General features: G+C 62.4%; 51 protein-coding genes and 2 tRNA genes (2 of these 53 cut by a window edge). 24 read left to right on the top strand and 29 right to left on the bottom strand.

Translation table 11 applies throughout. The annotated features are described in order from the left end of the window. From pheS to ACSQ2A_RS15105, 4 genes are all read left to right on the top strand, one after another. A protein-coding gene (gene pheS, locus ACSQ2A_RS15120) for a phenylalanine--tRNA ligase subunit alpha (RefSeq protein WP_436072906.1) crosses the window boundary here: on the top strand, nucleotides 1–579 show its 3' portion. Its footprint begins 552 nt before the window's first position; the window shows 579 of its 1131 coding nt (coding positions 553–1131); the start codon falls outside the window, past its left edge; the stop codon is at nucleotides 577–579. Between the two features lie 6 nt (nucleotides 580–585). Beyond that, the gene (locus tag ACSQ2A_RS15115) at nucleotides 586–1629 is read left to right on the top strand and encodes an ASCH domain-containing protein (RefSeq protein ID WP_436072905.1); all 1044 of its coding nucleotides are present in this window, start codon (nucleotides 586–588) and stop codon (nucleotides 1627–1629) included. 11 nt (nucleotides 1630–1640) lie between these two features. Next, on the top strand, nucleotides 1641–4064 hold the full coding sequence (gene pheT / locus ACSQ2A_RS15110) for a phenylalanine--tRNA ligase subunit beta (protein ID WP_436072904.1): 2424 nt from the start codon (nucleotides 1641–1643) through the stop codon (nucleotides 4062–4064). A gap of 119 nt (nucleotides 4065–4183) precedes the next feature. Then, nucleotides 4184–5479 carry a bifunctional folylpolyglutamate synthase/dihydrofolate synthase gene (locus ACSQ2A_RS15105; protein WP_436072903.1) on the top strand — a complete coding sequence of 432 codons (1296 nt, stop codon included), beginning with the start codon at nucleotides 4184–4186 and terminating at the stop codon, nucleotides 5477–5479. A 6-nt stretch (nucleotides 5480–5485) separates the two neighbouring features. Here the strand turns inward: ACSQ2A_RS15105 and ACSQ2A_RS15100 are convergent, their stop codons facing one another. The 17 genes from ACSQ2A_RS15100 to ACSQ2A_RS15020 form a co-directional block, all read right to left on the bottom strand. After that, a complete protein-coding gene (locus ACSQ2A_RS15100; protein ID WP_436072902.1) occupies nucleotides 5486–7156 on the bottom strand; it encodes a glycoside hydrolase family 3 protein in 1671 nt (556 codons plus the stop codon). Nucleotides 7157–7272: 116 nt separating this feature from the next. Continuing rightward, nucleotides 7273–7596, bottom strand: coding sequence for a thioredoxin (gene trxA / locus ACSQ2A_RS15095; protein ID WP_436072901.1), 324 nt, complete (start codon nucleotides 7594–7596; stop codon nucleotides 7273–7275). A 148-nt stretch (nucleotides 7597–7744) separates the two neighbouring features. After that, entirely contained in the window at nucleotides 7745–8068 is a 324-nt protein-coding gene (gene trxA / locus ACSQ2A_RS15090; protein WP_035084460.1) for a thioredoxin, read from the bottom strand. Between the two features lie 79 nt (nucleotides 8069–8147). Next, nucleotides 8148–11579, bottom strand: coding sequence for a double-strand break repair helicase AddA (gene addA, locus ACSQ2A_RS15085; protein ID WP_436072900.1), 3432 nt, complete (start codon nucleotides 11577–11579; stop codon nucleotides 8148–8150). Continuing rightward, complete coding sequence (gene addB / locus ACSQ2A_RS15080; RefSeq protein ID WP_436072899.1) at nucleotides 11576–14596, bottom strand: double-strand break repair protein AddB; 3021 nt, start codon at nucleotides 14594–14596, stop codon at nucleotides 11576–11578. Before addB ends, addA begins: the two co-directional genes overlap by 4 nt. Beyond that, nucleotides 14593–15288, bottom strand: coding sequence for a nucleotidyltransferase family protein (locus ACSQ2A_RS15075; protein ID WP_436072898.1), 696 nt, complete (start codon nucleotides 15286–15288; stop codon nucleotides 14593–14595). The genes addB and ACSQ2A_RS15075 overlap by 4 nt, the downstream gene beginning before the upstream one ends. 148 nt (nucleotides 15289–15436) lie before the next feature. Continuing rightward, nucleotides 15437–17929, bottom strand: coding sequence for a methyl-accepting chemotaxis protein (locus ACSQ2A_RS15070; RefSeq protein WP_436072897.1), 2493 nt, complete (start codon nucleotides 17927–17929; stop codon nucleotides 15437–15439). A 99-nt stretch (nucleotides 17930–18028) separates the two neighbouring features. Next, nucleotides 18029–19003, bottom strand: coding sequence for an acetyl-CoA carboxylase, carboxyltransferase subunit beta (gene accD / locus ACSQ2A_RS15065; protein WP_295413514.1), 975 nt, complete (start codon nucleotides 19001–19003; stop codon nucleotides 18029–18031). A 227-nt stretch (nucleotides 19004–19230) separates the two neighbouring features. Then, entirely contained in the window at nucleotides 19231–20055 is an 825-nt protein-coding gene (gene trpA, locus ACSQ2A_RS15060) for a tryptophan synthase subunit alpha (protein ID WP_436072896.1), read from the bottom strand. Beyond that, nucleotides 20055–21269, bottom strand: coding sequence for a tryptophan synthase subunit beta (trpB, locus tag ACSQ2A_RS15055; protein ID WP_436072895.1), 1215 nt, complete (start codon nucleotides 21267–21269; stop codon nucleotides 20055–20057). The genes trpA and trpB overlap by 1 nt, the downstream gene beginning before the upstream one ends. Before the next feature lie 44 nt (nucleotides 21270–21313). Then, entirely contained in the window at nucleotides 21314–21961 is a 648-nt protein-coding gene (locus ACSQ2A_RS15050) for a phosphoribosylanthranilate isomerase (RefSeq protein ID WP_436072894.1), read from the bottom strand. A 52-nt stretch (nucleotides 21962–22013) separates the two neighbouring features. Beyond that, nucleotides 22014–22376, bottom strand: a complete 363-nt coding sequence (locus ACSQ2A_RS15045; protein WP_295413521.1) for a LapA family protein — start codon at nucleotides 22374–22376, stop codon at nucleotides 22014–22016. Nucleotides 22377–22422: 46 nt separating this feature from the next. Beyond that, nucleotides 22423–22704: an integration host factor subunit beta gene (locus ACSQ2A_RS15040; RefSeq protein ID WP_035084445.1), complete on the bottom strand. Its 282-nt coding sequence runs from the start codon at nucleotides 22702–22704 to the stop codon at nucleotides 22423–22425. 37 nt (nucleotides 22705–22741) lie between these two features. Then, nucleotides 22742–23689, bottom strand: coding sequence for a signal peptide peptidase SppA (sppA, locus tag ACSQ2A_RS15035; protein ID WP_436072893.1), 948 nt, complete (start codon nucleotides 23687–23689; stop codon nucleotides 22742–22744). 273 nt (nucleotides 23690–23962) lie between these two features. Further along, complete coding sequence (locus ACSQ2A_RS15030) at nucleotides 23963–24466, bottom strand: GNAT family N-acetyltransferase (protein WP_436072892.1); 504 nt, start codon at nucleotides 24464–24466, stop codon at nucleotides 23963–23965. Nucleotides 24467–24538: 72 nt separating this feature from the next. Continuing rightward, entirely contained in the window at nucleotides 24539–26254 is a 1716-nt protein-coding gene (gene rpsA / locus ACSQ2A_RS15025) for a 30S ribosomal protein S1 (protein ID WP_295413531.1), read from the bottom strand. A 183-nt stretch (nucleotides 26255–26437) separates the two neighbouring features. Next, nucleotides 26438–27091 carry a (d)CMP kinase gene (locus ACSQ2A_RS15020; protein WP_436072891.1) on the bottom strand — a complete coding sequence of 218 codons (654 nt, stop codon included), beginning with the start codon at nucleotides 27089–27091 and terminating at the stop codon, nucleotides 26438–26440. A 190-nt stretch (nucleotides 27092–27281) separates the two neighbouring features. Between ACSQ2A_RS15020 and ACSQ2A_RS15015 the strand changes: the two genes are divergently transcribed. The 5 genes from ACSQ2A_RS15015 (at nucleotide 27282) to ACSQ2A_RS14995 (ending at nucleotide 32044) form a co-directional block, all read left to right on the top strand. Then, nucleotides 27282–27689 (top strand): TIGR02300 family protein, encoded by a 408-nt coding sequence (locus ACSQ2A_RS15015; RefSeq protein WP_295413536.1) that lies wholly within the window; start codon nucleotides 27282–27284, stop codon nucleotides 27687–27689. A gap of 139 nt (nucleotides 27690–27828) precedes the next feature. Then, a tRNA-Ala gene (locus ACSQ2A_RS15010) sits at nucleotides 27829–27904 on the top strand. Nucleotides 27905–28032: 128 nt separating this feature from the next. After that, nucleotides 28033–29787 carry an alpha/beta hydrolase gene (locus tag ACSQ2A_RS15005; protein WP_436072890.1) on the top strand — a complete coding sequence of 585 codons (1755 nt, stop codon included), beginning with the start codon at nucleotides 28033–28035 and terminating at the stop codon, nucleotides 29785–29787. A gap of 99 nt (nucleotides 29788–29886) precedes the next feature. Then, the gene (locus tag ACSQ2A_RS15000; protein ID WP_436072889.1) at nucleotides 29887–31029 is read left to right on the top strand and encodes a winged helix-turn-helix domain-containing protein; all 1143 of its coding nucleotides are present in this window, start codon (nucleotides 29887–29889) and stop codon (nucleotides 31027–31029) included. A 325-nt stretch (nucleotides 31030–31354) separates the two neighbouring features. Continuing rightward, complete coding sequence (locus ACSQ2A_RS14995; RefSeq protein ID WP_436072888.1) at nucleotides 31355–32044, top strand: PadR family transcriptional regulator; 690 nt, start codon at nucleotides 31355–31357, stop codon at nucleotides 32042–32044. Nucleotides 32045–32217: 173 nt separating this feature from the next. On the opposite strand, the gene ACSQ2A_RS14990 is transcribed toward ACSQ2A_RS14995, so the two are convergent. Then, nucleotides 32218–32910, bottom strand: coding sequence for a TetR/AcrR family transcriptional regulator (locus ACSQ2A_RS14990; RefSeq protein ID WP_295413546.1), 693 nt, complete (start codon nucleotides 32908–32910; stop codon nucleotides 32218–32220). Between the two features lie 339 nt (nucleotides 32911–33249). Here ACSQ2A_RS14990 and ACSQ2A_RS14985 point away from each other — a divergent pair, with 339 nt between their 5' ends. The 3 genes from ACSQ2A_RS14985 (at nucleotide 33250) to ACSQ2A_RS14975 (ending at nucleotide 36559) form a co-directional block, all read left to right on the top strand. Then, nucleotides 33250–34401 (top strand): Gfo/Idh/MocA family protein, encoded by a 1152-nt coding sequence (locus tag ACSQ2A_RS14985; RefSeq protein WP_436072887.1) that lies wholly within the window; start codon nucleotides 33250–33252, stop codon nucleotides 34399–34401. 167 nt (nucleotides 34402–34568) lie between these two features. Beyond that, entirely contained in the window at nucleotides 34569–35738 is a 1170-nt protein-coding gene (locus tag ACSQ2A_RS14980; protein ID WP_436072886.1) for a dihydrodipicolinate synthase family protein, read from the top strand. Further along, complete coding sequence (locus ACSQ2A_RS14975) at nucleotides 35735–36559, top strand: sugar phosphate isomerase/epimerase family protein (RefSeq protein WP_436072885.1); 825 nt, start codon at nucleotides 35735–35737, stop codon at nucleotides 36557–36559. Before ACSQ2A_RS14980 ends, ACSQ2A_RS14975 begins: the two co-directional genes overlap by 4 nt. A 252-nt stretch (nucleotides 36560–36811) precedes the next feature. On the opposite strand, the gene ACSQ2A_RS14970 is transcribed toward ACSQ2A_RS14975, so the two are convergent. The 3 genes from ACSQ2A_RS14970 to ACSQ2A_RS14960 form a co-directional block, all read right to left on the bottom strand. Beyond that, nucleotides 36812–37192, bottom strand: coding sequence for a hypothetical protein (locus tag ACSQ2A_RS14970; RefSeq protein ID WP_295413572.1), 381 nt, complete (start codon nucleotides 37190–37192; stop codon nucleotides 36812–36814). A 261-nt stretch (nucleotides 37193–37453) separates the two neighbouring features. Next, on the bottom strand, nucleotides 37454–38647 hold the full coding sequence (locus ACSQ2A_RS14965; RefSeq protein ID WP_436072884.1) for a class I SAM-dependent RNA methyltransferase: 1194 nt from the start codon (nucleotides 38645–38647) through the stop codon (nucleotides 37454–37456). A 91-nt stretch (nucleotides 38648–38738) separates the two neighbouring features. Further along, a complete protein-coding gene (locus tag ACSQ2A_RS14960) occupies nucleotides 38739–39737 on the bottom strand; it encodes a complex I NDUFA9 subunit family protein (RefSeq protein WP_436072883.1) in 999 nt (332 codons plus the stop codon). Between the two features lie 142 nt (nucleotides 39738–39879). On the opposite strand from ACSQ2A_RS14960, the gene ACSQ2A_RS14955 reads away from it, so the two are divergent. The 3 genes from ACSQ2A_RS14955 to ACSQ2A_RS14945 all read left to right on the top strand — a co-directional run bounded on the left by ACSQ2A_RS14955 (nucleotide 39880) and on the right by ACSQ2A_RS14945 (nucleotide 41234). Next, the gene (locus ACSQ2A_RS14955) at nucleotides 39880–40242 is read left to right on the top strand and encodes a GFA family protein (protein WP_436072882.1); all 363 of its coding nucleotides are present in this window, start codon (nucleotides 39880–39882) and stop codon (nucleotides 40240–40242) included. A gap of 56 nt (nucleotides 40243–40298) precedes the next feature. Next, nucleotides 40299–40383: transfer RNA gene (locus tag ACSQ2A_RS14950), tRNA-Leu, on the top strand. A gap of 119 nt (nucleotides 40384–40502) precedes the next feature. Further along, nucleotides 40503–41234, top strand: coding sequence for an SDR family NAD(P)-dependent oxidoreductase (locus ACSQ2A_RS14945; protein ID WP_436072881.1), 732 nt, complete (start codon nucleotides 40503–40505; stop codon nucleotides 41232–41234). Here ACSQ2A_RS14945 and ACSQ2A_RS14940 read toward each other — a convergent pair. The 3 genes from ACSQ2A_RS14940 to ACSQ2A_RS14930 are packed head-to-tail and all read right to left on the bottom strand — an operon-like array spanning nucleotide 41224 to nucleotide 42972. Beyond that, nucleotides 41224–41640: a DUF2177 family protein gene (locus tag ACSQ2A_RS14940; RefSeq protein ID WP_436072880.1), complete on the bottom strand. Its 417-nt coding sequence runs from the start codon at nucleotides 41638–41640 to the stop codon at nucleotides 41224–41226. The genes ACSQ2A_RS14945 and ACSQ2A_RS14940 overlap by 11 nt on opposite strands. Nucleotides 41641–41650: 10 nt before the next feature. Further along, nucleotides 41651–42298, bottom strand: a complete 648-nt coding sequence (locus ACSQ2A_RS14935) for a ChrR family anti-sigma-E factor (protein WP_436072879.1) — start codon at nucleotides 42296–42298, stop codon at nucleotides 41651–41653. Beyond that, nucleotides 42295–42972 (bottom strand): sigma-70 family RNA polymerase sigma factor, encoded by a 678-nt coding sequence (locus ACSQ2A_RS14930; RefSeq protein ID WP_295413591.1) that lies wholly within the window; start codon nucleotides 42970–42972, stop codon nucleotides 42295–42297. The genes ACSQ2A_RS14935 and ACSQ2A_RS14930 overlap by 4 nt, the downstream gene beginning before the upstream one ends. Before the next feature lie 134 nt (nucleotides 42973–43106). Here ACSQ2A_RS14930 and ACSQ2A_RS14925 point away from each other — a divergent pair, with 134 nt between their 5' ends. The 3 genes from ACSQ2A_RS14925 to ACSQ2A_RS14915 are packed head-to-tail and all read left to right on the top strand — an operon-like array spanning nucleotide 43107 to nucleotide 45464. Beyond that, on the top strand, nucleotides 43107–44447 hold the full coding sequence (locus ACSQ2A_RS14925; protein ID WP_436072878.1) for an NAD(P)/FAD-dependent oxidoreductase: 1341 nt from the start codon (nucleotides 43107–43109) through the stop codon (nucleotides 44445–44447). Continuing rightward, nucleotides 44447–45232, top strand: a complete 786-nt coding sequence (locus ACSQ2A_RS14920; RefSeq protein WP_436072877.1) for a DUF1365 domain-containing protein — start codon at nucleotides 44447–44449, stop codon at nucleotides 45230–45232. Before ACSQ2A_RS14925 ends, ACSQ2A_RS14920 begins: the two co-directional genes overlap by 1 nt. 25 nt (nucleotides 45233–45257) lie before the next feature. Continuing rightward, the gene (locus ACSQ2A_RS14915; RefSeq protein ID WP_295413596.1) at nucleotides 45258–45464 is read left to right on the top strand and encodes a CsbD family protein; all 207 of its coding nucleotides are present in this window, start codon (nucleotides 45258–45260) and stop codon (nucleotides 45462–45464) included. Between the two features lie 58 nt (nucleotides 45465–45522). Here ACSQ2A_RS14915 and lnt read toward each other — a convergent pair whose 3' ends face one another. Continuing rightward, nucleotides 45523–47154: an apolipoprotein N-acyltransferase gene (gene lnt / locus ACSQ2A_RS14910; protein ID WP_295413599.1), complete on the bottom strand. Its 1632-nt coding sequence runs from the start codon at nucleotides 47152–47154 to the stop codon at nucleotides 45523–45525. Nucleotides 47155–47291: 137 nt separating this feature from the next. Here lnt and tsaB point away from each other — a divergent pair, with 137 nt between their 5' ends. The 5 genes from tsaB (at nucleotide 47292) to ACSQ2A_RS14885 (ending at nucleotide 50003) form a co-directional block, all read left to right on the top strand. Next, complete coding sequence (gene tsaB, locus ACSQ2A_RS14905) at nucleotides 47292–47903, top strand: tRNA (adenosine(37)-N6)-threonylcarbamoyltransferase complex dimerization subunit type 1 TsaB (RefSeq protein WP_436072876.1); 612 nt, start codon at nucleotides 47292–47294, stop codon at nucleotides 47901–47903. Further along, complete coding sequence (gene rimI / locus ACSQ2A_RS14900) at nucleotides 47903–48382, top strand: ribosomal protein S18-alanine N-acetyltransferase (RefSeq protein WP_295413604.1); 480 nt, start codon at nucleotides 47903–47905, stop codon at nucleotides 48380–48382. The genes tsaB and rimI overlap by 1 nt, the downstream gene beginning before the upstream one ends. A 90-nt stretch (nucleotides 48383–48472) precedes the next feature. Next, entirely contained in the window at nucleotides 48473–48871 is a 399-nt protein-coding gene (locus ACSQ2A_RS14895) for a Fur family transcriptional regulator (RefSeq protein ID WP_295414449.1), read from the top strand. Then, the gene (locus ACSQ2A_RS14890) at nucleotides 48871–49677 is read left to right on the top strand and encodes a lysophospholipid acyltransferase family protein (protein ID WP_436072875.1); all 807 of its coding nucleotides are present in this window, start codon (nucleotides 48871–48873) and stop codon (nucleotides 49675–49677) included. Before ACSQ2A_RS14895 ends, ACSQ2A_RS14890 begins: the two co-directional genes overlap by 1 nt. A gap of 77 nt (nucleotides 49678–49754) precedes the next feature. Next, nucleotides 49755–50003, top strand: a complete 249-nt coding sequence (locus ACSQ2A_RS14885; protein ID WP_295413609.1) for a hypothetical protein — start codon at nucleotides 49755–49757, stop codon at nucleotides 50001–50003. On the opposite strand, the gene ACSQ2A_RS14880 is transcribed toward ACSQ2A_RS14885, so the two are convergent. The 4 genes from ACSQ2A_RS14880 to ACSQ2A_RS14865 form a co-directional block, all read right to left on the bottom strand. After that, on the bottom strand, nucleotides 50000–50248 hold the full coding sequence (locus ACSQ2A_RS14880) for a hypothetical protein (protein ID WP_295413611.1): 249 nt from the start codon (nucleotides 50246–50248) through the stop codon (nucleotides 50000–50002). The genes ACSQ2A_RS14885 and ACSQ2A_RS14880 overlap by 4 nt on opposite strands. 123 nt (nucleotides 50249–50371) lie before the next feature. Next, a complete protein-coding gene (pncB, locus tag ACSQ2A_RS14875; RefSeq protein ID WP_436072874.1) occupies nucleotides 50372–51679 on the bottom strand; it encodes a nicotinate phosphoribosyltransferase in 1308 nt (435 codons plus the stop codon). Nucleotides 51680–51793: 114 nt separating this feature from the next. Next, nucleotides 51794–54712 carry an FAD-binding and (Fe-S)-binding domain-containing protein gene (locus ACSQ2A_RS14870; RefSeq protein ID WP_436072873.1) on the bottom strand — a complete coding sequence of 973 codons (2919 nt, stop codon included), beginning with the start codon at nucleotides 54710–54712 and terminating at the stop codon, nucleotides 51794–51796. Between the two features lie 63 nt (nucleotides 54713–54775). Beyond that, nucleotides 54776–55696, bottom strand: coding sequence for a LysR family transcriptional regulator (locus ACSQ2A_RS14865; RefSeq protein ID WP_295413616.1), 921 nt, complete (start codon nucleotides 55694–55696; stop codon nucleotides 54776–54778). Between the two features lie 436 nt (nucleotides 55697–56132). On the opposite strand from ACSQ2A_RS14865, the gene ACSQ2A_RS14860 reads away from it, so the two are divergent. Next, nucleotides 56133–56421: the 5' end (the start) of an ABC transporter substrate-binding protein gene (locus ACSQ2A_RS14860; RefSeq protein WP_436072872.1), read on the top strand. Its footprint extends 1004 nt past the window's final position; the window shows 289 of its 1293 coding nt (coding positions 1–289); it begins with the start codon at nucleotides 56133–56135; its stop codon lies off the right edge, out of view.

Raw genomic sequence — 56421 nt, 5'->3', positions numbered from 1 at the left:
GTGCGCGTGATGCAAAAGACCAACGAAAAGCCGGCGGCCTCCTACCTGACCCCGTCGCAGGATCCGCCGATCCGCGTCGTCATGCCCGGCCGCACCTATCGCAATGACTCAGACCAGACGCACACGCCGATGTTCCACCAGGTTGAAGGCCTCGTCATCGACAAGGATTCGCACATTGGCCAGCTGCGCTGGGTGCTCGAGGAGTTCCTGAAAGCCTTCTTTGAGGTGCCGAGCGTTACCCTGCGCTTCCGTCCGAGCTTCTTCCCCTTCACCGAGCCGTCGATGGAAGTCGACGTGCAATGCGATCGCTCGGGCTCGGAAGTGAAGATCGGCGAAGGCAATGACTGGCTCGAAATTCTGGGCTGCGGCATGGTGCATCCCAATGTGCTGCGCAATGCCGGCCTCGATCCCGATGTCTATCAGGGCTTTGCCTGGGGCATGGGCATCGACCGCCTTGCCATGCTGAAATACGGCATGCCCGATCTCCGCGCCTTCTTTGACGCCGACCAGCGCTGGATCGAGCATTACGGGTTCCGCCCGCTTGATCTGCCGACGCTGTTCGGTGGGCTTTCGAGCTAGGCTGACATGGCTGCCCTTCCGCCCGAATATGCCAATGCCATAACCTTCAGCTTCGGCGACTCGCCGGAGCTGAACGAGGAATTGCTTGGCCTGGTGCTGGCCGGCAAGAAGACCGCGACCTGCGGGGCGCTGCGCGACTATGAGCAAGGCAAGGAAGCCATGCCCGTCGCCGGGCGGCGCGATGTCGTGCTCAACGGCGCGGGTGAGCCGGCGGCGGTGATCGAGACACTGTCTATCGACATCATGGCTTTCGATAGGGTCGCCCCGAGCTTTACCGATCTCGAAGGCGAAGGCCCCTATGCCGAATGGCGCAGGGCGCACGAGGATTACTTCTCGCGCAATGGCGGCTTTGCGCCAGACATGCAGGTTGTATGTGAAAAATTCCGGCTGGTGGCGGTGCTGCCGGCTGGCCGCGAGCTCTACAATCGCGTGGCAAAAGCGATCTTTATCGTTACCGACATCGAATCCGACGGGCCGACGCCGCTGCACAATTCCATGCTGAGCTTTGCTTCGGTGGCTATCGAAGCTGACGGCACGCGGCATGGCGAGTTCGAGGCGGTGCTAAAACCCAAGGCTGATCGCACGCAGAACGAAATGACCATGGACTGGTGGAAGACCCAGCCCGAGGCCTGGAAGGCGGCGACCGAGGGCGCCGAGGACCCGGCTGTGGTCATGCCGCGCTTTGCCAACTGGGTGGAAAGCCTGCCCGGCCCAAAAGTCTTTGTCGCGGCGCCGATGATTTTCGATGGTCTCTGGATGGACCATTATCTCGATGAATATGCCGGCACGCGGGCGCTGAGCGGTCCCTTCAAGGGGCGCCAGATTTTTCGCGGTGGTGGCGTCTGCCTCTATACCATGGCCGGAACGCTGCGCGGCGCGCCCTATCTCGATTGGGGCATGAGCAAGCTGCCGGCCGAATTCTACGGCCATATCCCCCATACCCACCGAGCCATCGACGATGCCCGCGGCTTTGCCAATGTGCTCGTCGAACTCTTTCAACTTTCGTCCGCGCTGCCGCCGATCAACGGCAGCAAGAGTGACTTCCGCTAAGGTCCCAAAACATGAAATTCACGCTTGATTGGCTCAAGGAACATCTCGAGACCACGGCCTCGACCGAAGAGATCGGCAAGGCGCTGACCATGATCGGCCTTGAAGTGGAAGGCATTGAGAGCCAGGGCAAGGCGCTCGAAAAGTTCGTCATTGCCCATGTGGTGGAAGCAAAGCCGCATCCCAATTCCGACCATCTCAATATCTGCAAGGTCGATGCCGGGACCGGCGAGCTGATCGACGTCGTCTGCGGCGCGCCGAACGCTAGGACTGGCATGAAGAGCGTGTTCGCCTTCCCCGGCACCTATATTCCGGGCAAGGATTTTGAACTCAAGGGCGGCGTCGTCATTCGCGGCGCGCCATCCAATGGCATGCTCTGCTCGGCTGCAGAACTGCAGCTTTCCAACGACCATGACGGCATCATCACCCTGCCCGACGATGCGCCGATCGGCCAAAAGTATGTCGACTATGCCGGCATCAATGGCGTGGTCTTTGACATCTCCATCACGCCGAACCGCGGCGACGCGACCGGCGTCTATGGCGTGGCGCGCGATCTCGCCGCCTTTGGTCTCGGCACGCTGAAGAAGACCGATTTTTCGCCGGTGCCGTCGAAGGGCAAAAGCCCGATAGCGCCGCTGCCGCAGCAGTTTTCGGGCGATGAGCCTAAGGCGATCCGCAAATTTGCCGGGCGCTATATCGCCAATGTGAAGAACGGCCCGTCGCCGGACTGGCTGCAGGCGCGCCTGCGCGCCGTGGGTCTGCGTCCGATCAACACCATTGTCGATATCACCAACCTCGTCTCGCTCGGCTGGGGTCGGCCGCTGCACGCCTATGACGCCGACAAGGTTGAGGGCACTATGGTGCTGCGCAATGCGCGTGGCGAAGAATTCGATGCGCTCGACAACAAGGTCTATACGCTCGACGAGACCATGACTGTTATCGCCGACGACAAGGGCCCGCTCTGCCTCGGCGGCATCATGGGCGGCATTCGCTCAGGTGTCACTGATGAGACCACCAATATTCTCATGGAATGCGCGAGCTGGGATCCAGAGCTGATCGCCCGCACCGGCCGCAAGACCGGGATCGTTTCCGATGCGCGCTATCGTTTGGAGCGTTCGGTTGACCCGGCTCTTACGGAGCCAGGCATGGAACTGGCAACGCGCCTAGTGCTCGAACTCTGTGGCGGTGAGCCGGCCGAGCCGGCGATCTCGGGCGAAGACGTTTTTGCCAATACCACGGTGGAATTCCCGCTCGGCGAAGTGCGTCGTCTGACGGGCCTGGAAGTCTCTCCGGAGAAGATCGAGCAGATTCTCTCGGCACTTGGTTTTGTGGCCGAGGGTTCGGGCGACAAGCGCGCAGTAAAAGTGCCGAGCTGGCGTCCGGATGTTACCCAGAAGGCCGACCTCGTCGAAGAAGTAATGCGCATGGTGGGCGTCGACAATGTGCCGGTGGAGCCGCTGGCGCGTCTCAACCATGTCGCGCCGCGCATTCTGACGACCATCCAGAACCGCCGCCGCATTGCGCGTCGCGTTCTGGCCTCGCGTGGCCTCGATGAGGCTGTGACCTGGTCGTTCATTTCGCATGGCGAAGCCACGCTCTTTGGCGGCGGCACGGAAGACCGGCAGCTTGCTAATGCCATCGCGTCCGACATGACCGATATGCGGCCCTCGCTGCTGCCGGGCCTGCTTGCTGGCGCGCGTCGCAATGCCAATCGTGGGTTTGCCGATGTGAGCCTCTTCGAAGTGGGGCAGATCTTCCTTTCCGACAAGCCGGAAGGCCAGCACACCTATGCTTCGGGCGTGCGTACGGGCACGGCCAAGATCGACGGCGCTGGGCGCCATTGGTCGTGCAAGGCCGAGGCGGTGACTGTGTGGGATGCCAAGGCCGATCTTGCTGCGGTGCTCGACGCGCTTGGCGTCGACGTCGACAAGGTGCAGGTGCTGCCGGAAGCAGCCTCGTGGAGCCACCCGGGTCGTGGCGGGCGCTTCGCGCTGGGGCCAAAGGTGACGCTGGGCTGGTTCGGCGAACTGCATCCGGCGCTGGCGGCGGATCTTGATATTTCGGGGCCGGTTGCGGCATTCGAAATCGACCTCGATGCCCTGCCCGAAGCGCGCAAGAAGGCGACGAAGACCAAGCCGGCGATTGACCTCAGCCAGTTCCAGCCGGTTTCCCGCGATTTTGCTTTCGTGATGGACAAGGGCGTGGCGGCAGCCACGATCCTGCGGGCGGCGAAGGGTGCGGACAAGGCGCTCATCGCTGATGTGGGTATTTTCGACGTGTTCGAAGGCACGCACGTTGGCGAGGGCAAAAAGTCCGTAGCCATCGAAGTAACCCTGCAGCCGCGCGACCGTACGCTGACCGACGAGGACATCGAAAAGGTGTCATCGGCGATTGTTGCGGCTGTGACCAAGACGACCGGCGGCGAACTGCGGAAGTAGTTTTCCTGTCCAATCCCACTGCTTCATATCGGCAAGCGGGAACCTCTGTTCTGAAACGGAGGTCCCCGCTTTCGCGGGGATGACAGTTCCGTGGGCGCTTTTGCATTGGAGACAAACCAGTGTCCCGTACCGACGCCATTCTGAAACGCCTGTCTGGGCTGCATCCAAAGCTGATCGATCTCAGCCTGGATCGCATGCTGCCGCTCTTGGAAAAGCTGGGCAATCCGCAGGACCACCTGCCGCCCACGATCCATGTGGCGGGGACCAATGCCAAGGGTTCGACCATTGCCTATCTCCGCGCTTTCCTCGAAGCGGCGGGCAAGAAAGTGCATGTCTACAATTCGCCCCATCTCGTGCGTTTCAACGAGCGCATCCGGCTCGCGAGCGAACTCGTTTCCACGCGAAAACTGAATGCGGCGCTGGAAGAGGTGGAAGAGATCAATGCCGGGGCTGGGATCACCTTTTTTGAGGTGACCACGGTGACGGCGTTTAAGCTTTTTGCCGAGACGCCGGCCGATTTTCTGCTGCTTGAAACCGGCATGGGCGGGACTTACGACACCACCAATGTCGTAAAACATCCGTTGGGCACGATCATCACGCCGGTCGATTTCGACCATCAGGGGTTTCTGGGCAAGACGATTGCCGAGATTGCGTCCAACAAGGCCGGCATTCTGAAGCGCGGCTCGAAATCGGTGATGGGTATCCAGCGCGACGAGGGGCACAAGGTGCTCGAACGCGCGGCGCATCGGCTGGGGATCACGCCTCTCTGGCAGGGCGAGGACTTTCATGGATCGGCGCAGGATGGACGGCTCGTCTATACCGACGAGGCTGGCATGCTCGACCTGCCGCCGCCGGCGCTGCTCGGCCCGCACCAGTTCGATAATGCGGCTCTGGCCATTGCGGCGGCGCGGCATTTTGAATTGCCCGTCGATGAGACGTCCATTGCCGAGGGTCTTCGCAAGGTAACCTGGCCGGCGCGCATGCAGCCGATCCGCGAGGGCAAACTGCGCGAACTGCTGCCGGCGAGCCACGAACTCTGGCTCGATGGCGGACACAATACGCATGGCGCCAAGGCGCTGGCGCGGACCATTGCCGAATTTGACCGCAACCGTGCGGCGCCGCTGGTGCTGATCATGGGCATGATGAATACCCGCGACCCAGGCGAGTTCCTCGAGGCTTTTGCCGGTTTCAAGCCCTCTGTGCTGGCGCTGACCATTCCGGGGGAGCAGAACGCCCACCCGGCGGCGCATATCGTCAAGCGGGCTCACGATGTCGGGCTGGAGGCGCGACCGCTGCGCTCGATCGTGACGGCGCTGAAGGCGGCCGCAGAGGTGCCCAATGCGCGGGTGCTGATCTGTGGGTCGCTATATCTGGCCGGCGACGTGCTCGCGAAAAACGGCACGCCGCCGAACTGAACGGTTTTAGTACTTCGCCTGCTCACTACCACAGAACGGATCGACGGGGCTGGTGCCGGTGAATGGCACCCGGCCGAGCAGCGCGTCGAGAACGGCTTCCTGGATGGCGTCGCTCGAGCCATAGGCGTTGATATAGGTCGATACGCGCGGGGCGTCGTAGAGGTAGTAGGGAAAGCCCAGTGACACCATCAGGGTCGGCACTTCGTGCCAGTGGCGGTGCATGGCGCCGAAGACCGAGCCGGTGAGGCCCTTCCAATCAAGGAAAATGCGGCTGCGGGTGAGGAGGGTTTCTTCCGCGAGCAGATACAGGACGAGGTCGTAATCGCTGGCGCGGACGGCGAGGTCGGGCGTGTGGACGGTAACCTCAAAGCCCTCTTGGGTCAGGCGATCGGGCAGTGAGAGCGGGATCGGCGCGGGGGCAAAGGGCTGCACGGCGCCGGTCGAGTAGATCAGCACGCGCTTGTACTTTGCGGGGGACAGCGGCAACAGGGTGGCCGTGTCCTTTACCAGCGTCGGCATGCGCGCCGTGACTTCCTTGGCCTTGGCGAGCTTTTCGGGCGTCGCGACCACGCGGCTGGCCGTATCGAGATTGGGCTCGGGGCGATCCCTGTGAAGGCCCAGCGCGGCCTTGAGGGCCAGAATGCGGGTTACGGCCTCGTCGACGCGCTCCTGCGTCAGGCGGCCATCGGCAACGGCCTTTACGAGACGCATCAGGTCTCCATTGGGATCGTCCGAGAACAAAATAACGTCGCAGCCGGCGATGACGAGTTCCGGCAGGGTTTCGTCGCGCGGGCCCCAATCGCCGAGGCCGGCCATGGGGGTGGCGTCGGACACGATGAGACCCTGAAAACCCAGGCGCTCGCGCAGCAGGACCTCGTTGAGGAGGCGGCTCAGCGAAGCCGGGCGGAAGGCTTCCGAGGTCGCTTCAGGATCAAGCTCGCGGACGAAAGCCGGGAAGGCGATGTGGGCGGACATGACGCTGAGGACGCCGGCATCAATGGCGGCGCGGTAGAGCCGGCCGAATTGTTCTTCCCATTCGGCAATGGTCAGCGGATTGACGGTCGTGACCAGATGCTGGTCGCGGTCGTCATACCCTTCGCCCGGCCAATGCTTTACCGTGGCGGCGACGCCATTGGCCTGGAAGGCGGCGATCTGGGCCAGGGCATGGCGCTCGATCCTGTCGATATCGCTGCCATAGGAGCGGGTGCCGACAATGGCGCTGCGCCAGGCGGCGTTGATGTCGATAACCGGGGTAAAGCTCCAGTTGAGGCCAACGGCGCGCGCTTCCTCGGCCATGATGGTGGAAATGGCCGTGGTGGCCTCCACATCGTCGACGGCAGCGAGGCCAAGCGGGTTCGGCACAGAGGTGCCAAAAGGCAGGCTCATGCGGCTGCCTTCGAGATCGGCGCTGACCAGCATGGGCGCGGGGCCGGCGGCATCGAGCTGGCGGGCGAAGCTGATTTCGCTGGCGAGATCGTTGGAATAGATGCGGGTTACGCCGCCGGGGCGGAAAGCCCTTACCGCTTCCAGCGCCTGGTCGGCATCGCCACGGACGAGAAGCACAAAAAGCTGGGCCAGCTTGTCGCGTGGAGCCAGGCCATCGCGCGTGGCATGCACCCAGGCAATGGCCTCCTCATTCAGATTGAAGGGCGCTGCGGACAAGTCGATAGGGGCCAAGGCATTCTCTCCAGACGGGCAGTCTTGCGGTGCGATAGTGCTAGCAGAGCCCGCAGGGCTCCACCATGCCCAACCTCACGGCTTTGTGAGGCGAATCTATGGAGCGCGGAGAAGCCTCAGGCGGCGTGCGATTCCAGCCATTTTATGAGCTGCACGCGGCTCTGCCCGGCCCCGACCTTGATGTCCACCGGCGCACCGTCCTTGAAGATGATCAGCGTCGGCATGGCGCGGACATTGTAGGCGACGGTAATGCCGGGATTGGAGTCGACGTCCAGTTTGACGATCTTGAAATCTGCAGCCAGCTCTTCGGCGAGCGCGTCGATGGTGGGCGCCATGGCTTTGCAGGGCGGGCACCATTCGGCCCAGAAATCGACGAGCACCGGACGGTCGGACTCAAGAACTTCGGCGGCAAAATTGCTGTCGCTGACATGGAGGGCCATGGGTCACCTTTCATCGGCTTTGGGCGATGAAGTTAGGCGCGATTGCCGGCCGAGGGAAGAAATGGCGTTTTATGCTTTTGAGCCGCCAAACAAAAAAGCACCGCCGGACGGGTCCGGCGGTGCCTTGGATTTTAGTTAGTCAGCGCTCTTAGGCGGCGTGGCCTTCGAGCCACTTGGTGAGGCCTGCCTTGGGCGTGCCGGCACCGATCTTCATGTCGGCAGCTTCGCCGTTCTTGAAGAGAATCATGGTCGGGATGGAGCGGACGCCATACTTCACAGTGGTCGACGGGTTTTCGTCGACATTGAGCTTGACGATCTTCACCTTGCCCGAGAGTTCCTGGGACAGCTCATCGAGGACGGGGGCGATCGCCCGGCAGGGCCCGCACCACTCGGCCCAGAAGTCCACCAGAACGGGCTCTTGGGAGTTGAGGACTTCCTCGCCAAACGTGGCGTCGGAAACGTGCTTCGTCATTTATTGTGCCTTTTGGGTTGAAAGCGGTGGGTTGTTTGCTCCCAAAGCTGGTGAGAGTCCAGCCTTAGGACAAGATCGTTCACTTGAGGGTGAAATTCCCACGCGCTTGTTCGATAAGCTCGGACGGCAAATTCATCAATGATTCCAACTCGGTCCATAGAATTGCCGCGCGAACGGTCCGGCCGGGGAAAAGCTGGCTTGCAACCAGCGCATATAGCGAGAGTTGCGTAACGTACCTCGGAGGCACGTCGACAGCTGTTTTCGGCGCCGTTGCGTCGGACTTGTAGTCGATCACCAACACGCTGTGGTCGTCAACTACGAGCCTGTCCATACGCCCCGAAAGGCGGATTGGTTCCCCGTCACGGATGGCGTCTACGAGAAACGGCACTTCGGCGCGGCTGTCGGGCCCAAAGAGATAGGCAAATTCCAGGCTGTCGAGAATGGATAGGGCCTTTGGGGCGAGGCGTGCCTGCTCCTTGGGCATGTCGGGCAGCAGCACTTCGAGGGCGCGGGGAATCACCTTGGGCCAGAGGCCGCGGTCGATTCTGCCCAAGTGTTGCAGCAGGGCATGAAGCGCGATGCCGGATTTTCGCGCCGTTTCGGCGTCCCGCACGCGTTCGGCGGCTGTGGCAAGCGCGGGTTCGTTGCCGCTGGCTTCATGGGCGCGGGAGGGCGAGGTGGTGGCCGGCGGGACGAAGATTGGCAAGGGCGCGGGCTCAATCCAGCGTGCGGGTTTTGCGCTTGCGGTTGTGGAGCCTGTTATCGCGGCTGGCTGCGGGCGGACAATGGGATAGACGAGGGCGGAAGTGCCGTCGGCCAGTTCCAAAACCTCGGCATTGTCGGACAGGGCCGATTCCACTGCTTCATACCAGGTGCCGTCGAGCTTGCCGTTCTGGGTCAAAGCGCCAGTGACATAGAGCTCGTCTTCGGCGCGGGTCATGGCGACATAGAGTTTTCGCCAATATTCCTGCGCGAGATTCGCGTCGGTCTTTTCCTTGACCTCCAGCGTTGCCGGGACGTGCTGGGCCTTGTTGGAGGCGTGGATGAGGAGCGGGCCGGGAGTTTCCGAGACGATGTAGATCGGGCTGCCGATCTGTTTTGACGCGGGCTTGCTCGCGGCATCGGCCATGATGACGATCGGAGCCTCAAGACCCTTGGCCCCATGTACCGTCATGACGCGGACGCCGCCGCCGCCTTCGGCCAATTCGCGCTTGATCGAGACATTGCGCTGGCGCATGTCGGCGGCAAAGCCCTGGAGCGAGGGTTGCGCGTTCTGCTCGTGGTTGAGTGCCAATTCCAGAAATTCGGAAATGACTTCATCGACTTCCGTGCCGAGGCGGGCGTGGAAGCGTTTGAGGCCCTGATCGGCATAGAGAACTTTGGTCAGGAAGTCGAAAGGGCGTTCAAAGTCGAGATTGGCGCGCCAGGCGGCGAGGCGTTCGGCAGCAGCGCGGGCCGCGGGCAGGGCCGAGGCGAGGAGCGCGGACCAGAGGGTCTGGCGGTCGGACCGAGTGCTGGCGAGGTTGAAAAGATCGTCCTCGGAAAAATCGAAGAGTGGCGAGCGGAGGAGCGCAGCGAGCTGCAGATCATCGGCTGGATTGAGCAGCACGTCGATCAGCGCCAGGAGATCGAGCACGGCGATATGGCCGGTGACGGCCAGCCGGTCTGCGCCGGGGGTCGGCACGTGGTAGAGGCGCAGGGCGCGAATGATTTCCTGGAACAGGGCACTGCGCGATTGGACGAGGATGAGGACGTCATCGGCGGCGACGGCACGACCGCGCTGGGTCAGCGGACGCCCATTGTCGATCCAGCTTCTTATTTCGCGGGCAATACGCATGGCGACCTGTCGCGCGGCGCTCTGCTCGGCTTCCAAGGGCTCAAGCGGCCATTGGCCATCGCCGGCCTCCGACTTTTGCGCCTGTACGGGCGGCCAGAGCGTCACACTGCCGCCGGGCTGGCTGCGGGCAGCAGTGTGCAGAACCCGATCGGTAGCGAGGAGGGCCAACTGGATGTCGGAGCGGGCGCAGACTTTGTCTACGGCCTCGAGAATGCCCGAGAGCGTACGAAAGCTGGTGTGGAGCGGCAGGCGGGCAAAGGCCATGTCGGCGGCCTCGGCGCGGCGGGCAAAGTCGTAGCCCGTGGTGCCGAAGAGAGCGGGCTGCGCGCCCTGGAAGGAATAGATCGACTGCTTCTGATCGCCCACGGCAAAGACCGAGCGGGGACGACGGGCTGCTCCTTCGCCGACGAAGAACTCGGCGGCCAAGGCGCGCACCACGCGCCATTGCTGGTCATTGGTGTCCTGGCTTTCGTCGACCAGAATGTGCTCGATGCCGGCATCGAGTTTGTACTGCACCCAGGGACCGATCTCGAGATTGTCGAGGAGATCGCCGAGGCGGTCGACGAGATCGTCGAAATCGAGCAGGGCCCGGCGGCGCTTGTCGTTTTCATAGCGGCGCGCGATGGCGACCAGAATGTCGAGCACGGCATTGCTGCGTTCGACGAGCCGGGCGGCGCGGATTTTTTCATCGAGCGCGATGAGGCGGCCCTGCTCGCGGCTCAGGGTTTCTAGCAGGTGCGGATGGGCGTGGCGCTCGGTCTTGGTGAGAAGGCTGGTGCGGGGCTTTCCTTCGGTGGTGAAGAAGGCGGCATGCAGCGTGTCTTTATCCGGACGTTCGGGATCGAGCCGGGCGAGGGTGTCGACGCATTTGCGGTGGCCGTGGGGATTGCCTCCGAGCGCCGACACCAGGTGGCGCATGACCTCCGGGGTGAGGAGCGTATCGCGCACGGCGCTTTCGATGAGTTCTGTCGCACTCTCGCTGCCGGCACCCGCAAGGCGTTTCAAGCGCGCCTTGGCGCCTTCAGGGTCGGCCAGGAGCGGCTTCAGTCGTGCGCCCTTTGACAGCGCAGCCCCGATCGCCTCGCCGATATGATGGTCGCTCAGGAGCTGAAAGAGCGTTTCGACGGCGGCGCCGTTGGCGCCGCCACGAAGACCCTCGGCCAGCACGCTTTCGCGGGCGGCGAGGATGAGCTGGATCTGCTGGTCTTCCTCGATCACCGCGAAATCGAAGGGCACGCCGGCTTCTATGGGGAAGCGGTGCAGCACTGCTTCGCAGAAGGCGTGGATGGTGAGGATGCGCAACCCGCCGGGGGTTTCGAGGGCGCGGGCAAACAGAGTGCGGGCAGCATGGAGCGTTTTGGCATCGGGCTGCGTGCCGAGGAGGTCCGTCAGCTTCTTGCGCAGTTCGCCTTCTGCGATGACGGCCCATTCGGCTAGCTGCTGGGAGACGCGTTTGCGCATCTCGGCCGCTGCCGCCTTGGTATAGGTGAGGCAGAGGATCGATTCCGGCTTTACCCCGGCCAGCAGCAGCCGCAGCACGCGGCGGGTAAGCACGAAGGTTTTGCCCGAGCCGGCATTGGCCTCCACCCAGATCGAATGGCTGGGATCAGTAGCGCGGCTTTGCGCGCTTCTGGTGTCGAACGGGACGGAGAGTTCTCCGCGTTCCGCACTCATGCCTCGTCCTCCCCGCCATCGACGCTTGTCCATTCGGCGACGCGCGCCAGATGGTCATAAGGGCCGGCAAAGCGCTGGCCGACGAGCGGCAGCAGGCGCGCCGGCATGGGCGTGTCGCGGAAAAGGAAATGGTCGATATGGCTCTGGAGGCGACGATTGATCTCGTCTGCCGCTTCCATCAGCGGCATGCCTTCTGACGCCCTGAAGGCCGAGGGCACGAAGGCTTCGGGGCCGAGGCCGATTTTTACATAGGTGAGGGCGCTGGTTTTGACGGCTGGGATGCCGGTCATGGCGCCAGCCTTGGTCATGACCGCTTCCATCAGCAATTGGGGCGCTTCAAAGGCTTTCATCATGGCCGGGGTAGGTGGCGAACCGGTCTTAAAATCGAGAATTTCCACGGTGCCATCCATCATCTCGTCGACGCGGTCGGCCTGGCCGGTGATCTTAAAAGGTTCGGCGAGGTGGAGTTGCATGTCGCCTTTGATTTCAGCGTGACGCTGGCGCACGCGGGGATGGCGTTCGCGCTCAAAAGCAAGAAACTGTTCGGCGGCGGTGCCAAAGCGTTTGAGCCAGATGTCGCGGCGTTCGCCGATGGCTTCGAGGCCCGAAAAGGCGTCGGCGGCGATGGCCATGAGTTTCTCGAAGGCGTCTGAAGCGGTTGGGTCGTGCCCTTCCTCGACGAAGCGGGCAAAGGCGTCGTGGATGATAGTGCCGCGCTCGCGGGCATCGGGCACGTCGCCCAAGGGGTCGAGCTGGCGCAGTTTCAGGACATGTTTGGCATAGAGGTCATAGGGCGAGCGCATCAGCGTCTCGACCTCGGTGACCGACAGTCTTCGCGGGCGGATGCTGGCTGGCGGATTGGGTAACGGGCGCGAGGCCGGGTTTGTCGTCTCGACGGCGTCGATGGCGCGGGCGGCTTCGATCCAGCCACGGCCGCGCTGGCGCACGGCTTTGGCCGCGTCTTCGCCGGCAAAGGCATCGAGCCGCTGCACCAGGCGCGAGGGCAAGGAGGGGCTGGTGCCGATGCGGTCGGCATAGGCCACGATGACGTGGGCATTGCCCATGGCCTGAGCAAAGTCATGAGCGGCGAGGCCCTGTAACCGTTCGGGCGGTTCGAGGCCTGTGGCGAGGCGCATGCCGCGGCTGAGCCAGGGTCCGGGATCAGCGGGCTCAGGCCAGATGTCCTCGTTGAGGGCGCCGAGGATCATCAGATCTGGGGACATCAGGCGCGCTTCGATCTGGCCCCATATGGCGATGTCCTTGCGGCTATCCAGCCGGTTGCGGACCTGAAAACCTTGCATCAGGGCCGAAAGCACGGCGTCGAGCCCGGCAGGGGCAAAAGCATGCCCCTCGCCCGTCAGCTTGGCCATTTCATCGGCCCAAGCCTGCAATTCATCGCGGCCGCGCACCGGGGCGCCGACGGCGACATGGTCGACGGCGCTGACAATGGCGCCCGCGAGATCGGCGGCGCGAATCAGCGGCGTGGCGAGGAGGCGGGTGAGCGGGGTGAGGGCGGCCGAAATATCGTCGAGCAGGCCGAGGATGGCGGGGGCGTGAGACTCGCTGAGACGACGTGCGGCGCCTTTGGGAGGTTGGACAATGTGTTCGGCGAGGGCCGCACGCAAGCCATCGAGGCCTGGGGCTGGTCTTTGTCCGCGCAGCAGGGCCAGTTCAATATCATCGGCAAGATTGGAAATCTCCCCGCGGCTGCGGCCAAAAAGGCTGGCACGGTTGCGGAGGAGCGAGATGAGGTCGACCGCGGCGCATTGATTGACGGCGAGCGTCAGAATCTGGCGGGCGAGGCGGCCGATGGTCGACTGGAACAGCGGCGCGCCGGCAGCATCGTCGACGACCACGCCGAAACGCGCGAGTTCGGCGGCGATGCGACGGGCGAGGTTGCGGTCGGGCGTGATGATACCGACAGTATGTTTGTTGGCGAGTGCCTCGCGCGCGGCGATGGCAATGGCGCGGGCTTCCTCGTCTTCGTGCCGGGCGGCGATGATCGAGACCCCGGCAAGGGCTGCGTCGCGGGTTTCGGCGTCGGGGCGTTGCTCTGCCCAGTGGGCGGTTGCCGACGTCAAGGCCAGGGCGCGGTGGAGGAGCGGTGTGCGGGGATGCTCGACGGGAGCGAGTTCGATCACCTCTGTCGGGCTGGCGCCTAGGGTGCGAAGCAGTTTTGCCACGTGATATTGTGGGTGGCCATGGGGGCTTTGTTCGGGGTCGAGCAGGGCCGCGTGGGTGTCGGACGACATGGTCGTGTCGAGGCCGGGCAGGACGAGGGCACCGCGCGGCAGGCGTTCCAGCGCCTTGAGGAGGCGCGCCGTAGCCGGAATGGATCCGGTGGAGCCAGCGGCGATGACGGGGCGGTCGCCATAGATCAGTGGCGCGCTTTCAGCCTGCCGGTCGAGCCGGGCGCCACGGAGCTGCGAGGGGTCGGCGCGCTTTCTATCCTCCAGCATGTGGGGCCAGGCGGTCAGCGCAATATCGAGGAAGGTCAGGGTCTGTTGCCAATAGGCGCCGAGTTCCGGGCCGAGTTGATCGCCGAGGGCGCGCAATTCGCCGGGGCCGCGTTCGGCAATGGCAAGGTCGTCAAAGACATGGGCGAGCGAGTCGGCCATGGAGAAGATTTCGGCGGCGGTGGGGGGCGTCGAAAAAGCTTGGCCACCGGCGGGGCTATGGGCCCAGGCGGCAACGAGCCGCGAGAGGATCAGGCGGCGTTCCAGCGTTGTTGCGGCCGGCAGGCTCGGTGGGGCGTCGAAGGGCGGCAGGAAGGGCTCTTCATCGCCCTCGTCGCCGCCAAAGGTGCGGATATCGGGTAGGAGGCCGGTGAAACCAGGATGCTTGGCAAAGGCTTCCGCCAGGGCCTCGCGGGCGCGCTGGGTCGGCAGGATGATGGTGACATCGCTGAGCCAGAACGGATTGTCGCGCGGCCAGTCACCGAGCAGACGGCCGTCCATGACCGCTTCCGCCAGAGTTGGGAGGAAGGGGGAATGCGGAGCGATCGAGAAAATGGTCATGAAGCGCCCAGAAGGCGTTCGGCTTCGGCGAGGCCATTGGGATCGCCGACATGGTACCAGGGTGCGTCGAGGACGACGCCCTTCAGCGTTTCGCGCTCCAGTGCCGCTTCGAGGAGGGGATAGAGCGAGAATTCGCCATCCGGGGTATCGGCAAAAATTTCGCGACCGAGCAGCAGCACGCCGCCGTAGATGACCGGAGCGCCGTAGTCGCGGGTAACGAGGCCATCGGGAGCGAGGCAAAAATCGTGACTGCGCGAAAAGCCGCTGGCGCGGCGTGGCTGGACGCAGAGCATGACGATGTCTTCGGGGCCGGTATAGCGGGCGATCATGCGCTTGAGCGGCTGGTCGCTGCTTTCGGGCCAGAAGGCGTCGGTATTCATGACGAAGAATGGATCGGAATGAAGCATGGGCAGCGCCCGCTTCACGCCGCCCCCGGTCCCCAGAAGTTCGTCCTCGCGGCTGACTTTCAGCAGGCCACCGAAATGGGCCAGAATCTGGTCGGCACGATAGTGGGCGTTGGCGACGAAGCGCTTTGCCCCTTCCGTCCGCGCATTGCCGATGACGCGTTCGATAAGGGGTATGCCGGCCACTGGAATGAGTGGCTTTGGCAGAGTGTCGGTCAAGGGGCGCATGCGGGTGCCGAGGCCTGCGGCCAGCAGCATCACATCGGGGAATCGGTCAGGGGTATCCATGCCGGGATAGAACCGGGCAGGGGGGTGCTTGTCCAGTGGCGCGGAACCACTGGCCGTCCTCCTCGGGCTTGACCCGAGGACACTTCACTTGCCGATGACGCCATGAGTGTAGAGCCCTCGGGTCAAGCCCGAGGAGGACGAGCTGGTGTCAGAACTCCGACCAGTCTTCCAGCTTGGGCGCGGCGTTGCCGCTGCTGCGGCGGAGATAGGTGCTGGCGACCGATTTGAGCTTGTCCTGCATCCCCTTGATGCCGCGGGCCGGTTCAGCCGCGCGCACGGGGGAGGCCGAGACGGTGAATTGCTCCACGATCTCGTCGAGGCGAACGGCCTGGCCTTCGGTCTGCTCGATGGCAGCGTTGGTTTCTTCGACGAGAGCCGCATTGTGCTGGGTCATCTCGTCCATCTGGCGGACGGCCACGGTGACTTCCTCGATGGCGGAGGCCTGAGTGCGGCTGCCGCGGGCGATGGCTTCGAGATCGGCCGTGTTTTCGCGGATGGCATCGAGCATGCCGGCGAGTTTTCCGGCGGCGGCGCCCACGAGCTGGGTGCCGCCCTTCACTTCGCTGGCCGACTGTTCGATCAGCAGTTTTACGTCAGCCGAGGCGCTGGCGGCGGATTGGGCGAGGCGACGCACTTCCACGGCGACCACGGCAAAACCCTTGCCGGCTTCGCCAGCGCGGGCGGCTTCCACCGAAGCGTTGAGGGCGAGAAGGTTGGTCTGGAAGGCGATGTCGTCGATCAGCCCGATGATGTTAGAGATTTTGGCCGAGGAGGCGGTGATCCGGTCCATGGCTTTGGTCGCCTGGTTCATCACCTCGCCGCCTTCTTCGGCGGCCTGCGAGACGTTGCGGGCCTTCTTGCTGGCGGCTTCCGCCTTGCCGGCATTGTCGAGCACAGTGGACGCCAGTTGCTCCATCGTGGCCGAGGTTTCTTCGATGGTTGCGGCCTGGCGCGTCGTGCGCTCGGAGAGATCGTTCGCACCCGAAAGAATTTCGCCGGTGGCGCGCTTCAGCGTGCCCGAGGTGGCCCGGAGCTGGCCGACGATGTCGCCGAGGCGTTCGGCCACGGCATTGGTATCGTCCTTGAGGCGGGCAAAGGCGCCTTGATAGTCGCCATTGACGCGATGGGTGAGGTCGGTGTCGGCGAGGGCCGAGAGCACCGAACCGGTTTCCGAGAGGCCGCGGTCGACGGTTTCGACGAGGCGGTTGACGGAGCGGGCAAGTGTATTGAGCTCGACATCGGGGAAATTGGCCTCAACGCGACGGCCAAAATCGCCGGAGACCGCCGCTTCCACCACATCGCCAAAGGCGCGCTGCAGCGTCACCATCATTTCGGCGCGCTCGGCCTGGTTGCGCAGAGCCTGGGCGGCTTCGGCTTCGGTCAGCTGGCTGATCTTGCGGCCATTTTCGCGGAACACTTCCACGGCACGGGCCATGGCGCCCAGTTCATCGCTGCGGGTGGTGCCGGCCACGTCGGCATCGAAATCGCCGGCCGCGACGGTTTCCATCGTGCCGGTGAGACGGGTGATGGGCTTGGTGATGGAGCGCGAGAAGAGAAGGCTGAGTACGGCGACAATGGCGAGTAGGCCCGCGCCGATGGCGAACATCATGTTGCGCATCTGCGCGACGGGGGCCAAAACCTCGTTCTGCGCCATGACGGCGACGGCGGCCCAAGGCTCGCCCTTGGTGGCAATCGGCGCGCCGGCAACCAGCATGGGCGTGGCGCGATAGTCTGTGGTTTCCCCGATCGTGTGGCTGCCGGCAATCGCGGCACTGAGCACCGGGCCAGCAAAACCGGTGACCAGCGCATCATTGTCAGGCGTAAAAATGGAATCCGAGCGCAGGAGGCCATTGGAGCCGACGACGATCACTTCGCCGCTTTCGCCAAGGCCCGTACGATCGCCCACAACGCCATCGAGGACGATAGACGGGAGCTGGAAGGCGACGACGCCGATCTTACGGCCCTGGGCGTTGAAGACGGGCTTGGCAAAAAAGCTCGCGGGAAGACCGGCAGCGGGCGCATAGGCCTCGAAATCGGCAAAGGCCATGTCGTTGTCGTTTTCGATGGCCACGGCCTGGGCAAAGACGCGGCCGAGGCCGGTGGAAGCCAGCGGGTTGCCTTCGGCGAGACTGGTGCCGAATTCCTGGCCCTTGGTCAGCGAGTAGACGACAAAGCCCTTCAGATCCATCAGGTAGAAGTCGCGATAGCTCCGGGCCGTCGCCTTGTTGCGGAAGGCCGGATGGAAGCGCGTATGGGTGACGTCATAGGCGCCGGTGGTGCCCAGCGTGTCGAGGGCTGACAGGTTGTCCTTGTTGGGATTGTCGTCGACATAGAGTTTTCGGACCTCTGCGGTCGGGTCGATCTTGAACTGCAGCCAGGCGCCGGCAAAGTCGCGCAAGGCCTGTTGGGTGTCGGCAGAGCGCGAGGTGGCGACGAGATCTTCTTCGACGCCGTGAATATAGGACGAAACCTGACGGGCGCGTTCGGAGGCGAGGGTGGCGAGGGTGTTTTCCGCCGAGGCCCGCAGCGCCTGCGAGCCGATGAGGTAGCTTGCAAGGCCGACACCCACGCTGACCAGGAGGGCGGATCCAAGCAGCGCCAGGGGCAATTTACGGGCGATCGGCAGGGAGAAGCGGCGCATCTGTGTCCTCGCAAAGGCGCACGCCCGGCCGATTCCCGTCGGCTGGGCGAACTAATTTGCGCGAGGTTAGGCGAACGCCGTTAAGTGCCGGTAAAGGCCTTATTCAGCATGTGCGGCGGCGGGCGCGAGATCGTCGTCGCCTTCCGCTGCTACGGCCGCGTCACGCAGGCTCGACTGCGCTGCGATGGCCTTGCTGGTCGAGCCCGAAAGCTCGTCATTGGCCGGGGCGCGCGTGAGAATGCTGGCGAGCGAACCGATGGTCGAGCGCAGGTTGTGGCGGTGGACGACCATGTCCACCATGCCGTGCTCATAGAGATATTCCGAGCGCTGGAACCCCTTGGGGAGCTTTTCGCGGATCGTCTGCTCGATGACGCGCTGGCCGGCAAAGCCGATCAGGGCGCCGGGCTCGGCGATATGGACGTCGCCCAGCATGGCGTAGGATGCGGTGACGCCGCCGGTTGTCGGATTGGTGATGACGACGAAGAAGGGGAGACCTGCTTCGCGGAGGCGCAGCACGGCAACCGTGGTGCGCGGCATCTGCATCAGCGAGAGCACACCTTCCTGCATGCGGGCGCCGCCCGAGGACACAAAGAGCACGAAGGGCGTCTTGCGTTCCACGGCGGTTTCGAGGCCGGTGATGATGCCTTGGCCGGCGGCCATGCCGAGCGAGCCGCCCATGAAGTCAAAATCCTGCACCGCAACGGTGATGTCGCGCTTGTAGAGCTTGCCGGTGGCGACGATGACGCTGTCTTCGAAACCGGTCTTGGCGCGGTTTTCCTTGAGGCGGTCGGTATAGCGCTTCTGGTCGCGGAATTTTAAGGGATCGACCGGGACCGAGGCGACGGGCACGAGATCATAGGCGCTGTCGTCGAAGAAGGTGTTGAGCCGGTCGGTCGGCTTGATCTTCATGTGGTAGCCGGAATTCGGCACGACCCACTGATTGGCTTCGAGATCGCGATAGAACACCATCTCGCCGGATTCGGGGTCTTTCACCCAAAGGTTTTCCGGCGTGTCACGCTTGTTGTTGAGGAACGAGCGGATTTTGGGGCGGACGAAATTGTCGATCCAGTTCATGGCGCGGCCTTTCGCGATGATCTCAAGAGCGTTTTTCCGAAACGCTCTGAAAAGTCACCTAAACGTCAATTGTGGCAATTCTTATCAGGTGGGAAGGGCCGCGGCAAAGGTTGGCTGGGCTCTATCCACCTTCATAGAGCGGTGTCATCCCCGCGAAAGCGGGGATCTCAAGTCCCAAACAGAGATTCCCGCTTTCGCGGGAATGACACTGTGGGAGAGGAGGGATTTCACGTCCTTGCCCGCTTCACGCCGGCGGCGATGTCGGCAACGAGTTCGCGGACTGCCGAGACCGTCTTGTCGGTGGCCTTGCCATCGACCAGGGTCTTGGCGACGGCGTCAACGAGCACGGTGCCGACCACGATGCCATCGGCATGCTTGCCGATTTCGGCAGCGTCCTCGGCCGTCTTGATACCAAAACCGACGGCGACGGGCAGGTCGGTATGGGCCTTGATGCGGCTGACGGCCTCGCCGACGGCAGCGCGCGATTTGATCGCGGCGCCGGTAATGCCGGTCATCGAGACGTAATAGACAAAGCCCGAGGTGTTTTCGAGCACGACCGGCAGGCGCTTGTCGTCGGTGGTCGGGGTGGTCAGGCGGATGAAATTGATCCCGGCCTTGAGGGCGGGGATGCACAGTTCATTGTCCTCCTCGGCCGGCAGGTCGACGATGATGAGCCCATCGACGCCCGCTTCCTTGGCGGTCGCGAGGAATTTGTCGACGCCAAAACTGTAGATGGGGTTGTAGTAGCCCATCAGCACGATCGGCGTGGTGTCGTCCTTGCGGCGGAATTCTTCGACCATGCCCAGAACGCCGAGCAGGGTCTGCCCGGCCTTGAGAGCGCGCTGGCCGGCCATCTGGATGACGACGCCATCGGCCATGGGATCAGAAAAGGGCAGGCCCAGTTCGATGACATCGGCGCCGGCCTGCGGCAGTGCGTTGAGAATGGCCTGGCTGGTGGCGAGGTCCGGGTCGCCACCCATGAGATAGGTGACGAAGGCGGGGCGATTGGCGGCCTTGGCGGCGGCGAAGGCGCGGTCGATACGGGTGGTCATTATTTCAGCAGCCCCAGATATTTTCCGACGCTTTCCACGTCCTTGTCGCCACGGCCCGAGAGGCACAGTACGACGGATTTGTCTGTGCCGAGGGTCGGCGCCAGTTTGATCACCTGGGCAAGGCCGTGCGCGGATTCGAGCGCCGGGATGATGCCTTCCATCTTGGTGCAAAGCTGAAAGGCTTCGAGCGCCTCATTGTCCGTGATCGGCACATAGGTGACGCGCTTGGTATCGTGGAGATAGGAGTGCTCGGGGCCGACGCCGGGATAGTCGAGGCCGGCGGAGATAGAGTGACCTTCGAGTATCTGGCCGTCCTTGTCCTGCAGGAGATAGGTGCGGTTGCCGTGCAGCACGCCGGGGCGGCCGCCGGTCATCGAGGCGGCGTGGCCGTTTTCGATGTCGATGCCATGGCCGCCAGCTTCGGCGCCATAGATAGCCACCTCAGGATCGTCCAAAAAGGCATGAAAGGTGCCGATGGCATTGGAGCCGCCGCCGACGCAGGCGACCACGGCATCGGGCAGCTTGCCTTCGAGTTCGCGGAACTGCTCTTTCAGCTCCGTACCGATAACAGACTGAAAATCCCTGACCATTTCCGGATAGGGATGCGGGCCAGCGGCGGTGCCGATCAAGTAGTAAGTGTTTTCGACATTGGTGACCCAGTCGCGCAGCGCCTCGTTCATGGCGTCTTTCAGCGTGCCGGCGCCGGCGGTGACCGGGCGGACTTCGGCGCCCAGCATCTTCATGCGCAAGACGTTGGGCATCTGGCGCTCGACGTCGGTGGCGCCCATAAAAATGGTGCAGGGCAGGTCGAACTTGGCGCAGACCGTTGCCGTCGCCACGCCGTGCTGACCGGCGCCGGTTTCGGCGATGATGCGGGTTTTTCCCATGCGCTTGGCGAGGAGGATCTGGCCGAGGCAATTGTTGATCTTGTGCGAGCCGGTGTGGTTCAGCTCCTCGCGCTTGAACCAGACTTTTGCGCCGCCCAGATGCTTGCTGAGGCGCTCGGCATAGTAGAGCGGGCTCGGGCGGCCGGTATAGTGGGTGGCAAGGTTCTTGATTTCGGCCTGGTAGGCGGGGTCGACCTTGGCGGCCCGATATTCCTTTTCGAGGTCGAGGATCAGCGGCATCAGCGTTTCGGCGACGAAACGACCGCCATAGATCCCGAAACGGCCGTGCTCGTCCGGGCCATTGCGCAGGGAATTGATGCCGTCCATTAGAGTTCCTCTCGGCGCCGCCGAGATGACCCGGCAAGCGATCCCTATACGGCCGCGCGGGCGTTGCGGATGAACGCTTCGATCAGCCTCTTGTCCTTTTCGCCGGGTGCCCGCTCGACGCCCGAAGACACGTCTATGCCAAATGGCGAGACAGTTCTCAGGGCCTCGGCAACATTGTCCGGCGTCAGGCCACCGGAAAGCATGAAGGGCACGGACGGGTCAAGCGCCTTGAGGAGTGACCAGTCAAAACTTTCACCCAATCCGCCCGGCCGATCGGCGCCCTTGGGGGGCTTGGCGTCGAGCAGGATGCGGTCAGCAACATCGACAAAACCGGCAACCTGGGCCACGTCCTCGGCCGTGCCGATGGGCAGGGCCTTCATGATCTCGACGCCGGCCTCGGCGCGAATGGCTTCCACGCGGTGCGGGGTTTCGGGGCCATGGAGCTGGATCCAGTCGGGACCGAGCGCGGCGACTTCGGCGACAGAGCTATTGTCGGGATTGACCAGCACGACACAGCTTTCCACTTGCCCGCGCGCGGCCGAGATCAATTCGCCCAGCAACTCGATGGGAACGTGGCGGGGCGAGCGCGCAAAATGCATGAAGCCGATCATGTCGGCGCCGGCCGCAATGGCGACATCAAGCATGTCGAAAGTCTTGATACCGCAGATTTTGATGATCAGGGGGTCGGCCATCGCGTGGTCGGAACTCAGCTGTCGGAGCTAGGATAAAGGGACAATGAGGTGTTCACCGCAGGTCCAGGATTTCGTCGACTTCGGAAAGGGCATTGCTGCCGCCCTGTCCCTGGCGCCGGCGCTGGGCTTCGAGCTCGGAATTGAGCGCCTGCGCTTCGCGACGCCACTGGCGCTCGCGCTTGCGGTGCTGCCCTTGCGCAAACCAGGTGGCGGTGCCGCCGAGCAGGACCCCGATCAGCAGCACGATATAGAGGATGACAAAGAGCGGAATGCCATAGCCGGCCGCATCGGCAGAAGCGGGCGCGCCGAAGGGATTGAGATTGATGGCAACCAATTGCCGGTTGGCGAGGGCAAAAGCCACCAATGCCGCGCAAAGCGGCACCAGAACCAGCCAACCAACGATCTTGCTGACCATAAGTCTTCCGAACTATTCGAGGGCCCGTGAGGCGCCGATCACGATCTTACTCGCGATTGAGGCGCTCGCGGATTTCCTTGCCGGCCTTGAACTGCGGCACATATTTTTCCTCGACATCGACCTGTTCGCCGGTTCGAGGATTGCGCCCGACGCGAGCCGGACGGTTCTTTACGGAAAAGGCGCCGAAGCCGCGCAATTCGACGCGGTCACCGCGCGCCATGGCATCCCCGATCTGGTCGAGAATGGCATTGACGATGTTCTCGATGTCGCGCTGGAACAGATGTGGATTCTCTGCGGCGAGCTTCTCGACAAGTTCAGACTTGATCATGGAAGGCTCCGGTCTCCAAGACGCTGCTCCCCTTGCCTCAGGGGTTCGTTCCAACCTGCCAAAGCGAAACCAAACCGTCAAGCATCACAGGACCTTCCGCAGGAAGTCCGAGTGCCGCACGGGCCGATCCACCGAGCAATTGACCGACCCAGCCAAACCCCTCGTCGGGCAGCGGCCAGGCAGAAACAACCGGCAGATCTGCGGCAATGCCCTTCTCGCTTTCGAGCCAGGCAATGGCTTCGGTTTCTCCGCCAAGGGCATCGATGAGGCCATTCTCGAGCGCGACGCGACCGGTGACGATACGACCGTCGGCGAGCGCAAGGGCCGTGGAGCGCGGGAGATTGCGGCGTTCCGCCACGATATCGACGAACCAGACGAAACTGTCTTCGACAAGGGCGGCGAGCGAAGCGCGGGGCGCGCCGTCGAGGGGCTCGTTGAAATCGGGCTCGGCCTTGAGCGGCCCGGACGCCACCTTGTCGAGATCGATACCGATGGTGTCCAGCAGTTTGCCGGCATTGACGTGCTGGTAGAGCACGCCGATGGAGCCCACGATCGAGAGGCGCCGGGCAAAAATGTGATCGGTGCCGATGGCGGTCATATAGGCGGCAGAGGCGCCAAGTTCGTTGATCACCGAAACCACCGGCTTTTCCGCGCTGAGCCGGCGCAGGGATTCGTAGAGTTCTTCGCCGCCTGCCGTGGTGCCGCCAGGGGAGTTGATGGCGACGATCACGGCTTTCACCTTGTCGTCCTCGATCAGTTGCTCGAACATTTTTTGTCTGGCGGCATTGGTCGAAATGGTGCCGTCGATGGTGATCCGGGCGATGGCGCCATCGCCGATCACGCTGGGCATGGCAAAGCGGCCGAGGAGCGCCAGGACAACAGCGGCGGCAGCGACCAGCGCAAAAATGCGCCAGCGCCCGCGCGAGCGCCTGAACGTGTCTGCGGCCAGCGCTTCATGGGCTTCGGAGGAGGGGAAGTGGGTCACGGCATGGTCCTGCAGAATTTGGTGCGACCATACACGGATGAGACGAAACGGCCAGAGGTCGGATTATTTTGACCGGCGGTGGCCCCATCAGGAGAGGGCTCAGCCCGGATTTTTGCGCGCTTCAAAAGCACACGGTGTTATTCCCAGGAAAGCGGGGATCTCCTTGCATGGAAATAGAGATTCCCGCTTTCGCGGGAATGACGCGGTGAGTGTGGGGGTTCAAGGTACGCCCCATCACGGGGAGGCCCGGATGATGGAGCCCCCCACCAAAATCTAAAGCGCCTTCACCATATAGCGCGCCGCATCCTCATAGGCTGCGAGCTTTTCCGCCAGTTCCGGCCGGTCTTCCGTCACAAAACCCTGCCTTTCCCAGAAGGGCACCGAGCCGTTGACGGCGACGAGGCTCATGGTGGGAAAGCCCATGGCTTGTGCATGTTTCGTGAGGGCGGCAACGATCTGGCCGGCAGCGCCGACGCCGCGTGTCACGGGCAGCAAGGCAAGGTCGTGAATGTAAAAAGTGTCCGGCTGATCGGGCAGCGCGCCGATAAGCGCGTTAAGCGCCGGCAGGGAGCCGCGCATCCAGGGGTGGCTCAAGACATAGCCGGCCGGCTTCTCGGCAACTTCCAGGATGTAGCAGCCATTGCGGTAGAGGCTGTGCTTTTCGGCCAGGACCGCGTCGGATTCAAAAAAGCCGGGATGGACTTTTTCGGCAATGGTCGAGACGGCGTTGAGATCGTAGCCGCTCATGGCGCGCCAGGAAACATCCCTGAAAAGCATCGATGTGCTCCCTAAACAAAACGACCCGCGCTGATAAAGCGCGGGCCGAAAGATTGCAAATAAGCGTGACGCTTACTTTTCGTCGCGGCCCTTGAGGGCGGCGCCGAGGATGTCGCCGAGCGAAGCGCCCGAATCCGAGGAACCGAAGTTTGCAACGGCTTCACGTTCTTCGGCGATTTCGAGCGCCTTGATCGAGAGCTGGATGCGGCCGGTCTTGCGGTCGTACTGGGTGACGCGTGCGTCGACCTTTTCGCCCTTGGAGAAACGTTCCGGACGCTGGTCGTTGCGGTCGCGGCTGAGGTCGGCGCGGCGGATGAAGGCCGTCACTTCGCTGTCGGCGATACGGACTTCAATGCCCCCATCGTTGACTTCGATGACTTCAGTGGTGACCACGGCGTTCTTGCGCAGGCCACCGGCTTCGCCGCCAGCAGCTGCACTCGATTCGGCGAGGTCATCAGCAGCGAGCTGCTTGATACCGAGCGAGATACGTTCCTTCTCGACGTCGACGTCGAGAACCTTGGCCTTGACGATGTCGCCACGGTTGTAGTCGTCGAGAGCGACTTCACCGGACTTCTGCCAGTCGAGGTCGGAGAGGTGAACCATGCCGTCCACATCGCCTTCGAGGCCGATGAACAGACCGAATTCGGTCTTGTTCTTGACTTCGCCTTCGATGGTGGCGCCAACCGGGTTCTTCTCGGCGAAAGCTTCCCACGGGTTCTGCAGGGTCTGCTTGAGACCGAGCGAGATGCGGCGCTTGTCCGGATCGACTTCGAGCACGACCACGTCGACTTCCTGCGAGGTCGAGACGATCTTGCCCGGGTGGACGTTCTTCTTGGTCCAGCTCATTTCCGAAACGTGGATCAGGCCTTCGATGCCCGGTTCCAGTTCGACGAATGCGCCGTAGTCGGTGATGTTGGTCACGCGGCCAGAGAACTTCGCACCGATCGGGTACTTGGCTTCGATGCCTTCCCAGGGATCAGCCTGGAGCTGCTTCATGCCGAGCGAGATACGGTGGGATTCGTGGTTGATGCGAACGATCTGGACCTTGATGGTCTCGCCGATCGTGAGCACTTCCGACGGGTGGTTGACGCGACGCCATGCGATATCGGTGACGTGCAGCAGGCCGTCGATGCCGCCGAGGTCAACGAACGCACCGTAATCGGTGATGTTCTTGACCACGCCGTCGACAACCTGGCCCTCTTCGAGCTGCTGGACGATTTCCGAACGCTGTTCGGCGCGCGATTCTTCGAGAATGGCGCGACGCGACACGACGATATTGCCGCGACGCTTGTCCATCTTGAGGATCTGGAACGGCTGCGGCACGTTCATGAGCGGAGCGATATCGCGGATCGGACGGATGTCGACCTGCGAACGCGGCAGGAAGGCCACGGCGCCTTCGAGGTCGACGGTGAAACCACCCTTGACCTGGTTGAAGATCGTGCCTTCAACGCGCTCATTGGCGTTGTACTTTTCTTCGAGCTTGACCCAGCTCTCTTCGCGACGGGCCTTCTCACGCGACAGGACGGCTTCGCCCATGGCGTTTTCGACGCGGTCGACATAGACCTCGACGTCCGAACCGATGGTGATGGTGCCATCACGGCCGGCAGCGCCGAATTCCTTCAGCGGGACGCGGCCTTCGGTCTTGAGACCGACGTCGATGATGGCCAGGTCCTTTTCGATGGCGACGACTTTGCCACGAACAACGGTGCCTTCGGCGGCATCGTTGTCGACAAAGGAGTCGAGCAGCATCGATTCGAAATCTTCTTTAGTCACAGTTTGCTGTGCCAAACTTTTTCTCCGTTGCGCCGGCGTGTTGAGGGTTGCTGATCCCATTGAGAATTCGGGTCCGCTTCAGCACAAATGCCAAAGCCGGCGCACGGAGCACCGCTTCTCGAACAGGACGATTTGTTTAGTCGGTTTCCGGACCAAGGCTTTGGATGATGGTCGGGACCAAAAGCCTCAAGGAGGAAATTAGGAGAACGAACGTTCCCCTGCCTTGAGCGCCATGGCCTGATCGACAATCGCGATGGCAGCGCGGAGTGCGGCCTCTATACTCAGTTGTGTCGTATCGAGCAAGTGTGCGTCGTCGGACTTGTAGAAACCGCCATTGGGATTGAGCATGTCACGCGCATCCCGTTCTTCTATCTGGTGATAGAGAGCATAGCGGTCAACCACCTCACCGCGCGCCTCGAACTGGCGGGCCCGGCGCTCCATGCGTGCCTTGCTGTCGGCCTGGATGAAAAGTTTTACGTCGGCATCGGGGCAGATTTTCGTGCCGATATCGCGGCCATCGAGCACGGCGCCGCCCGGTTGCAGGGCAAAATTGCGCTGGAAGTCGAAAAGCGCCTTGCGGACTTCGGCGATGACGGCGACTTTTGAAGCCAGCGTGCCGGCCTTGGCGCTGGTCAGGGTCTCGAGATCGGTGAGGTGCGCGGCATCGAGCTTTTGGGCGGCTTCGATTGCCTTGGCTTCAAATTCGCTCGTGTCTTCAAAGGCTTCGACGGCCACGCCGACGGCGCGATAGAGCAGGCCCGTATCGAGATGCGGCAACTGGTAGTGTCGTGCAAGACCCTGGGCCAATGTGCCCTTGCCCGAAGCGGCTGGTCCATCGACGGCTATGATCATGACCTTCACCCTGGCACTTGGCATATCCCGGGACGCCTTAGCATGGGTTTGCGGGGCGGAGCCACCCTCGCTTGTTCAGCATTTAGGATTTGACACAACCCGGCTTTGCACCTAACCGGACTGGCCGAATATCAGGCTTGGCCGCGGCGGTCGGCCACAGGCATTTTCCCTTTTCGACGAGGCATGTGAAATGGCCAACGAACGCGGTACCAAGCGTACCGATCCCGATACCGGCAAGAAGTTCTACGATCTGAACATGGATCCGATCGTCTCGCCCTATACCGGCAAGTCCTATCCCCGCTCCTATTTCGACACCCTGGCAGTCGGCAAGGCGTCGACCGTTTCGTCGCGCAAGGTCGACGATGAGGATGAGGTCGAGGAAGAAGAAGAGGTCGAGGACACCAACGCTCCTGAAATCGTCAGCCTCGAGGATGCCGACGCTGAAGAGAGCGGCGGCGACGAGGAAATCCCAGATGTCGACGATGTCGAAGTCGACGAAGAACTGGGCGACGATGAAGAAGACGTGTTCCTCGAAGAGGAAGACGACGACGCCGATGACGGCCTCGGCTTTGACGTCGGCGACGACGAAGACCGCTGATTTTATTTGAGTTTTTCCGCCGGGGAGGGTTTTCCCCGGCGGATGAAAAAAGTGTCATTTAGGCACTTGCGTTGTCCGGAATCATCCTCTAGGTTCCGCCTCGCTTCGGACGGCCAAGCGCCTCCGAGACCCACGGAATGGGGCCATAGCTCAGCTGGGAGAGCGCTTGCATGGCATGCAAGAGGTCAGCGGTTCGATCCCGCTTGGCTCCACCATTTCCTCCTAAATTGTTGACAGACTGGTAGCATCGAGCCGCGCTTTGGCGCGAATGCGTCGGGGTTCGGTTGTTTCCTGCGCCGGCTTTCCTATAGTGATGGGACAGAACCAGCCCGGGACGCCCGTCTTGTCGTCCAATGTCACCTCTTCCCCGTCCGGGACCGAACCTTATTGGCGCCGCCTTGTTCGATTCGCCGGACGGCGTCTCGACACGCTCTCGGCCGGCGGCTGGCTTTTTGGTCTTCTCTTTGCTGCCCTGTCGCTGACGCCCTCGCTTATTCCGCGCAATGTGCTGGTGCAGGGGATTTTGTCCGGCTGTGCCTTTGCGGCCGGCTATGGCATCGGGGTCTTTCTTGAATGGCTGTGGAATTTCCTGGAGCTGCGCTGGCCCAACCGCAGGGTGGCGCGCTGGACCGGGCGGCTCTGTGCCGGGGCGTGCCTTGTCCTCACCATTGCCTTTCTCTGGTTCTGGACCGGCTGGCAGAATTCCATTCGCGCCGGCATGGGCGAGGCGCCGCTTGAAGCGACCCAGCCGCTGCTGGTGGCGCTGATTGCCCTCTTGCCGGCAGCCCTGCTGGTGGGGCTCGGGACCTTGATTGTCCATGGCGTGCGGATCGTCGCCATTTGGCTCGGAAAACTGATCCCGCCGCGCGTCGCGCTGGTCGGGGCCATGATCCTGGTGGGGCTTGCTACGGCCACGGTGGGCGATGGCGTCGTTGCGCGGGGCCTCTTCTTTGCTGCCGACCGGTTTTACGGCAATTTCGACCGGCTGGTGGGCATTTCCGAACCCATGCCGACAGATCCGTTGAAATCGGGCAGCACGCAATCGCTGGTCAGATGGGACACCATTGGTCTTGATGCCCGCGTCTATGTCGAGACCGGCCCGACCGCCGAGGAGATCGCCGCGATCACCGAAAAACCGGCGGAAACGCCGTTGCGCGTCTATGTGGGCCTGCGCTCGGCTGATACGCCGGAAAAGCGCGCCGAACTGGCCTTGGCCGAAATGGACCGGGTCGGCGCGTTTGATCGCAAGGTGCTGGTGCTGATCATGCCGGTGGGCACGGGCTGGGTCGAGCCGGCAGCGGTGGACACGCTCGAATTTCTCCATGGCGGGGATGTTGCCAGCGTCGCCGTGCAATATTCGTATCTCACGAGTTGGCTGTCGCTGGTGTCCGAACCCGATATCGGGGTGGAAACGGCGCGGGCTCTGTTCAATGCGGTCTACGACCGCTGGACCGACATGCCGCATGACCGGCGCCCAAAGCTCTATCTCCATGGCCTCAGCCTTGGCGCCTATAGTTCGGCGGCCTCGGCCCAGCTCTATGACATTCTGGGCGATCCCTTCGATGGGGCGCTCTGGGTGGGGCCGCCCTTTGCCAGCGCCGCCTGGCGCACTACCACAGCCAATCGCGACCCCGGATCGCCCTTCTGGCGGCCGCGCATCGGCCAGGAAACGACAGTGCGCTTTGCCAATAGAGGCGACGATCTCGACGAGGGCAGCGAATGGGGGCCGATGCGGATCGTCTATCTGCAATATCCCTCCGACCCCATCGTCTTCTTCGACTGGACGCTGCTCTATCGCGAGCCGGCGTGGCTCAGCGAAGAGCGGGCGCCTTCGGTGTCCCCGCTGCTCAACTGGTATCCGGTCGTTACCTTTCTGCAGCTGGCGCTCGACATGGCGCTGGCCCAGACTGCGCCCATCGGTTTTGGGCATGTCTATGCGCCGCAGGACTATTTTGATGGCTGGGTGGCGGTCACCGAGCCACAGGGTTTTTCCGATGCCGAACTCGATGCGCTTGAAGCAAAGCTGACCCGGCATGGGCCGCGCGCGCTGATCGAGGGGGGATGGTTCCGGCACAACCAGCCTGTTGTGGCAAACTGATTGAAGCAAACCTGAGGCGCGATGCTCCTGCCATAATCGGGTTTGACTGCCGCTATCCTTCTGGCATTGCTTCGATCGGGCGCCGGACAAGGACCAAAAATGGCCAGAAAACCCATCATCCTCTCAGCCGAAAAAGCGCGGCGCATTTGGCTCAAGGCGCAGCGGCTCGATGAGGAAACTCCGTTTGGCGCCGGCCCCGAGGCCTCTGCCGCCGCCATTGCGCATCTGGGCTATGTGCAGATCGACACGATCAATGTGATCGAGCGCTGCCACCATCATATCCTCTATTCCCGCATTCCCGACTATCGCCGTTCTGACCTCGCGCATTTGCAGAGCGTGGACAAATCGATCCTCGAATATTGGACTCATGCGCTGAGCTATGTGCCGGTGGCGGACCTGCGATATTTCGTGCCGGCGATGAAGGCCTATCGGGACAAGCCGAGTACCTGGTTCGGTACGGTCAGCAGCGCAGAAATCAGCGCCATGAAGAAGCGGCTGCGCGAGGGCGGGCCGCTCTCCATCCGCGATATCGACGATGATGAACTGGTCGAAAAGGACCATCCCTGGGCGAGCCGGAAGCCGTCCAAGCGCGTGCTGCAGCTGATGTTCTATCAGGGCCACGTGGCGATTTCGGCGCGTGAAGGCATGCTCAAGACCTATGACCTGATCGAGCGGCATTTTGGCTGGGAGAGCAGTCCCAAGCCTGCGACGGAGCGGCAGATCACGGCCTATCTCTTGGATCGGGCGCTGAAGAGTCAGGGGATCGTGAGCCTTGATTCCATCTGCCACCTCAATGCGCCGGCCAAGAAAGCCGTGCGCGAATTGATCGAGGCGCGGGTGAAGCGACGGGCCCTGGTGCCGGTCATCATTGAAGGCGCGGAAAAAGTGCCGCATTGGGCCGAACCGGCGGTGCTGGAGAGGGCCACGGCGCCGTCGAGCCGCGTGCACGTGCTTTCGCCCTTCGATCCGCTGGTTATCCAGCGCAAGCGGCTGAAAATTTTCTTCGACTACGACCACCTGTTCGAAGCCTACTTACCGGCCGCAAAGCGGGTCTACGGCTACTTTGCCCTGCCGGTGTTTTTGGGGGATCGGGTCGTGGCAGCGGTGGATTTGAAGACCGATCGCGCTGCAGGAAAACTGCTGGTGCAGAAATGGACCTGGCTCGAAGAGATCGGCGCCGAGGAGAAGGCCGCGGTGGACACGGAACTGGGACGGTTCGAGCGGTTTCAGCTGGGGGTTTAGCGTTTGCCGGAGACATCCCCTCCCAACCTCCCCATCAAGGGGGCGTGGTAATTTTGGATTACTCGCACAGTCGGTTTCCATCCACGGTGTCATTCCCGCGGGAATCCCTGTTTTGAAACGGAGATTCCCGCTTTCGCGGGAATGACACCGTGAAAATCAAAAAGGGCAGTGGGCATCCCGAACACTCCCTGACGGGAGGCGCAAGGTGCGAAACCGCGCGCACCCAAGCCGATCACATTACGATTCTTTCATAAGATATATCTTGAAACTGTCTTCGCTGGTTCCGACCTCCTTGATCAGGAACAAAACATATCGGAGACACATCATGTCTTACTGGCGCAATGGCGAACCCAATTGGCGGCGTTTTGAGCAGATGGCGCGTCGCGGCTGGGGCAAATTCCAGAATTTTAGTGAAGAAGATCTCGGCCAGCTCGGCGGCAATTTTCGTGTAGGGCGCATGCTTGCCTCGGGCGATGTGCGGCTCGTGGCGCTCTTTCTCATCGAGCAGCAGCCCCGGCATGGCTATGATCTGATCAAGGCCATCGAAGAGCGGTCCAATGGCGTCTATTCGCCGAGCCCCGGCATCGTCTATCCGGCGCTGACCTATCTCGAGGAAGCCGGCTATGTGACCTCGTCGGCCGAGGGCAACAAGAAGCTCTATACGATCACCGAGGAAGGCCGGGCGCATCTAAATGAAAACCGGGAGGCCGTGGCCTCCACGCTGGATTTCCTGGCGCGGACCGGCGAGCAGTTTAATCGTTTCCGCGAATTTGTGCGGGCCGACTGGCCCTTTGGTGGTCGTCCGGAAGATGGCAATGAACCGCCGCATCGCGGGGGTGAGGACCGGCCGCTGCATGACGCGGTGCCGGAGCTCGATCAGGCTCGAAAGGCGTTGAAGGCGGCAATCCGCAAGGCGCGGCATGGCTCGGAAGAGCATCAGCGCCGGGCGGCCGAGATTTTGCGTCGCGCCGCTGCCGAAGTGGATGCGTTGGGCGAGGATGATGTGGACCTCTGAGGTCCATCGTCAGGTCGGGGTCGTCTCGCTCTAGCGGACGACATGACCAAATCTTTCCGCTGTCGTCATTGCCGGGCCTGTCCCGGCAATCCATCTCGCCTCCGCATGGACCACCGGGACCGGCCCGGTGGTGACGACGACGGATAAGTCAGGAAATCAAATACGCGACGGCCTCAGGCCCCCGGCTTGGTCTTCAAATAGTCGAGCACCATCTGCACGGCGTGAGCCTCGCGCTCCTGCACCATGGCGACGCTGGAGAGGTCGCGCTCAAAAATGACCGACAGCGTCGCCGTGTTCGATACGTAGAAAAAGCCCAGCGCCGCGACGGAAATGTAGAGCTGCACCGGGTCGACGTCGCGCCGGAAAATATTGGCTTCATTGCCGCGGGCGATGATTTCGGCGATCTGGCCGACGAGCGGGGAATGCAGGGCCTTGATGTCGGGCAGGGTTTTCAGAAACCGCGCATTTTCGATGTTTTCCGTGCCGAGCAGGCGCGGGAACCAGGGATTGGCAAGAAAATGCCTGAAGGTGAAGCGCACCAGCCGGTCCATGGCCTGGGCCGGATCATATTGATCGAGGCTTAGGGCCCGCTCGCCCTTGCGGATCTCCTGATAGGCATCGAGCAGCACGGCCCGGTAGAGATCTTCCTTGTTGCCAAAATAGTGGTAGAGCAGCCGCTTGTTGGCGCCGGCCCGTTCTGCAATGGCGTCGACGCGCGCGCCTTCAAAACCGCGGTCGGCAAATTCGACACGGGCGGCCGAGAGAATGGACGCCTTGGTTTTCGCCGAATTGCGGGTGCGCTTGGCGGCTGGCTCCGGCTTGCTGCTGGGCGGCTCGGCCGCGGCGGTTGAACTTGTGTCTGACACGTCTTGGTACCGCCGGATCAAATCTTTTACTGGGCGCGGGAAGTCGGTGTGGCCAATAGCAGCCGCATTCCGGGCGGTAAAGCAGCGCCATAGAGGCGCTCAATCGCAATATTCCGCCCCATGGCCGCACGCCCCCCGAAAAAGTCTCCTCGGCCGCTTCGGACCATTGGTTGAAGTTTGGGCGGCACCCCTAGGCCTGTCAAGTACAAGTAACCGGCTGGTGGTATGATGACTGCACACTCCCCCGTAATTTTACGGCGCTATCCGGCTTGACGCTGCCATGAGCCGGCGATATGTAAGTAACCAATCAGTTACACCGCAAAGCGGCCGGAGGAATGAATGGCGGAAAAGCGTATCGGCATCATCATGCATGGCGTCACGGGGCGCATGGGCTACAACCAGCACCTAGTGCGGTCCATCCTGGCGATCCGGGATCAGGGGGGCATTGCGCTTGCCAATGGCGATCGCCTGGTTGTGGACCCGATCATCGTTGGTCGCGATGCCGACAAGATCGAACGGCTCGCCAAGAAGCACAACATTGCCCGCTGGGGCAGCGACCTCGACGCCGCGCTCGCCAATCCCGATGACACGATCTTTTTCGATGCCGGCACGACGCTGATGCGCGCGGGCCTCCTCGAAAAGGCTCTCGCTGCCGGCAAGCATGTCTATTGCGAAAAGCCGACTTCGGATGATCTCGAAGTGGCCGTGAACCTTGCCAAGACAGCCCGCGCTTCGGGGTTGAAGCATGGCGTGGTGCAGGACAAGCTGTTCCTGCCCGGCCTGATGAAGATCAAGATGCTCAAGGACTCGGGCTTCTTTGGCGACATCCTCTCGGTGCGCGGCGAATTCGGCTATTGGGTGTTTGAAGGCGACTGGCAGAAGGCGCAGCGTCCGTCCTGGAACTATCGCAAGAACGATGGCGGCGGCATCATCCTCGATATGCTCTGCCACTGGCGCTATGTGCTCGACAATCTCTTCGGCGAAGTGAAGGCTGTCTCCTGCCTCGGCGCGACGCATATTCCCGAGCGCGTCGACGAGCAGGGCAAGCGCTTCAAGTGTGATACCGATGACGCGGCCTATGCGACCTTCGAACTCGAAGGCGGCGTGATCGCCCAGATCAATTCGAGCTGGACCACCCGCGTGCGCCGCGACGATCTTGTCACTTTCCACGTTGATGGCACCAAGGGCTCGGCGGTGGCGGGTCTGCACAAGTGCTGGACCCAGCATCGCGTCAACACGCCAAAGCCGGTCTGGAACCCCGACCAGCCGCAGACCATGAACTTCTTCAACGATTGGGAAGAAGTTCCGGACAACTGGCCGGCCGATAACGGTTTTAAGGTGCAGTGGGAAATGTTCCTGCGCCATGTGGCCGAGGACGCGCCGTGGCCTTATGGCCTCGAAGCCGGCGCCAAGGGCGTGCAGCTGGCCGAACTCGGTTTGAAGAGCTGGGCCGAGCGCCGCTGGCTCGACGTGCCGAAGCTGGAATTTTGATCAGCGCTGGACGGGAAATCCCCCTCACCCGTCTCGGCCTTCGGCCGATCCACCCTCTCCCCAGGTGGGAGAGGAATGGGGGCACCGAGTTGCAACAGGCGCCGGACCATTCTTCTCCCTCTCGGGGAGAAGGTGGCGCGTAGCGCCGGATGAGGGGGAAGCCCGCCATGCCGACCATCAACCTGCCCAATCCCGACCGCTCCATCAGCCCCTATACGCTGACCGGCGACCCGATCCCTTTCGTCAAATTCAAGTCGGCCGATTTTCCGCGCATCGCCTATTCGGCGGCGCATGTCGTGGCCGATCCCCTGGCGGTGAACGATCCTTGGCTTACGCCGGCGATCGATTGGGACACGACCCTAAAATTCCGCCATCGCATGTGGGATCTCGGGCTTGGCGTGGCCGAAGCCATGGATACCGCTCAGCGCGGCATGGGGCTGACCTGGACGGAAGCCAAGGAGCTGATCCGTCGCGCGCAGGCCGAGGCGCGGACGCGTGACGATAGCCTGATCGCCTATGGCGCTGGGACGGATCATCTCGCGCCGGGTCCGGATGTGACCATTGACGATATCCTGCGCGCCTATGACGAGCAGGTCGGCTTTGTCGAAGGCGAAGGTGGTCGCGTTATCCTGATGGCGAGCCGCGCGCTTGCTGCTGCGGCCAAGTCGCCGGACGATTATGCGCGTGTCTATGGCCATGTGCTGTCCAATGTAAAGCAGCCGGTGATCATGCATTGGCTGGGGGAAATGTTCGACCCGGCCCTGCAGGGCTATTGGGGCAATATCGACCATGACGCGGCCATGGATGTCTGCCTCGATGTCATCGCCGCCAATGCCGACAAGGTCGATGGCATCAAGATTTCCCTGCTCTCGGCCGAGAAGGAAATCGCCATGCGCCGCCGCCTGCCGGAAGGCGTGAAAATGTATACCGGCGACGACTTTAATTACGCCGAACTCATCGCCGGCGACGACCAGGGCTATTCCCATGCCCTTCTCGGTATCTTTGATGCCATTGCCCCGGCGGCATCAGCGGGTCTCGCGGCGCTCGGTCGCGGCGACAAGGCAGAGTTCTTCGATATTCTGGAACCCACGGTGCCGCTGAGCCGCCATATCTTTGCGGCCCCGACGCGGTTCTATAAGACCGGCGTCGTCTTCCTTGCCTATCTCAACGGGCTGCAAGACCATTTCGCGATGATCGGCGGCCAGCAATCGACCCGCTCGCTGCAGCATCTGGCGGAACTCTTCCGCCTTGCGGACAAGGCCCGCGTGCTGGCTGATCCGGAGCTCGCGACCAGACGCATGCGTGACGTCCTCGCTGTTCATGGGGTGTCCGCATGACCGCCCGAAAAATCTCGCTCAATCTTGCCACCACACGCCAGCAATGGGGTTTTGCCGAAGCGGTGGACGGGTGCCTGCGCGCCGGGATCACCGCCATTTCGCCCTGGCGCGATCAGATCGCGGCCATCGGTCTTGATGAGGCGGCGCGTATTGTGAAGTCAAACAAGCTGCAGGTGACCGGTGTCTGCCGTGGCGGCATGTTTCCGGCGGAGACGGCCGAGGGTCGCCAGAAGCAGATCGACGATAATCTGCGCGCTATCGATGAGGCCGCCGCGCTCAATGCCGATTGCCTTGTGCTGGTGGTCGGCGGCTTGCCGGGCTCGTCAAAAGACCTGCCGGCAGCGCGCCAGATGGTGACCGATGGCATTGCCGCCATGCTGCCCCATGCCAGGGCGTCAGGCGTAAAGATCGCCATTGAGCCGCTGCATCCGATGTATGCGGCCGACCGGGCCTGCGTGAACACGATCGATCAGGCGCTCGATATCTGCGAAACGCTGGGGGAGACGGTTGGTGTCGCTATCGACGTCTACCATGTCTGGTGGGACCCGAACCTTGCAAAGGCGATTGCCCGGGCGGGCCGGATGAAGCGCATCTTTGCCCACCACATCTGCGACTGGCTGGTGCCGACCAAGGATATGCTGCTCGATCGCGGCATGATGGGCGATGGCGTCATCGACCTGCCGGCCATTCGGAAAATGATCGAGGACGCGGGGTTCTTTGGTCCGCAGGAGGTCGAAATTTTCAGCCAGGACAACTGGTGGAAGCGCCCCGGCGACGAGGTGCTTGCCGTCATCAAGGAGCGGGTCGCAACGGTCTGCTGAGCAAAGGTATCGTACGCTAACCCCGGACCGTCACCCTCGGGCTTGACCCGAGGGCTCCATACTTGATGGGAACACGGTAAGTGAAGTGTCCTCGGGTCAAGCCCGAGGATGACGTCCGGTGGGTGGGGTGTTGTTGGTGCCACCAACAAAGCCCAAAAATACAAAAGGCCGCGCACCGGGAGGGCTCCGGTGCGCGGCCTTTTGCTCCTCCCGAGGGAGCGAGACCGATAAAGCGCGACGCGCTTTGGTCTTTTAGACGCGATTAAAGGTCAGGGTCTGGCAGAAGATGCCGGCGCGGCAGCCGGTGATCTTAATCGTATCGGGCGAAACCTGCTTCACGGTCGCGGCAGCCTTGGCGCCATCATAGACCACAGTGCCCTTCCACTCATTGGAAGCGACCTGCTGGGCCGACACGACCTGCTTGTTCACATAAGCAAGATTGTCGGGCGTGCGGGATTTGCCCTGAATATCCTTGAGGACGCCGCAAAGCGCGGTACCGTCGCCGCAGAGCGAAAATTCAAAGGAAGTGCCAAAATTATCCACCCAGGAACCGGCGGGGTTCACATTCTGGGCGGCGGCGGGAAAGGCAAGGAAGGTGAGGGCAATGGGAAGGGCGAGTGCATAACGTAGCATTGGTTTCTCTCCGAAAGGATGTCCCCGCTGCAACGCAACACCGCGCCAGAAGCACCCTTTTGTCATGTTTGTGTAGTGGCCCAACGCCAATGGCGGCCGAAGGTTTCATGGTGAATAGAACCATAAAAATCGGCCAAACTAAGATTTCGTAAAAACTTGAGAAATGTCAGTGATTTCGCTGGTGTTTATTGGCTCGCCAAGGCCAAATTTGTGAACACTTGCCTTAGTCTGGCCCCAGACATTGCCTGGAATTTAGGGGTTTTAGCGCCTGAAAGTGGCAGCTATTTCGATATGGGTCGACCAGGTGAACTGGTCGACCGCCACGAGGTCGGAAAGGGCGAATCCGGCCTTCACCAAGAGGGCCGCATCGCGGGCAAAGCTTTTGGCGTCGCAGGCGATCATCACCACATGCTTGAGCTTTGAGGCGGCGATTTCCTTGACCTGGGCCTCGGCGCCAGCGCGGGGCGGATCGAGCACCACGGCATCGTAATTGAGCTCGAAACGGGTGAGGGGCTCGCGGAAGAGGTCGCGCGTCTTGGCCGTTACGGCCTTAAGACCCTTGGCATAGCGAACGGCCTTGTCCAATGCCATGACGGCCGGCTTGTCGCTATCGGCGGCAAAGACGGTCGATTTTTCGGCGAGCCGCAGCGCGAAGGGGCCGACGCCGCAGAAGAGATCGGCGACCGATTTGGCCTTGCCCACGGCCGAAGTGACGTAGTCGGCGAGAACCTGTTCGGCCTCACTCGTCGCCTGCAAAAAGCTGCTCACGGGGAGTTCGACATCGCCCCTGCCCATGGTGACCCGCGGCATCTGGGCGAGGAACAGCATTTCGCCATTGAAGGCGAGACGGGCGAGACGGAAGCGATTGCCCAGAGCAATCAGCCGGTCGCCTTTCAACCCCTTCACGCTGCTCTTTACCGAGACATCGAGGCCGGTATTGGTGGCGGTAAGACTGACATCGCAAGGGCCGATCATGGCGCCAATGGCGCGGGCAATGTCGGAGGCCGGTTTCAGCGCCGGCACGAGAATGGGGCAGGTGTCGAGATCGAGGAGGTCGTGACTGCGTAGCCGCATATAGCCGGCAGCGTCTTTGCGGGCGTGCAGCGTCGCCCGACGGCGCCCGGCTCCGCCCGCATCCACGAATTTTTCGACCTTGGCGTCTATGCCCGCCTGCAAAAGCGGGGTTTCGACAAGGCTGGTCTTGAAGGCGCGATAGGCTTCCGGCGCCATATGCTGGAGCTGGCAGCCGCCGCAGGCGCCGTAATGGGGACAGAAGGGCGCTTGCCGGTCGGCAGACGGGGTCAAAACCTCGACCAGCGTGCCGCGCTCGCCTTCGCGCGTAAGGCTGATGTCTTCGCCAGGCAGGGCGAAGGGAACAAAAACGCGCTCGCCATCAATATGGGCGACGCCCTCGCCCTTGTGGCCGAGGTACTCGATTTTGGCGGTTGAGGTCATGACAGTCCGGGGCTTGCTGCCCCGGAACTACAGCATGTCTCCCGAAAGTGCCTAGCGGTTTCGGGACGAAGACAGGCTCAAAACGATTCTTTTATCGGCTGTTTGCCAACGAGACGTCGCCGGTCTTGGGGCGGTCGAACTGGCCGTGCTTGCTAAAACGCCACAGATATTGCGGCAGGATCGTATCCATCGAGGTCGGCTCGATGCCGAAGGCGGCAAGGGTGCGCTTGTCCTTGATGGCCGCGTCGGAGACGACATTGTCGACGCCGAGCAGTACGATCTGGTCGGCTGTCACCAGCGGGGCGACCGGCAGGATGGCGAAGGGCAGGGCGAAAAGCTTGGCAATGCCGGAGGGCAGGGCGACGAGCGGACGATTGCGGCCGGTTTCGCGCAGCACGCGGGCGAGGAGATCCTTGTGTGTCTCGACGGTAGGGCCGCCGAGTTCGTAGACCTTGCCCGTCTTTACCTTGCCTTCGGCGGCGGCGACGATGGCTTCGGCGACGTCGCCGACATGCACCGGCTGGAAGCGCGAGGAACCCGAAATCACCGGCATGACCGGAAGGCCGCGGGCCAGGGCGCCCATCTTGTTAAAGAAGCCGTCGCCATGGCCGAACATCAGCGAGGGCCGCAGAATGACGGCCTGCGGATAGGCAGCCAAGACGGCCTCTTCGCCGGCAAGCTTGCTGGCGGCATAGGCGCTGACTTCGGCGGCCACATCGGCGCCGAGGGCGGAGAGGTGAACCAGCGCAGAGACACCGGCTGCCTTGGCGGCGCGGGCGATGGCGGCGGCACCGTCGACGTTTACGGCCTTAAAAGTCTGCTTGCCGGTTTCATAGCCAAGGCCGACAAGATTGATGACCACATCGGCGCCGGCAACGGCGCGCTGCACGGAAGCTTCGTTGCGGATATTGGCCTGGATCGGCACGATCTGGCCGACGCCGCCGAGCATTTTGGCGTCACCGGCAAGATCGGGACGGCGCACCGCGAGGCGCACGCGATAACCGGCGCGGGCCAGAACCTGGGCCAGATGGGTCCCGACAAATCCCGAACCGCCGAAGACAGTAGCGAGTTTGGGCGAGAAGCGATCCATTTTGGACTCCGGCAAGGCGTTTGGGCACAAAGTTTGGAATGCTTCTATCCCAGCGAAGCCGCCAATGTCGAGGAATTCGTGATATTGCCGCGCTTGACTCCTGACAGGATTTGTTCTTCTTTTGTTCTAGAAGGAGAACATCATGCCCCAAAAGCAGGATTATCAGGGCCAGTGCCATTGCGGCGCCGTGCGCTTTTCAGCCCATACCGATTTTTCGGGCCTGGGCGATTGCAATTGTTCGCGCTGCCGGCGGCTGGGCTGGGTCATGCAATCCATGCCGGAAGCCGATTTCACGCTGCTTTCCGGGGCGGATAATCTGACCACCTATCGGTTCAACACCGAAATGATCGATCATCTCTTCTGCAAGACCTGCGGAATCGAGTCTTTTGCCCGGGGCTCCGACGGCAAGGGCAACGCGATGTACATGATCAATGTGAACTGCCTGGAAAACCCGCCAAGGATCGAAAAGGACGCGATAAAGCATTGGGATGGGGCAAACTTCTAAAAACCGTCATAAGCCCGTTGACTTTGAATTGGCTGGGCCCTAGTTACACGCCCGTCGCCCAGATGGCGGAATTGGTAGACGCGCACGGTTCAGGTCCGTGTGCCGCAAGGCGTGAAGGTTCGAGTCCTTTTCTGGGCACCAATTTCTCGATGCGAAAAGCCCCGTGACCTCTCGGTCCGGGGCTTTCGTGTTTTTGGGTTTCTTCTCGCGCATCCAAATGGTTTGGCGGCTCGTATCTCTTTCACACAAGGAGATTTGGCATGGCTGCGACGGGCGAAAAAATCTGGATCATTGGCGGCGGCAGCGGCATCGGTATGGCGCTGGCCAAAGCCTATGCGCAAAGAGGCGCGCGAATCGTCGTGTCCGGTCGCAAGCAGGACGCGCTTGATGCGGTGGTTGCCGAGCTTGGCGCCGGGCACGCTTCTGTTGTGGCCGATGTGGTTGATCCCGTTTCCCTAGAACGAGCGGCAGCGGCGCATGGGCCGTTTGATCGCGTCATCGTCACGGCGGCGGGCTATGATCCGGGTCCGGTGCTCAAGGCCGACCAGAAAAAGGCCGAGGCGATTTTTGCGGCCAATCTGACGGGGACGTTCAATGTTGCCCGTTGCGCGGCCGGAAACCTGCGAAAAGGTGGGCAACTGGTGCTGTTCGGTTCGGCCGCGGCGCTGTTTGGGCTGCCGCAGGGGCAGGTCTATTCGGCGACCAAGGCGGGCATCGTCAACCTGGCGCAGAGTCTTCGCGTTGAGCTCGCCCCTGAGGTCGATGTGCGGCTCGTGACGCCCGGCTTCGTGCGCACGCCTCTGACCGACCAGAACGATTTCGACATGCCGGCCCTGCTTGAGCCCGAGGATGCGGCGCAGCGCATTGTGCGCGGGCTCGAGGGAAAGAGTTTTGAAATTGCCTTTCCGCGCCGGTTGATCTGGCCGCTGCGGCTGCTTGGCATTCTGCCTTATGCAATCTCGCTGCCGATCGCGGCCAAACTCAAGCGGTGAGGCGGGCGGCCCAATAGCCGGCCAGGGCCGCAAACCCGCTGAGGAAACCGCCCCAGCAGAGGTCAATGGCGCTGACCTTCCAGGACCAATCCTTGAGGGTCGCCAGATTGGTCATGTCATAGGTGCCATAGGCGATAAGACCCAGGGCGACGCCGGCAATGACGGCCCAGAGCCAGGACTGGGCCGACACCGCCGGGACCACGGCAAAGCCGACAATGCCGGCGACGTAGAACAGGTAAAAGGCGCCGGCCGCCATGAAATTGGGGCGTTCGAGCAGCAGCGTGCCGATCTCGGCCCGATAGAAGCCGATGGCGATGACCGAGAGCCACAGGAAATCGAGCGCGAAGAAAACCGCGGCGGCGCCGGCATAGGCGGCAAGGAGCGTCAGGAGCGAAATGCCGGCCATGGTCTTCTCCTTAAATGCCGAGGAACGGCTGGATGATCCGCATGAAGCGGGAGCGGAATTTTAGCGGCGCATCGGTGATGGCGAGGCAGATGCAATCTTCCTCGGGATCCGCCACCGGCTGATGCGTCAGCGAGCCATCGGCGTCTTCGAGATCGCCGGGGCCAAAGCTGTCGACTTCGTCGTGGAAACGGCCGGTAAGAACCAGCGTCAATTCGCGGCCGCCATGAGTGTGCTCGGGCACGGGCGTACCGGCGCCGATACGCAACAGGCGTACCTGGGTCTCGTTGTCATTGGTGCGGATGACGATCTGCTTGGCCGTGCCCATGCTGCGCCATTTGAGCGTGTCGAGATCGCCGCCGAGATAGGTGCGGAGGGGTTCGGGCAGAGTAGCCTTGGCGGGACGCTTCACCGGCTCGGCGGCTTCCTGCGGCTCGGAAAGAAGGCGGGCCTTGAGGCGTTCCCAGGAATTTTCGGGACTGGGTTCGGGCGGCAGCTCTTCCAAGAGGGCGCCGGCGGCGGCTTCCGCCACGGCGAGCTTGCGGCGGCATTCGGGGCACATGGCGAGATGGCAGGCAACGGCCAGCGACCAGCCTTCGGCCAGGTTGCCGGAGGCATAGGCGAGGAGGAGATCGTCGTTGATGTGATGGCGGATGGTCATTTCAGATCCTCCAGCGCCGTGCGCAGGCGGCCAAAGGCCAGCCTGATGCGTGACTTGACCGTGCCGATGGGCAGGCCGAGACGTTCGGCAATGGTGCTGTGAGAGGCCTCGTCGAAGAAGGACAATTTGATCAGCTCTACTTGCTCCTTGGGCAGGTTTTTGAGCGCCGCATGCACGGCGGCGCTGTTTTCCTTGGCTTCCATGAGCTTTGGGGCATCGGGTTCGGGGTCGGCGACAAGCGCCGGATCGTCGGGGTCGAAGACCGGCCGGCGCTGGCGCCGCCAGGCGTCGATCCAGATGTTTCGCGCGATCGTGTAGATCCAGGCCGAGGCATGACCGCGCGCGGGGTCGAACTGGCCGGCCTTGCGCCAGATGGCGATCATGGTTTCCTGCATCAGGTCTTCGGAAGCCTGCGCGTCGCGCGTCATCTTGAGGAGATAGGCGCGGATGCGCGGCGAAAATTCGCGGAACAGGGCCTCGAAGGCGACCATGTCGGCCGAGGCGGCAATGGCCACGAGCTTTGTGCTGAGATCGTTGGGGAGGGAGCCGTCTTGATTCTGGTCCGTGGTCATGACCTGCCGGGTTTTGTCCTTGCGGGGCGCAGCGCGTTGGGGGCGCATCATCGCCGCGCCATCGTTGCACTTCCCGGTCAGTGGGTAAATTGCCAGTGTCATGCCGCAATCTACGGCGCGATCAAATCGGTGGATCACCGGCGCGACGAAATTTCGCTTGGGCCAAAAATATGAGCCCTGGAGTGATCTAAAATCCTCCGGCACCCGTATCTGCATGAAACAGACGGGACCAGATCATGTTTCATTCCGCGGGTGCCTTTTCCGGACCGCAACCGACGCGCCAGCGGATTGCCGTCATCGGCAGCGGCGTTTCAGGCCTTTCGGCGGCCTGGCTGCTCTCAAAATCCAATGACGTGGTGCTCTACGAAGCGGCAAACTATGTCGGTGGCCATGCCAATACCGTGGATGTGCCCGGCACGGGGCCGGTCGATACCGGCTTCATCGTCTACAATGACCGGAACTATCCCAATTTTGTCGCCATGATGCGCCATCTCGAGGTCGAGAGCGTATCGACGGAAATGTCGTTTTCGGCCTCGCTGGATCAAGGCACATTCGAATATTGCGGCGAGGGGCTTGCCGGCATGCTGGCGCAGCGCCGCAATGCGTTTCGCCCGCGCTTCTGGGCGCTGCTGCGCGATCTCATCCGCTTTTATCGCGAAGCGCCTTCGGTGCTCGAGCGGCCGGATATGCATGGCATGACGCTCGACGAATATTTGCGGGCGCAGCGCTATTCGCGCTCCTTTGTCGACGATCACCTGCTTCCCATGGCCGCGGCCATCTGGTCGTCCTCGGCCAATGATATTCGCTCCTACCCACTCCTCGCCTTTGTGCGCTTTTTCGAAAGTCATGGCCTGCTTCTGCTGACGGCGCGACCGCTCTGGCGCACGGTGAAGGGCGGCAGTCGGGTCTATATCAATGCGCTGCTGAAACAGTTTTCGGGCGAGGTGCGCTTGTCGTCGCCAGTGGCAAAAATTTTCCGCGATGCGACTGGTGTCACCGTGCGGGATCGGAACGGCCATGAGGATCGGTTCGACCGCATCCTGATCGCCACCCATGCCGATCAGGCGCTGGCCATGCTCGACGAGCCGGGGAGGGATGAGCGCGAGCTGCTGGGGGCCTTCGAATACACCAGGAACCTAGCCGTGCTGCATGCCGACGCGAGCTATATGCCGCGCCGCAAGAAGGTCTGGTGCTGCTGGAACTATATCTCGTCGACCGCCACAGAGGGCCCGCTTTGTGTCTCCTACTGGATGAACAAGCTGCAGCATCTGGAAGGGCGTGATCTCTTCGTGACGCTCAATCCGCCCGAAAGTCCGCGCGAGGAAATCGCCCGGTTCGAATATACGCACCCGCTTTTCGACGCCAAGGCGATCGCCGCGCAGGAAAATCTCTGGCGCATCCAGGGACACAAAAACACCTGGTATTGCGGTGCCCATTTCGGTCGCGGTTTTCACGAAGATGGCCTGCAGGCGGGGCTCGCTGCCGCCGAGGACATGGGCGCCCTTCCGCGCCCCTGGATCGTGCCCGATCCCTCCGGCCGCATCACCCTGGCCCCGCTTGCGAGCCTCGTTGCGTGATGACGGGCTCGGCCATCTATGTCGGGGAGGTGGTGCATCAACGGCATCGGCCGAAGCGGCATAGGCTGCGCTATCGCGTGTTTTCGATCCTGATCGATCTCGACGAACTGCCGGAACTCAATCGCCTGAAATACTTCGGCTGGGATCGAAAGGCGCTGTTTGCATTTAATTCGGCAGATCACGGGCATGGTCTGGACCTGCGCGACTGGGCCACTGCGCAATTACGGGAAGCCGGCCTGCCCGCGCCGGCGCGAATCCGGCTGCTCTGCTATCCGCGCATTCTGGGCTATGTGTTCAATCCGCTCAGCGTCTGGTTTTGCGATGACATCAGCGGAAAACCGATCGCCACGATCTACGAAGTCCACAATACTTTTGGCGAGCGACACACATACGTGCTGCCTGTCGGCGATGAGCAGGCGGCTGATAAGGCGTTCTACGTGTCGCCCTTTATCGGGCTCGACTGTCGCTACCAGTTCAAGATCGTGCCGCCGGAAGAGCGCGTTCGAATTGCCATCAATGAAACCGAGGCGGGTGAACCGCTGCTCTATGCCGCCTTTTCCGGCACACGCCGCGACTTCACCGATGCCAATCTCTTGAAACTGTTCTTCAGCCATCCGCTGATGACCCTGAAAGTGACCGCAGGCATCCATTGGGAAGCCTTGCGGCTGCTGCTCAAGGGCATTCGCGTGCATGGTCATGTGCCCAAGGACGAGATCAGCGCGGCACGCTCACAGAGGCGCGAGGCCGATCACGTTTCGGAACCTGTTCCTCTCTCCAGGGATTAGCCCTTCATAACCAAAGGAGCTTTTCATGGACTGGAACCGCGTTGAAGGTAACTGGAAGCAGGTGTCGGGCAAGGTCAAGGAACAGTGGGGCAAGCTCACTGACGATGATCTGACCGAGATCAACGGCAAACGCGAGCAGCTCGAAGGCAAGATCCAGGAGCGCTACGGCAAGGCCAAGGACGAGGTCCGCAAGGATATCGACACCTGGTATGACCGTCAGACCTGGCACTAAAGCCAGACTGTCGTTTGCAAAAAAGAAGCCCCGGTTTTCCGGGGCTTCTTTTGTTTCGCTATTCCGGCAGCTTTCGCCGTCCGCGCCGTGAGGCGACGAAGCCGATGAGGATGCCGGCGATGATGGCGATGGCGAGCGGATAGTGCCGCAGCTGGGCAAAGATGGTTGGGGCGAGGCGCTGGTGTGGGCGCACGTCGAGCGCCGCCATCTGGCCGGGGACCAGTTGGGCGGTGACCCGGCCCAGGGGATCGGTGGCAAAGGTGAGGCCGGTATTGGCGGCGCGGAGGAGGCTCATGCCTTCCTCGACGGCGCGGAGGCGCGCGTGATGGGCGTGTTGGGCCGGGCCAATGGAGCCATCGAACCAGGCGTCGTTGGTAACGTTGAGAATGAACTGGGCATTGGCGGTGTCGCCGAGATCGCCCGAGAACAACACTTCGTAGCAGATCAGCGCGAGGAAGGCCGGGGTGCCCGGCAATTCCATCAGGCGACGGCGCGCATCGCCATGCGACCAGCCATCGGCGCCGGGCACGAATTGCTTGATGCCCACGCGGGAAAGAATGTCCTGGAACGGCAGGTATTCGCCGAAGGGGACGAGGTGGGACTTGTCGTAGCTGGCGATGATTTCGCCATCGGTATTGATGGCGACGAGCGAATTATAGGGCGCGCCTCGCGGCGCTTCGCCGTCGAGCCCAAAAATCTGACGTGGGACGCCGGCGAGCAGCGTGGCGTTTTCGGGCAGCATGCGGGCGATGCGCGCCAGAGCGTCGGGATAGGTTTCGAGGAAGAAGGGGACGCTCGATTCGGGCCAGACGAGGTGGGTGATATCGGCAAGGCCCTGGTCGGTGGGGTCCATGCGCATGTCCGACAACATAAGCAGACGGTCGATTAGCGCCACCGGGTCGACATTGCCGAAATCGGCATGCTCATAGACCATGGGCTGGACGAGGCGCATGGCGACGTCCTGCCGCTCGGTGGAAACGGTGCCGGAGAGGCGGTTCCAGCCATAGGCCAGTTGCCCGGCAATGACGGCGAGGGCGAGAAAGAACGGAAAGAGCCGCCGGCTCATCGGGCGGTCGTCGGCGGGCCAGATCAGGGCCGGCGTCATGGCGAGGAGCGGGGCGAGGAAGGTCAGGCCGTAGACCCCGATCACCGAGGCCAGTTGCATGAGTTCATCGGTGCCAGTCAGCGCATAGCCCAAGAGATCGAAGGGGAAGCCAGTGAGCACATGGCCACGGGCAAACTCGGCGACGGCCAGGAACGACGAGAGCGTGACGATGCGCGCGGCGCCGTGGCTCCAGAAGAGATGGGCCAGGGCGCTGGCAAGGCCCCAGAAGAGGGCGATCAAAGCCGCGAGAGCGGCGATGGCAAAGGGCATGAGCGCCAGCATAAAGCCGCCATCGACGAAGAAGGCGGCGCCCAGCCAATGGAAGGCGACGAGGAAATAGCCCCAGCCAAACGCAAAGCCGATGGTGAAGGCGGGCCCAAAGATTCGCCGGAACCAGTTGCGCTTGCGCTCGGCGCCATCGAGCGCCCAGACCCAGATGGGCATGGCGACAAAGAGCGCGGGCAAGACGAAGAACGGCGGCACCGACAGGCCCGCGACCGCGCCGGCCACAAGCAGGATGCAAAAGCGCTGCCAGCCATGGCTGAGCATGGTGGTTTCGGCCAGCCAGGTCACGGGCTTGATCATGATGGGGGCAGACGCGAATCACGGCACATGCCGGGGAAGGTCGCCCCGAGGGAGGGGGGCGTCAAGGCAGTGGACTCAGGCTCGCGCTGGCGTTACGAGCCAGAATGCCCGAACGTCGCTGTCGACGAGGAGCGAGAATGACGAAACCGCCCATCACCCTGGCCATCGATACTGCCGCGCCGCGCCTGCAATTGGCCGTCTTGCGGGCAGATGGCGCGACCGATGTCAGCGTGGATGATATCGCGACGGGTCATGCCGAAATCTTGTTCGATCGCCTGGCGGTGCTGCTGGCGCGCAATGGTCTTGGTCATGCCGATGTGGAGCGGATTGCTGTCACGACCGGGCCAGGCTCGTTCACGGGGCTTCGTATCGGGCTGTCTGCGGCGCGCGGCTTGGGGCTGGCGCGAAAGCTGCCGGTGCTTGGGATTCCCAGCCTGCTTTCTCTGTCGCTGGGTGTGGCTTCGGGGCCGGTGACCGTCTTGCTCGATGCGCGCCGAGGCGAGGCCTATTTTCAGGCTTTTTCGGCGCCGGGTGTTGCCGAAACGGAGCCGATGCTGCTGCCCCTCGAGGAGGCGCGCGGCCGCGTCGTGCCGGGCGTGACGCTGATCGAATCTCCCTTTGTCGATCTCGCCGCCATGGTGCGCTTTGCAGGGTCGGCCGATCCGCTTTTGTATCCGCCGCATGCTGCCTATATCCGCGACGCCGACGCAAAACCGCAGGATGCGGCTAAAATTCCGAGGCGGGTGTGATGGACAAGCTCTGGATGGCCCCGCATGGGCTGCATATCGAACCGGCCGAACTGAAGGACGCGCAGCGCCTCGCGCAATTGCATGCGCAGGGCTTTTTCCGCGGCTGGCCGGTTGCTGATTTTCTGGGGTTTCTCGATGACAAATCGACACCCACCTATGTCGCCTGCGACGCCAAGCGCCGTATTGCCGGCTTCGCGCTGATCCGGCTCGTGGCCGACGAGAGCGAACTTCTTACCATCGCTGTCGATCCCAAATGGCGCGGCAAGGGGGTTGGCAGGGCGCTGCTCGATGCGGTCTTTGCCGACCTGATGATGTCGCCGGCACGAAAAATGTTCCTCGAAGTCGACGAGCAGAACCAACCGGCCATCAAACTCTACAAAAAGCTTGGCTTCTCGACGGTTTCATCGCGAAAGGGCTACTATGCCAAGGCCGATGGCAGCGCGGCCACTGCGCTTGTCATGACGCGCGATCTTGGGTAACCCGATGCCGAAACCGGCTAGGCAAGGAGACATGGCTTGAGCAAGACGCCGTCCGATCCGACCCTGGAGGAAGCCTGCGTAGCGCGCGGCATGCGCATGACCGACCAGCGCCGCGTCATCGCGCGCGTGATCGAGGAAAGCTCCGATCATCCTGATGTCGAAGAGCTTTATCGCCGCGCCTCGGCCACCGATCCCAGAATTTCGCTGTCGACCGTCTACCGCACCGTCAACCTTTTCGAGGAAGCCGGGCTCGTCACCAAGCACGATTTCAAGGATGGCCGCGCCCGGTTCGAACTGATTCCCGACGAGCATCATGACCATCTGATCGACATCCGCTCGGGCACGGTCATCGAGTTCCGCAACGAGGAAATCGAAGCCATTCAGGAAGTGATCGCCAAGCGGCTGGGATACCGCCTCGTCGACCATCGCCTCGAACTCTACGCTGTGCCGCTGACGGACAAGGCGGGCAGCAAGGACAAATCCGAATAATGATCCGCCGCTGCCTGTTTTTCATTTTTCTCTTTGTGCCCTTCCTGCTGGTGGTGATTCCGAGCCAGGCCCTGATCGTCGCGCTGAAACTGCCATTCTGGCCGCTGCTGCCGCAGCTCTTCCACAAAATGGGATGTCTGTTCCTGGGCCTGCGCGTGACCGTCATCGGCACGCCGGCCAAGGGAAGGCCGACGCTGCTGGTCTCCAACCACATTTCCTGGACCGACATCATTGCCATCGGCTCGGCCGCGCCGGTGACCTTTGTGGCCAAGCAGGAAATCGCCAAATGGCCCTTCGTGAGCATGATGGCGAAGCTGCAAAAGACCATTTTTGTCGACCGCACCCGTCGCTCCGGCACGGGCCGCACGGCCGAAGCCATGGGCAGGCACATGGCGGACGGCAATGCCGTGGTGCTCTTTGCCGAGGGCCAGTCCGATATCGGCACCCATGTGCTGCCGTTCCGCTCGGCCCTGGTGGGCGCGGCCCAGCACGCCATGGAGGCAGCGGGCGCCACGGAAGTGAACATCCAGCCCCTCACCGTCGCCTATACAAAACTCCACGGCCTGCCCATCAGCCGCAATGAGCGGTCGCTGGTCGCCTGGATCAAGTCCAAGTCGGTCAAGCAGAATATCATGGAAATTCTCTCGGGGCCGATGAAGGACGTGACCGTCGCCTTCGGCACACCGCAGGTTTTGGCCCATGGCGCCGACCGCAAGGTCGTCACCAAGGCCGCCGAGCACGAAGTGCGCGCCATGCTGGTGGCGCTCAATCGCGACCTGCCGCTGCCGGTATCCGCGCAAGTTTAGGCATTAGGCTTAACGCCGGGCTTTGCTTCGGAATTAACGCTTCGTTAGCTATGTTGGCCTCGTTCAAGGAGGCCGACATGGATTGGCAAATTATCGCTATCGCGCTGATTGCGGCGGTCACCCTTTTTGCCTTCGTGCGCAGCGAGAAGCGGCAGAAACTTGCCGCACTATCGGCCCAGGCCCGTCATTTCGCGACGGCTCCCGCCTATCGCCACCGGGCGTCGGGCACTGTTGCGCCGGCCCCGGCCTATATTCCGATGGGCCTTTCGCCCTCGGATCGCATGTTTTTGCAGTCCATTGCCAGGACGGCGCGGCCGAAGGACTAGTCCGCCAGCCGCGCCTTCAATCGTCCGACGATTTTGGCCGCCTTCACCATGAGGGCGAGGTCGATGTCGCCCTCGTCCATGCCATCCTCCCGCTCGATCCAGGCGGGGATGAGCAATTCGTGCCGCTGTTCGCGGCCATCGATCGTTTCCGTAAGGACCGCTTTCACCTTGCCCGTCACCCGATTGGCAAGCCGCGGGTGGTCGTGGCGCTCGAAGAGGGCGATGTCGATCAGTTCAAGACTCATATTCGGCTCCATGGGAGCCCCCATTGCCGAAACTGGCCCTAGTTGGTTCATGAGGCATTAATGCGCCGACCCGCTCATGGTTTCTCCACAAGCGGGTTTCTTCACGGCATTGATGTCAGGGGATCAGACGCGGACGGCGTGCTCCACGCGGCCGGCATCGCCGAAGACGCTGATATAGCGCTCGATTTCGTTCTTTTCGCCCGTCGCCTTGGCCGGGTTGTCAGAGAGCTTTACCGCCGGACGGCCATTGGCCTCGCTGACCTTGGCGACGATGGAAATCGGATCGAGGCCGGGATTGGGCGCGGGCGCGCAGCCCTCGAAGTCATTGGTGAGATTGGTGCCCCAGCCAAAGCTCATGCGCACGCGACCATCGAAATGGAGATAGGCCTCCTCGATCATGTCGACATCGAGCCCGTCGGAAAAGATCAGCAGCTTTTCGCGTGGGTCGCGGCCGCGGCTTTCCCAGAATTTTATGATTCGCTCGCCGCCTTCGATGGCTGGCGCGCTATCGGGGCGGAAGCCCGTCCAGTCGGCGACCCAGTCGGGCGCGTCGCGGAGGAAGGCGTCGGTGCCAAAGGCGTCGGGGAGGACGATGAGGAGGTTCCCGCCATAGTAGCTCTTCCAGTCCTGCAACACGCGATAGGGCGCCTCACGCAACTCGTCGTCGGAGCGCGCCAGGGCCGCCAGCACCATGGGTAGCTCGTGAGCATTGGTGCCCAGTGCCTCAAGGTCGGTGTCCATGGCGAGCTTCACATTGGACGTGCCGGTGAAATTTTCGCCGATCCCTTCCTTGAGAGCTTCCACGCACCAGCGCTGCCAGAGGAAGGAGTGGCGGCGGCGGGTGCCGAAGTCGGAAATTTTGAGGTCCGGCAGCTTTTGCAGGCGCTCGACCTTTTCCCACATTTTTGCTTTGGCGCGCGCATAGAGGACGTCGAGGGTGAAAGGGCCGTAGCTCTTCATCGCCGCACGGCTCCGCAACTCGTTGATGATGGCGAGGGCCGGGATTTCCCACATTGAGGTTTCGACCCAGAGGCCGGGGAATTCGAGCACGAACTGGCCATCGCGCTTTTCCAGCCGATATTCGGGGAGCTGGAAATTTTCGAGCCAGCGCAGGAACCCGGGCTGGAAAATCTGCTTGCTGCCATAAAAGGTGTTACCGGCCAGCCAGATCATCTCTTTCTTGGAAACGCGAAGAGTGCGGCAATGGTCGAGCTGGGCGCGCAGCTCGTCGATGTCGATTTCTTCGGCGAGGCGCACGGACTTGGTGCGGTTGATCAGCGAGAAGGTGGCATCGACCTTGGGATAGAGGCCCCAGATCATCTGCAGCATGAGGAGCTTGTAAAAGTCCGTGTCGAGCAGGCTGCGGATGATCGGATCGAGCTTCCAGGTGTGGTTGTAAACTCGCCGCGCAATATCGGTATAGGTAGCCATCTCTTCCCCACTTCGCGACGCGTCTTGTAGCGCGGCTCGGGTTGGCTTGAAAAGCCGCGGATGCCTCGGGGCGTCCAGTGTGGCCCCGGCTTGGCGCCGGGGCCCTGTTCGAGTTCAGGGGCGGCTCGCCCATTCGAGGAGGCTTGCAAGGCTCACGAAGGGGATTTCGGCCCTTTCGGTGAGACCCGAAGCGCAGGTCGAGACGGTCGAGACGCCGAGGGTGCAATTGTCCGGAATGTCATTGCCGACGCGTCTTGTGGCATGGGCGTTGAGTTCGGGCAGGAACAGGCCCTTGTCCCCGGCATAGCCGCAGCAGGTGATCGAGGAGAGCACGGCGAGCTTTTCGGCGCAGGCAGCCGCAACGGCTTCCGTCGCCGGCTGTTCGGCAAGGCGTTGCGCCGAGCAATTGTGATGCACCGCGACCACCGGCAGTTTTTGGGTGATCGCCAGTTTTGGCAGCACGTGGGTGACGAGGAATTGCGCCGAATCGGCAACCGGCGCGTCGCCGGGGAATTCCTTCAAATGCTTGGCGCAGGTGGAGGCGTCGGTGACGACATTGAGCCGACCGGCATCGGACAGGGTGGACAGCTCGGCTTTCAGCGCCTTGCCGACTTCGGCGGCCTGTTCGGGAAAACCCTTCGACTGGAAGGGTTGGCCGCAACATTGGCCCGTCAGGTGGTCGGGCACGGTGACGTCGTAACCGGCGCGCTCGAGGAGAGCCATCATGGCGGCGGGCGTGTCGAGCAGGTCATGCTCGGTTGTCGGCGCACCGAACATGCGGCTGGGGCAGGCGGGGAAGTAGACGATCTGCGGCCTTGCGCTCTGGGCGATGGGCACCGGGAAGCCGGTTTTGCGTGGGTCTTGCCGCGTGTCGCGGGCGCGCGGTGCGCCCGGGCCGTGATGGAGGGCACGGGAAACGCGGGGCACGCGCTTGCCGGTGAGGCGGCGCGCGGTTTCGGTGATGGCTTCGACAGCGGGCGCGGGAATGATCGTGCGGGCCGCGTCGGCAAAGGCGACGCCGCCGCGCATGGCGCGTTCCACTGTGCCGCGGTGGTCGGCGGCGAGGCGGGCGACCGTATGGGCCGTGCCGCCACGGCGGCGAGCGCGTTCGCCCAGGATCAGAGTACCGGTTTCGATGCCGACGGGGCAGCGCAGCGAGCAGAGGTTGCAGGCCGCACAAGTATCCATGCCGGCATATTGGAAATCGGCTTCAAAGCGGGCGAGCCGCGCCGGATCTTCGCCCGATGCGCGCAGGCGGGCGCGTTCGCGGGTAACGGCGATGCGCTGGCGTGGCGTCAGCGTCATGTGGTGGCTGGGGCAGGCTGGCTCGCAGAAACCGCATTCGATGCAGAGATCGACGATTTCATCGGCCAGCGGCATGAGTTTGAGGTTCTTGACGTGCACCTTGGGGTCGTCATTGAGCAACACGCCGGGATTGAGCAGGCGCTCGGGATCAAAGAGCGCCTTGATGCGATGCATGATCGCATAGGCCTTTGAGCCCCATTCGGCCTCGACAAAGGGGGCAATGGCGCGACCGGTGCCGTGCTCGGCTTTCAGCGAGCCGCCATAGCGCAGCGAGACGAGCTTGCTCAGCTCCTGGTTGAAGACGTCGAATTTTTCGGCGGCGCCGGGCTTTGAAAAATCGTCGCCCATCTGGAAATGGAGATTGCCGGCCAGCGCATGGCCGAAAATGACGGCATCGGTGTAGCCGTGATCATCGAGCATGGTGCGGAGATCGACGACGAATTCAGCGAGCTTTTCGATCGGGGCGGCAACGTCCTCGGTGAGCATGATCGTGCCCTTGGGGCGCGCGGCGCCTGCCGAGGTGAAGAAGCCCTTTCGAATGTCCCAAAGGGCGTGGCTGCGATGCTCGTCCGTTGAGAGGTCGATATGGGTCGCGCCATGGCGGGCGAGGAGCGCATTGGCTTTCGCCACTTCCATTTCGAGCGTTGCCGCATCGGGGGCTGTGACGTCGATGAGCACGGCCGGAGAATTCTCCGTCAGCCAGGGCAGAAGCGGGGCCATGGGCGCGAGGTGTTCGACGGTGGCGAGGGCGCGGCGCTCGATATATTCGGCGGCGGTGACGCCCGTGGTCACCTGCACGCCGCCATTGGCCATTTCAATGATGGCGCGGCCGGCCGATTGCGGATCGGGGAAGGGGATCAGCCCCGTGGCCTTGAACGGGTGTTCGGGCACGGTGTTGTAGGTCACCTCGGAGACAAAGCCGAGCGTGCCTTCCGAGCCCACCATCAGATGGATGAGGATATCGAGCGGGTCGTGATAATCTACGAGCGCGTTGAGCGAATAGCCGACCGTGTTCTTGATCCGGTATTTGTGCCGGATCAGGGCGACGAGTTCCTCGTCAGCCATGACGTCGTGATGCAGTTGGTGGAGACCTGACAGCATCTTGCCATGCGAGGCACGAAACGCGTCGCGGCTGGCGGCATCACCGGAATCAAGCATGGTGCCGTCGGTGAGGACGATCCGCAGGCGGGCCATGGTGTGATAGGTGTTCTGCGCGACACCGCAGCACATGCCGGACGAATTGTTGTTGACGACGCCGCCGATCTTGCAGGTCGCCTGGCTCGCAGGATCCGGCCCGATCTTTTTGTTATGCGGTTTCAGCGCCCTATTGGCTTCGGCGACGATGATGGCCGGTCCCAGGGTGATCTTTTCGGCGCCCGGCTGGATGTCGAGCCTGCGCCAGCCATCGCCCAGAACGGCAAGAACGCCATCGGTAACGGCCTGACCCGACAGGGAGGTGCCGGCGGCGCGGAAGGTGACGGGCAGGCCTTCGGCGCGGGCGGCCTCAAAAACCTCGCGCACGTCGTCTTCGGAATTGACGAAGACGACCACGGCGGGGATCAGCCGGTAGGAACTGGCGTCGCCGCTCCAGGCATAGGTCATCAGCGGATCGGTATGAATGGCGCCGCTGACCAGGGATTTGAGGCGTGCGGCAACGCGCTCGCCGGCGGCGAGGCGATCGGGTGTGGGGGCTGTAGGCTGGATCGAAAAGAGAGGGGCTTGCTGCATGGCGGTGAAGCTAACATGTTAGTTTTTGCGGCGCGAGAGCGATTGGCGCCGATGTGATGCCTTTCAGAGCGGTGGCAGCGTGGTCGCGGCGGCGGCGCTGATGCGCGCGATCAGGTCTTCGACGCGCTCTTCGCCACGCCTTTCCTTGAGCACATAGATGCCGGCAACATTGATGCGCGGCGGCTCCGACTGTTCCACCTCGAAAAGACCGCTTTTGGTGAAGGCGTCGCGCATCACATGTGTGTGTGTCAGAACGGCTTCGGTGGCGAGGGCATAGTCGATGCAGGCGGCGAGCGAGTTCGAGCGGAACGCATAGTGGGTGCGGTCGAAAACCGTTTCGACCCGCGTGCGCCGCCGCGAAATATCGAAGAAGCGCTCGTGCCGGCTCTCGGCCAGCGAGCTGATGATTTGCGGATACTCGTTGATCTCGGCGCGATTGCGCGGAACGCCGAGGAGCGGGTGTCCCTGGTGGACGAAATGGGCATTGTAGACCCGGCTCAAGGGGATGAAATCGGTGCCGATGCTGGGATTGAGTCCGTCGATTTCATGCGCGAGGAAAAGCGAAATATCGCCTGAGAGCATCTGGTCCAGAAGGCGCAACTGATTGCCGAGGCTAACCTGCACGGGGGCCTTGGGAAATTCGAGCTGATAGTCGATGACCAGATCCTTGAGGAACATGGCCCACCACGAATAACCCGAGCCCACCGTAAGCCCCCTTTCGGTGCCGCGCTGCTGGTCGGCAATGGCGCTGAGCGTATTGTCATAGAGCCGGTTCATCAGCCGGGCATTTTCATAGAGCGTTTCGCCATAGCGGGTCAGCCGCACGCCGCGCGAGGAGCGCTCGAAAAGCGGCGCGCCAATGGTCTCCTCAAGCTTGCGCATGTTGAAGGTGAGGGTGGGCTGGGTAATGAGCAGCGTCGTGGCGCCGCCGCTGAGCGAACCGGCATCGGCAACAGCCAGGAACTGGGTGAGCAACTTGTCCAAAACGACCTCCTCGGCGCGCTGCTATAGATTTGCTCTATAATATGCCGGGCAATTTTGTAGTTTTCCAGCAGACGATTTTGCGCCACTGTGCGTCAACGACAAAGGCCCCGGCGAGAATGCGCGATGCGCGCCGCCACTGGGCAAACCGGGAGGACAGCGCCAGGACGAATCGCGCGGCAATAGCTGCCACGGCGCGCTTCAGTCGCAAAAAATCTTCCATACAAGGATTGTTGCTCCGCGGCGCGGTCCTATGGTAAGGGGTAACTGGCTGGTTATTTGTGAAGAGAGGTTGGACGCAGAGCGTCAGTCACAGAGGTGTTGACAATGCGCTTGATCTGCTCACTGTAGTAACCGGTTGGTGATTTAGCGACGGGGAGGTCGCTGGTTCAATTTGCTCCGGAAGGCTGGAGCCTCAACTGTTCATGGGAGGAAACACATGACTTTTCGTATGGATCGCCGTCAGTTCCTGATGGGAACTTCGGCTCTTATGGCTGCCGGTGTCGCCGGCATCAGCCCCGCCTGGGCCCAGGCCGCCAATATGCGCCTGATCTTCTGGGGCGGTCAGGGCCGCGCCGATCGCACTTTTGGCGTCACCGATCTCTTCGAGACGGCAACGGGCAACAAGATCGAAGGCGAATTCCTCGCCTGGAACGATTACTGGCCCAAGCTCGCCACCCAGACTGCCGGCGGCAATGCCCCTGACATCATCCAGATGGACTATCGCT

Source organism: Devosia sp. LjRoot3 (genome assembly GCF_964252865.1).
Lineage (GTDB): Bacteria > Pseudomonadota > Alphaproteobacteria > Rhizobiales > Devosiaceae > Devosia.
This window is presented reverse-complemented; position numbering and strand designations above follow the sequence as displayed.

Coding starts and splice junctions, on each gene's coding strand:
- ACSQ2A_RS15115 (WP_436072905.1), top strand. CDS start 586: ATGGCTGCCCTTCCGCCCGAATATGCCAATGCCATAACCTTCAGCTTC.
- pheT (WP_436072904.1), top strand. CDS start 1,641: ATGAAATTCACGCTTGATTGGCTCAAGGAACATCTCGAGACCACGGCC.
- trxA (WP_436072901.1), bottom strand. CDS start 7,596: ATGGCCCTCCATGTCAGCGACAGCAATTTTGCCGCCGAAGTTCTTGAG.
- trxA (WP_035084460.1), bottom strand. CDS start 8,068: ATGACGAAGCACGTTTCCGACGCCACGTTTGGCGAGGAAGTCCTCAAC.
- addA (WP_436072900.1), bottom strand. CDS start 11,579: ATGAGTGCGGAACGCGGAGAACTCTCCGTCCCGTTCGACACCAGAAGC.
- addB (WP_436072899.1), bottom strand. CDS start 14,596: ATGACCATTTTCTCGATCGCTCCGCATTCCCCCTTCCTCCCAACTCTG.
- ACSQ2A_RS15075 (WP_436072898.1), bottom strand. CDS start 15,288: ATGGATACCCCTGACCGATTCCCCGATGTGATGCTGCTGGCCGCAGGC.
- ACSQ2A_RS15070 (WP_436072897.1), bottom strand. CDS start 17,929: ATGCGCCGCTTCTCCCTGCCGATCGCCCGTAAATTGCCCCTGGCGCTG.
- accD (WP_295413514.1), bottom strand. CDS start 19,003: ATGAACTGGATCGACAATTTCGTCCGCCCCAAAATCCGCTCGTTCCTC.
- trpA (WP_436072896.1), bottom strand. CDS start 20,055: ATGACCACCCGTATCGACCGCGCCTTCGCCGCCGCCAAGGCCGCCAAT.
- trpB (WP_436072895.1), bottom strand. CDS start 21,269: ATGGACGGCATCAATTCCCTGCGCAATGGCCCGGACGAGCACGGCCGT.
- ACSQ2A_RS15050 (WP_436072894.1), bottom strand. CDS start 21,961: ATGGCCGACCCCCTGATCATCAAAATCTGCGGTATCAAGACTTTCGAC.
- ACSQ2A_RS15045 (WP_295413521.1), bottom strand. CDS start 22,376: ATGGTCAGCAAGATCGTTGGTTGGCTGGTTCTGGTGCCGCTTTGCGCG.
- ACSQ2A_RS15040 (WP_035084445.1), bottom strand. CDS start 22,704: ATGATCAAGTCTGAACTTGTCGAGAAGCTCGCCGCAGAGAATCCACAT.
- ACSQ2A_RS15030 (WP_436072892.1), bottom strand. CDS start 24,466: ATGCTTTTCAGGGATGTTTCCTGGCGCGCCATGAGCGGCTACGATCTC.
- ACSQ2A_RS15020 (WP_436072891.1), bottom strand. CDS start 27,091: ATGATCATAGCCGTCGATGGACCAGCCGCTTCGGGCAAGGGCACATTG.
- ACSQ2A_RS15015 (WP_295413536.1), top strand. CDS start 27,282: ATGGCCAACGAACGCGGTACCAAGCGTACCGATCCCGATACCGGCAAG.
- ACSQ2A_RS15000 (WP_436072889.1), top strand. CDS start 29,887: ATGGCCAGAAAACCCATCATCCTCTCAGCCGAAAAAGCGCGGCGCATT.
- ACSQ2A_RS14995 (WP_436072888.1), top strand. CDS start 31,355: ATGTCTTACTGGCGCAATGGCGAACCCAATTGGCGGCGTTTTGAGCAG.
- ACSQ2A_RS14985 (WP_436072887.1), top strand. CDS start 33,250: ATGGCGGAAAAGCGTATCGGCATCATCATGCATGGCGTCACGGGGCGC.
- ACSQ2A_RS14980 (WP_436072886.1), top strand. CDS start 34,569: ATGCCGACCATCAACCTGCCCAATCCCGACCGCTCCATCAGCCCCTAT.
- ACSQ2A_RS14975 (WP_436072885.1), top strand. CDS start 35,735: ATGACCGCCCGAAAAATCTCGCTCAATCTTGCCACCACACGCCAGCAA.
- ACSQ2A_RS14970 (WP_295413572.1), bottom strand. CDS start 37,192: ATGCTACGTTATGCACTCGCCCTTCCCATTGCCCTCACCTTCCTTGCC.
- ACSQ2A_RS14965 (WP_436072884.1), bottom strand. CDS start 38,647: ATGACCTCAACCGCCAAAATCGAGTACCTCGGCCACAAGGGCGAGGGC.
- ACSQ2A_RS14960 (WP_436072883.1), bottom strand. CDS start 39,737: ATGGATCGCTTCTCGCCCAAACTCGCTACTGTCTTCGGCGGTTCGGGA.
- ACSQ2A_RS14955 (WP_436072882.1), top strand. CDS start 39,880: ATGCCCCAAAAGCAGGATTATCAGGGCCAGTGCCATTGCGGCGCCGTG.
- ACSQ2A_RS14945 (WP_436072881.1), top strand. CDS start 40,503: ATGGCTGCGACGGGCGAAAAAATCTGGATCATTGGCGGCGGCAGCGGC.
- ACSQ2A_RS14940 (WP_436072880.1), bottom strand. CDS start 41,640: ATGGCCGGCATTTCGCTCCTGACGCTCCTTGCCGCCTATGCCGGCGCC.
- ACSQ2A_RS14935 (WP_436072879.1), bottom strand. CDS start 42,298: ATGACCATCCGCCATCACATCAACGACGATCTCCTCCTCGCCTATGCC.
- ACSQ2A_RS14930 (WP_295413591.1), bottom strand. CDS start 42,972: ATGACACTGGCAATTTACCCACTGACCGGGAAGTGCAACGATGGCGCG.
- ACSQ2A_RS14925 (WP_436072878.1), top strand. CDS start 43,107: ATGTTTCATTCCGCGGGTGCCTTTTCCGGACCGCAACCGACGCGCCAG.
- ACSQ2A_RS14920 (WP_436072877.1), top strand. CDS start 44,447: ATGACGGGCTCGGCCATCTATGTCGGGGAGGTGGTGCATCAACGGCAT.
- ACSQ2A_RS14915 (WP_295413596.1), top strand. CDS start 45,258: ATGGACTGGAACCGCGTTGAAGGTAACTGGAAGCAGGTGTCGGGCAAG.
- lnt (WP_295413599.1), bottom strand. CDS start 47,154: ATGATCAAGCCCGTGACCTGGCTGGCCGAAACCACCATGCTCAGCCAT.
- tsaB (WP_436072876.1), top strand. CDS start 47,292: ATGACGAAACCGCCCATCACCCTGGCCATCGATACTGCCGCGCCGCGC.
- rimI (WP_295413604.1), top strand. CDS start 47,903: ATGGACAAGCTCTGGATGGCCCCGCATGGGCTGCATATCGAACCGGCC.
- ACSQ2A_RS14895 (WP_295414449.1), top strand. CDS start 48,473: ATGCGCATGACCGACCAGCGCCGCGTCATCGCGCGCGTGATCGAGGAA.
- ACSQ2A_RS14890 (WP_436072875.1), top strand. CDS start 48,871: ATGATCCGCCGCTGCCTGTTTTTCATTTTTCTCTTTGTGCCCTTCCTG.
- ACSQ2A_RS14885 (WP_295413609.1), top strand. CDS start 49,755: ATGGATTGGCAAATTATCGCTATCGCGCTGATTGCGGCGGTCACCCTT.
- ACSQ2A_RS14880 (WP_295413611.1), bottom strand. CDS start 50,248: ATGAGTCTTGAACTGATCGACATCGCCCTCTTCGAGCGCCACGACCAC.
- pncB (WP_436072874.1), bottom strand. CDS start 51,679: ATGGCTACCTATACCGATATTGCGCGGCGAGTTTACAACCACACCTGG.
- ACSQ2A_RS14870 (WP_436072873.1), bottom strand. CDS start 54,712: ATGCAGCAAGCCCCTCTCTTTTCGATCCAGCCTACAGCCCCCACACCC.